The following is a 56670-nucleotide window of genomic DNA, read 5'->3' as shown; positions in this document are numbered from 1 at the left end:
TTGCCCGGCGTGCCGGGGGTTCCGGGATTCGGCGGGGTGCCGCCGGCGCAGGAGGCGCCGTTGAGCGTGCAGTTGGAGATGACCGCGCCCGCGCCGCCGGGGCTGCCGTTGAAGCCGAAGCTCGCGGTCCCGCCCGGGTTGATGGTGCCGTTCCAGCCCACGTTGGTGAAGGTGAACCGCTGCCCGCTGCGCGTCATCGCCGCGTCCCAGAAGGACCCGATGTTGGACCCGGCGGGCAGGTTGAAGGCGACCGACCAGCCGTTGATCGGGGTGGTGCCCCCGTTGGTGATGACGAACTTGCCCTCCCACCCGGTGCCCCAATCGGAGACCTTGGTGAAGACGGCCGTGTTGGGGGCCGCGTGCGCGGGCGTGGCCACGGCCACCGCGCCGGTGAAGGCGATCGCGAGCGCCGCGAGAGTCGCCCCCACTCGCCGTCCAGCTAAGAACCGAAATTTCATGATCTGTCCCATCAGAGCGCGTTGAGGTACGGACGATGGCTGCGGGAGAACTCGAACCCGTTGTACTTGTCCCAGTTGATCGACCAGGTCATCAGGCCCCGCAGGTTCGGATAGACCCCGCGCGGGCGGTAGGTCCCACACCCGGTCCCCTTGGCCAGGCACGTGAACGCCTTCTGCACCTCGGCCACGGTGGTGAAGCCGTTGCCGGCGAACGGCGCCGCGGGCAGGCCGATGGCGACCTGGTCCTGGCGCAGCGCGGGGAAGACGTCGGCGGTGTTGCCCCGGACCGGGAAGCCGGCGAGCAGCATGTCGGTCATCGCGACGTGGAAGTCGTGACCGCCCATGGTGTGGTACTGGTTGTCCAGGCCCATGATCGGGCCGGAGTTGTAGTCCTGCACGTGCAGCAGGGTGAGGTCGTTGCGCATGGCGTGGATGACCGGCAGGTAGGAGGCGGAGCGCGGGTCGGCGCCGCCCGTGCCGGGTCCGTAGAACTGGTAGCCGAGCTGGACGAAGAACGTCTCGGGGGCCATGGTGAGCACGAAGCGGGAGCCGTACCTGGTCTTGAGGGAGCGGAGCGCCGAGATCAGGTTGACCACGACCGGGGTGGTCGGGTTGCGGAAGTTCGTGTCGCCCTGGTTGAGGTAGAGGGAGTGGCCCTCGAAGTCGATGTCCAGGCCGTCCAGGCCGTACCTGTCGATGATCGCGCCGACCGACTGCACGAACTTGTCGCGGGCGGCGGTGGTGGTGAGCTGGACCTGGCCGTTCTGGCCGCCGATGGAGATCAGGACCTTCTTGCCGGCGGCCTGCTTGGCCCGGATGCCCGCGATGAACTGGGCTTCGGTCTCGACGTTCGGGCATTCGGCGACCGGGCACTGGCTGAATCGGATGTCGCCGGAGGTGACCGAGGTGGGCTCGCCGAAGGCGAGGTTGATGAAGTCCCACTCATTCGGCACATCCGCCATCCGGATATATCCGGATCCGTTGGCGAATGAGGCGTGCAGGTAGCCGACCATCCACCGGTTGCCCACCGGAGGCGGCGGGCTGGGGGACGGCGACGGCGACGGTGAGGGGGACGGGGAAGGTGACGGAGAGGGCGGCACTGTACCGGGACCGTCGAAGACGACGTCGTCGGCGTAGTAGGTGCCCTGCCCGTGCCAGCCGTTGACGTAGATCGTCACGCTGGTCTGCCCGGGCGCCGTGGTGAAGCTGCGGGTCAGCTGCGTCCACGCCGCGCCGGGCGCGGCCCAGGTCTCGCTGAACCCGACCGCGCCGAGGAACACGAAGTTCCCCCGGACCCAGGCCGACAGCGAGTAGGCGGTGTTCGGCTGCACGGTGATCGTCTGCTGGCAGCGGGCGATGTCGGTGCCCGCCGGGGTGGCGGCCAGTGCCCTGGTGCCGCCGTGCACGGGCGTCGTCACGGCCTGGGCCCCGGCGGCGCACGTCCACCCGGCCAGGCCCGACTCGAACCCGGGATTCGTCGCGATGTTGGCTGCTCGGGCGGGCTGGGCCACCAGCACCGCCCCGGCGATGGTCAGCACGGCCGCCGCCACCGCCATCCGGATGCGGTTCATCGAGGATTCCTTAGGGAAGCGTCGCGAGGTGCGGCTTGACGGTCCGGGAGAAGTTCCAGTTGTTGCTGGCGTCCCAGTTGATCGACCAGGTCATCGCGCCGCGGATGGCCGGATACGCCCGCGGCGGCACGAAGCTCCCGCAGTTGGTCCTGGTCGCCAGGCAGGTGAGCGCCTGGTTGACCAGCGACGGCGAGATCACGCCGCCCCCGGCCGCGCCGGGCCCGGCGGGCAGGCCGAGCGCCACCTGGTCGGGCCGCAGGCCGTTCTCCAGCTGGATGCAGGCCAGCGCGGTCATGAAGTTGACCGTGCCCTGCGAGTACGCGAAGGACTGGTCGCAGCCGAGCATGGAACCGGAGTTGTAGTACTGCATGTGCACGACGGTGAGGATGTCCTTGATGGCCAGGGCGAGCTTGAAGTACTCCATCCCGGTGGACTGCATGTCGATCGTCTGCGGGGCCATCGTGATGATCAGGCTGGAACCCGCCTTGGTACGCAGCTGCCGGAGGGCTTCCCCCATCCACTGGGCGTTGAGGCCGTTCTCCAGGTCGATGTCGACGCCGTCGAAGCCGTAGCTCTGCATGATGGCGAAGACCGAGTTGGCGAACGTGGCCGCCGCGGTGGCGCTGGCCACCTGGACCCGGCCGAGCTCGCCGCCGACCGAGAGGATGACCTTCTTGCCGCGCGAGTGCAGGGTCTGCACGTCGGCCCGGAACTGGGCGTCGGTGTAGCCGCCGAGCGCGCTGGACAGGCCGGGGTCGAGGCCGAAGACGACCTGGCCGGGGGTGGTGGTGGCCTCGCCGAAGGCGATGGCGATCAGGTCGTACTCGTTGGGGACCGCGGACAGGCGCAGTTCGGTGGCCGGGTTGACGAAGTTGTGCCAGTAGCCGGTGAGGAAGTGCTTGGGCAGCGGGCCGATCGGGCAGCCGGTGGTGGAGCCGCTGGCCGGGTCGCTGGCGGTCGACTCGCCGACCGAGTTGTAGGCCCGCACGGTGTAGGTGTGCGAGGTGCAGACGCCGAGCCCGCTGAGGGTGGCCGAGGTGCCGGTGACGGTGGCGCGGACGGTCGTGCCCTCGTAGACGCGGTAGCCGGTCACGGTGCCGCTGGAGGCGCCCCAGGACAGCGAGATCGAGGTGTTGGTGACGCCGGTGACCGACGGCGTGCCGGGCTTGCCGGGGGCGTTCGGCCCGGGCGGGGACGGCGAGGGTGACGGCGACGGCGACGGGTTGGTGCCGCCACCGCAGGCCGCGCCGTTCAGGGTGCAGTTACTGATCACCGCACCCGCGCCGCCAGGACTGCCGTTGAAGCCGAAACTGGCGGTTCCACCTGGCTGGATGGTGCCGTTCCAGCCGACATTGGTGAAGGTGAACCGCTGGCCGCTGCGGGTCATCGCCGCGTCCCAGAAGGAGCCGATGTTGGACCCGGCGGGCAGGTTGAAGGCGACCGACCAGCCGTTGATCGGGGTGGTGCCCCCGTTGGTGATGACGAACTTGCCCTCCCACCCGGTGCCCCAGTCGGAGACCTTGGTGAAGACGGCGGTGTTGGGCGCGGCCTGCGCGGGGCCGGCGGCGAAGAGGACGGCGGCGAAGGCGACCACGACGGCGACGATCGCGGACGGCACACGCCAGACAAACCTGCTCTGCATGTCACAACCTCTGCGGGGGTCGATGGGAAGGCATGCGGATCCGAGCGGCCGGTGGACGGGCGGCCGCCCGTGTGGGCGCGTCTGGTGACGGGACGCAGAGGGAGGTCGGTAGTTGATGTTTCTTTTAGGAAAGTTTCCTAAAAGTTGTCGTGATCGTAGCCCCGGGCCCTGCCACCAGGCAAGGCCCAATTCATCTGGTTAACACGACATGTCAGTCAAGGCCGTTGTCGGCCTTGTGCTTCCGCCAGCGCTCCAGCAGCTTCGGCATCTCTCCCTCGACGAAGAGGAAGTAGTCGCGCATGGTGGCCATCCGCCGCCCGCCCGCGGTCTGTTCGCCGAGGGCCTGGACCGTCTCGTCCGACATGCCGGCCAGGACCTTGAAGAGCGCGCCCTTGAGGGCCGTGATCTCATACCAGGCGTCCGGCGGCAGCCGGTAGACATCCCGCCGCGACCCCGGCAGCGGTTCCCGGATGAGCATGCGCAGCTGGATCAGGTAACGGACCGCGCCGGAGACGGCCGCGGGACTGACGCCGAGGCGCTCGCCGATGTCGGCCGCCGTCAGCAGCTCCTCATCGGCCGTCATGGCGGCCATCAGGACCCGGGCGGGCATCCGGGGGAACCCCCAGTCCACCAACATCATCGCCATGCGCTCCGCCGACTGGCGGGCCGCTTCTTCGTCTCTCATACGCCTCCCTACGCAAACCATACGGGATTCAAAAGCTCTACATCTTTCACAAATTTGTGAATACAGTGTAGCTTCTGAACCATGGAAAACGCCATCATGGTGTCCGGCCTCCACAAGAGTTTCGGCAGGACACACGCGCTGAACGGACTGGACCTGACGGTCGGGACCGGGGAGGTGCACGGCTTTCTGGGCCCGAACGGATCAGGTAAATCCACCACGATCCGCGTGCTTCTCGGACTCCTCAAAGCCGACGCCGGCTCCGCGCGGCTGCTCGGGGGAGACCCCTGGAACGACGCCACCACGCTGCACCGGCGGCTGGCCTACGTACCGGGCGATGTCACGCTCTGGCCGAACCTGTCCGGCGGCGAGGTCATCGACCTGCTCGGCCGCCTGCGTGGCGGCCTCAACAAGACGCGCCGCGCGGAGCTGCTGGAGCGCTTCGACCTGGATCCGCGCAAGAAGGGCCGGGCCTACTCCAAGGGCAACCGGCAGAAGGTCGGCCTGGTCGCCGCCCTCGCCTCCGACGTGGAGCTGCTCATCCTGGACGAACCCACCTCGGGCCTGGACCCGCTGATGGAGGAGGTCTTCCGGGAGTGCATCCAGGAGGAGAAGCGGCGCGGCCGCACCGTGCTGCTGTCCAGCCACATCCTGGCCGAGGTCGAGCTGCTGTGCGACCGGGTCAGCATCATCAGGAGCGGCCAGACCGTCGAGACGGGCACGCTCGCCGAGCTGCGCCACCTCAGCCGCACCTCGATCACGGCCGAGCTGGCCACCCCGATCACCGACCTGCCGGACGTGCACGACCTGCACGTGGACGGCACCCGGGTGCGCTTCCAGGTCGACGCCGACCACCTCGACGCCGTGCTCAAGCACCTCTCCCACGCCGGGGTGCGCGGCCTGGTCAGCCAGCCGCCGACCCTGGAGGAGCTGTTCAAGCGGCACTACGAAGTGGCGGCGCGGTCATGACCGGCACCTGGCACCTGATCCGGCTGATCCTGCGCCGGGACCGGGTGCTCCTCCCCCTCTGGGTGATCATCCTGTGCGCCCTCCCGGCCAGTTACGCGGCCAGCTACGCCGAGCTCTTCCCCAACGACGCGGCCCGCGAGCAGTACGCGCTCACCACCGCCGCCACCCCCTCCTTCGAATCCCTGCTCGGCCCCCTCTTCGGCAACTCCGTCGGCGCGCTCACCGCGCAGCGAGTCGGCACCGTGTACGCGATTCTCGCCCTCATCAGCCTGCTCACCGTGATCCGGCACACCAGGACCGAGGAGGACGCGGGCCGCCGCGAGCTCATCGCCGCCACCGTGATCGGCCGCCACGCCGCGCTGTCGGCCGCGCTGATCGTGACCGCCGCCGCCAACCTGCTGCTGGCGCTGCTGATCGCGGTCACGCTGATCTCCTCGGGTCTGGAGGCCGGCGGGTCGTTGCTGCTCGGTCTTTCGATGGCCGTCGTGGGCATCGTGTTCGCCGGGGTGGGCGCGCTGACCGCGCAGCTCACCGAGAACGCGGGCCCGGCGCGCGGCCTGGCGATCATCGTGCTCGGCGTGGCCTTCCTGATCAGGGCGGCCGGGGACCCGGCGGATTCGTGGGTGTCGTGGCTGTCGCCGCTGGCGTGGGGGCAGCAGAGCGAGCCGTTCGCCGCCGACAAGTGGTGGGTGCTGCTGCTCCCGCTGGCGTTGTTCGTGGTCCTCGCCGGAGCCGCGTACCGGATCTCGGTCGGGCGGGACGTCGGCGCGGGGGTGCTCCCCGCCCGGCTCGGACCGGCCACGTCGACCACGCTGGCCAGCCCGTTCGCGCTGGCCTGGCGATTGCAGCGCGGGCTGCTGATCGGCTGGAGCGTCGGCATGGGGGTGGCCGGGCTCGCGCTCGGCGGCACCGCGTCGGCGGTCATGGACGCCTTCGCCGACAACCCCGATATGGCCGACATCATGACCAGGCTCGGCGGCACCGCCTCGCTGGCCGACGCGTTCGTCTCCGGGCTGCTCGGCATCCTGGCCATCGCCGTCTCCGCGTACGGCATCCAGGCGGCGCTGCGGATGCGCGCCGAGGAGACCGCGCTGCGGGCGGAACCGGTGCTGGCCACCTCGACCGGGCGGGTGCCGTGGGCGCTCAGCCACGTGGTGTTCGCGGTCCTCGGGCCCGCGGTCGCGCTGCTGGCGCTCGGCGTCACGCTGGGAATCAGCTACGGCGCCAGCATGAACGACGTCGGCGGCCAGCTGCCGCGCGTGATCGGCGCCGCCCTGGTGCAGCTGCCGGCCGTGGCCGTGCTGACCGGCCTGACGGTGGCCCTGTTCGGACTGCTGCCCCGGCTGTCCGCCCTGGCCTGGGGAGCGCTCGGCGCCTTCCTGCTGCTCGGCCAGATCGGCGCGGTCCTCCAGCTCGACCAGATCGTGCTGGACGTCTCCCCGTTCACCCACACGCCGCACCTGCCCGGCGGCACGCTGAGCGCGACCCCCGTGCTCACCCTCAGCGCCCTCGCGCTGCTCCTGATCCTGGCCGGTCTGTACGGCTTCCGCCGCCGCGACGTCGGTTAAGCCGGGATCAATTCCAACGCACGCAACGCGGTCTCCTCGAACGAACGCCGAGCGCCCTGCGCCCACGCGTCCGCGTACGCCTCGGGGCCCAGCCGGTGCCGCGCCGCCGTGAGCGCGGTGTGCAACCGGCGGGCCTCGACGCCGTACGAGGCGACCGGGGTGGTGGCCGCCAGCGTGGCGGCCAGCTCCACGGCGGCCTGGTCGCGCGCGGTTCTGGCGAGCAGCAGCACCAGGTTGCGCAGCGCGGTGACCAGCAGTGACCTGCTCTCGGTGGCGACCCAGTGGGTGATCACCTCGTGGAAGAGGCGCAGGGCCGGCTCGGCAGGGCCGTACCTGCCGCGCAGGGCCACGCTCGCGGTGCGGACGACGCCGGAGACCAGGCGGTTGCCGATCTCGTCGGCGGTCACCCGGGCGGCCTCGAAGAGCTCCAGCGCGGTCTCCGGGTCGAGGTCGGCGAGGGCCTCGGCGCGGGCGTAGCGGGTGAAGCAGATCGCGGTCGGGTTGCCGGAGTCGAGCGCGAGCGCCAGCGCCTTGTCGGCGTGGGCGGCGGCCTCGGCGTCGTCGCCGCCGTAGGAGTAGGCCAGCGCCTGGTTGCCGAGGCTGATCGCCTGCGCCGCGGGCTCCTCATTGCTCTCCTGGGCCCGCTGGAAGGCGGCGACCGCGTCGTCCAGCGTGCCGTTGAACATGGCGACGTCCCCGAAGATCTCGGTCACCACCGGGGAGTCCGGGTCCAGCTCCACCGCCCGCGCGGCCAGCTTCAGGGCCTCGTCGAGGCGGCCCGCCATGGAGGCCTCCCACGCGGTGGCGGCCAGGCACTCGCCGGAACCGGCCGCCGCCCCCGGCGCGGCCAGCCGGAGCAGATCGCCGCGCAGCCGCCAGTAGGCGAACCGGAACAGCGGCGCGATCAGCCGGATCATGAGCCGGGGGTCGGCCTCCCTGGACCAGGCCCAGGCGGCGCGGATGTCGTCGAGGCGGCTGTCGAGCCGGTGCGTCCAGGCCACCTCGTCGGGGCCGAACAGCCCGCGGTCGGCTTGCTCGGTGAAGCCGGCGAGCACCTCGGCGTGGCGGCGGCGGAACCGGTCCGCGTCGGGCAGCCGGGAGGCCGCGTACACCCGGAGCGTCTCCAGCAGCCGGTAACACCCGATCCCGGCCGAACCGGGGCGGGTGATCATCGACCGGTCGGCCAGCCGGGCCATCAGGTCGGCGACCCGCTCGGCGGGCAGGTCGTCGTCGGCGACGACCGCCTCTGCGGTGCTGATGTCGAAGGAGGCGGCGAACACCGACAGCCGCAGGAACAGCCGCTGCTCGTCCTCGGTGAGCATGTCGAAGGACCAGTCGACGACGTCCTCCAGCGCGTGGTGGCGGCCCGCGCCGGTCCTGCGCAGCAGCGGGAACCGCGCGTCGAGGCGTTCGGCCAGGTCGTCCACGGTGAGCGAGCCGATCCGGGCGGCGGCCAGTTCGATGGCCAGCGGCAGCCCGTCCAGGGCGGCGCAGATCCGGGCGATCGAGCCCAGCAGCGCCGCGTCGGGGGTGAAGCCGGAGACGGGCACCCGGGCGATGAACAGCTCGATCGCGCTGGGCACGGTGAGGGGTTGCACGTCCACGACCAGCTCGCCGGGCACGCCGAGCGGCTCCCGGCTGGTGGCCAGCACGCGCAGCCGGGTGCCGGCCGCCAGCAGCGCGGTCACGGCGGCGGCGACGGCGGGCAGCAGGTGCTCGCAGTTGTCCAGCACGAGCAGCCCGTCCGCGCGGCCGGCCCACTCCCGCAGCGCGCCCAGCGGCTCCACGCCCGGCTCGGCGCGCACGCCCGCCGCCTCGGCGATGGCCGGGACGACGGTCTCCGGCTCGCGCAGCGGCGCCAGATCCACCCAGGTCGGGCGCTCCCCCGCCTGCTGGGCCAGCCGGGTCTTGCCGACCCCGCCGGGACCGACCAGGGTCACCAGCGGGCGCTGCGCGAGCGCGTTCGCGACCACGGCGATCTCCCGCTCCCGCCCGATCAGGCCGGGCGACGGCTTGGGCGCCACCGGCACGGGCCGAGCCTCGCCGCGCAGCAGCCGCTGGTGCAGGTTCCTGAGCGTCGCCGACGGGTCCAGGCCCAGCTCCTCGCGCAGGTTGTCGCGGTGCCGGGCGAAGGCGGCCAGCGCGGCGGGCACCCGGCCGGACTCGGCCAGCGCGTTCATCAGCAGGGCGACCGTGCGCTCCCGCCACGGCTCGGCGGCGGCCAGTCCCTCCAGCTCGGCCGCCGCCTCGGTGGCCCGGCCCAGCGCCAGCAGCGCGGCGGCCCGGTCCTCGCGGGCGGCCAAGCGCAGTTCGGTGAGGCGGATGGCGTCCGGGCCGAGTTCGGCGGCCATCGGGCCGCGCCAGAGCGCGAGCGCCTGGTCCAGCAGGGTGAGCGCCTGCGGAGACTGGCGGGCCTGGTCGAGGAGCTGGGTGAAATGTTCCGCGTCCACCGCCTCGGCGGGCGCCTCCAGCACGTAGCCGGGCGCGCGGGTGACGATCGCCGCGCCGAGCGGGCCGAGCGCCTGCCGCAGCCGGGTGATGTAGGTCTGCAGGGCGTTGCGCGCGCTGCGCGGCGGGTCCTCGCCGAACACCTCGTCGACCAGCATGTCCACCGGGACCACCAGGCCACGGCGCAGCACGAGCGCCGCCAGCAGCGCTCGCTGTCTCCCCGCGGGCGCGCACACCTGACGCCCGTGCAACCAGGCCTCCACCGGCCCCAGAACGCGGAATTCCACGCTGTCACGATCCGCCATCACCCGGCGGGGGTCTACGTACTTTTGCGTGTACGCGAGCCGTACGCGTCGTGCAAGTGGCGGCGGGCACAGTCACCCTCATGACTGATTCTCGTGACCTTCTCGCCGAGCGAATGATCGGCGACGTGACCACCGCCGCCGAGGTGCTGACCGTGCATCTCGGCCTCGAACTCGGCCTGTACCGCGCACTCGCCGCCACCGGCCCTGTCACCGCCGCCGAGGGCCTGCCCGGCCTCGCCCCCCGGTACGCCAAGGAGTGGCTGGAGCAGCAGGCCGCCGCCGGCTACCTGGACTACGAGGACGGCAGGTTCAGCCTGTCGCCCGCGCACGCCGAGGTGTTGCTGGACGCGGAGAGCCCCTACCACGTGGCGCCAGCCGCGATGCTGTTCGCCGGGATGGCGAGCGTGCTGCCCGAGCTGCTGCGGGTGTTCCGGACCGGGGAGGGCATCCCGTACGAGGCGTATGGCCGGGACGTCCGGCATGGGATCGCCTCCGTCAACCGCCCGATGTACCTCAACGAGTACACCCAGACCTGGATCCCGTCCGTGCCCGACCTGCACCGGCGGCTCCAGGCCGAACCGGGCGCGCGGGTGCTGGACCTGGGCTGCGGGCTTGGCGCGAGCTCGATCACGCTGGCCCGGGCCTACCCCCGGGTCCAGGTGCACGGCGTGGACCTGGACAAGACCTCGGTCGAGGAGGCCCAGCTGGCCGCCGCCGCGGCGGGGGTGGCCGACCGGGTGACGTTCGAGCAGGGGGACGCGCGGGTGGCCGTCGGCGCGTTCGACCTGATCACCATCTTCGAGGCCCTGCACGACATGGCCGACCCGGGCGAGGTGCTGCGGGCCGCGCGGAACCAGCTCACCAACGGCGGTTCGATCCTGATCGCCGACGAGAAGGTGGCGCACGAGTACGCGGCCCCGGCCGACCCGGTGGAGCGTTTCCACTACGCCTGCAGCGTGCTGCACTGCCTCCCGGCCACGATGGCCGAGTCCCCGGCGGAGGCCTCGGGGACCGCGCTGCGCGCCCCGACCGTGGCCCGCTGGGCGAAGGCCGCCGGGCTCAGCTACCAGGAGCTCCCGATCGACTCCCCGTTCTGGCGCTTCTACCGCCTTGCCCGCCCGTGAACGTGAGACCGGCCACCGACCAGGAGGTGGCCGGTCTCATTGGCCTTATTCGACGGTGAAGCCGCTGAACAGCAGGGCGGCCAGAGCGAGGGCGAGCAGCAGGTTGACCACGGCGGCGGCGCCGAACACCGCGACCGGGCGCCAGCCCGCTGCGCGCAGCGACGCCGGGCGGAACTCCAGGCCGATGCTGACGAAGGCCAGGATGAGGAACCAGACCCGCAGGTCGTTGGCGACCGCGATGGTGGCCTTGCCCTCGGCGGCCGGCACCGTGCTGAGATACCAGGTGGCCACGACCGAGGCCGCGATGAAGCCGAGCACGAACTTGGGGAACCGCCGCCACAGCTCACTCAGGGCTGGGGCCGCCGCGTCCGGGCGGCGCTCGATCCGGAACGCGAACCACGCGGTCAGCGCCACCACGACGATGCCGATCAGGGCGTTCTGGGTGACCTTGACGATGGTGGCGACCGCCAGCGCCTCCTCCCCGACGATCGCCCCCGCCGCCGTCACCGCCGCCGTGGTGTCGATGTTCCCGCCGATCCAGGCCCCCGCCACCTCCGGCGACAGCCCGAGCAGGCCGGCCAGCCAGGGCAGAATGAAGATCGACGGCAACGCGAACACGATCACCAGGCTGGCCGCGTAGGCGAGCTGCTCCTTCTTCGCCTGTACGGCTCCCGCCGCCGCGATCGCCGCGCTCACCCCGCAGATCGACACGGCGGCCGACAGCAGCGCCCGGAGCTTGTCCTCCAGGCCGAGCTTCCCGCCGAGCCACCAGGTGAACAGGAACACCGAGGTGATCAGCACGATGCCCTGGATGATCGCGGGCCCGGCGGCGGTGACGATCACGCTCAGGTTGATCGACGCGCCGAGCAGCACGAGGCCGGTCTTGATGAAGAACTCGGTGCGGAACCCGCCCGCGAGCCGGTCCCTGACCCCGGTCGCGGTGAGCACCGCGTTGCCGAGCAGGCCGAGCAGGATCGCGTAGACGGGGTATTCGATGGCCGAGGCGAAGTCCCCTTCAAACCATTCGGGGACGTTCTGCTCCAGGTAGCGGGTGGCCGCGCCGAGCACGAGCACGGCTAAGACGCCACCGGCGGCCCAGGCGAAGGACGAATTCTCCGTCGTGTGCTCGGGAGTGATGTCCGCTTTGCGGTTCTCGGTGGTCATCAGGGCACCAGCCCTGTCGGGATGACGCCGGTGAGGACCAGGACGAGAAGGACCAGGCCGAGGATGGTGGCCGCCCAGTCCTCGTTGAACGCGGTGCGGGACTCTGTGCTGGTGGGAGGTTCGGGCTCACTCATGGGAGGGCCTCTCTGCAGGCTGGGGAGATTTCATGGTAATCCCATAGGGATTAGAGGTAAATATCCCCCGGGCGATCTACCAGACCAGGCGATACCGTGTTATCTCCGGCAGCTCAGGGAGTGACATGTTCTTCGGGATCACCGACATCTGGACCTACGTCATCGGCGCGTTTCTGATCATCCTGCTGCCGGGACCGAACTCGCTCTACGTGCTCTCCACGGCCGCGCAGCGCGGCGTGCGGGTGGGCTACCGGGCGGCAGCCGGGGTGTTCGTCGGCGACACCGTGCTGATGGTGGCGACGGCGGCGGGGGTGGCCTCGCTGCTGCGGAACGCGGTGCTGTTCGCGATCGTCAAGTACGCGGGCGCGGGCTACCTGGCCTGGATCGGGTTCACCATGCTCCGGTCGGCCTGGCGGTCCAGGCGCGGCACCGCGGAAGCACAGGAGGCCCCTGCGATGACCGCGGGGCATCCATTCAGGAAAGCTTTGGTGATCAGCGTGCTGAATCCCAAGGCGATCTTGTTTTTCGTCTCGTTCTTCGTCCAGTTCGTCGATCGCAGTTATGGCGCGCCCGCGCTCTCGTTCCTGATTCTCGGCGTGATCATTCAAATCTTCAGCGTTCTCTACCTGTCCGCGCTGATCTTTAGTGGCACTTTCCTGGCCACCCAGTTCCAGCGCCGTCGTGCCTTGTCAGCGGGCCTCACGTCCGTGGTGGGCGCGCTTTTCGTGGGCTTCAGCGCGAAGCTGGCCACCGCCAGCCTGGGGTGAACCCGGAGGTAAGAACCCTGTTACCTCAGGCTTGTCCCCTAAGGGATAGGCGTGTGCTCCCCTAAGGGTCAGGTACCTTTACTCACCAGCCATGGTCTGCCCAAGGGTTTTTCAATACCTGCTCCGGGCAGGTGAAGAAACCTTTAGCGTCGGTTCGCCGTCGCTTGCTGAGGAGCCCCATGTCTCACCCTCCATTCGCCTTGCCCCGCGCCACCGCGATGATCAAACAAGCGGTGCCAAGGATTCTGGAGGGCGTTATCGCGCCGCTCGCGGTCTTCTACTCGGCGCTTTATCTGCTCGGCTTCGCCGGAGCGCTGATCGCGGCGGCGACCTGGGTGTACGGGAGCGTGGGGTGGCGGCTGATCCGGCGGCTGCCGATTCCGGGCACGATGATCGTGGCCAGTATCGCGATCACCTTCCGCACGCTGCTCGGCCTGTGGACCAATGATCACGTCGTCTACTTCATCCAGCCGGAGATCGGCACGATCTGCATCAGCATGATCTTCATCGCCTCGGTCCGGCTGCGCCGCCCGCTGGTGCAGAAGCTCACGCTCGACTACATCCATCTGCCCTTGTTCGTGCTCAGGCACGAGCGCATGCGCCGGTTCTTCGCCCGGATCACCCTGCTCTGGGCGTTCGTGCTGCTGGCCAACTCGACCGTGAGCATCTGGCTACTGGTGCACCAGTCGATCGCCGAATACCCGCTGACGCGCGCGCTGGTGGTGGCGCTGATCACCGGACTGGCTTTCGTGGGTTCAGTTTGGGCGTTTCGTAGGGTTTTGAGCCGTTTGCACGCTGAAAATCCGGCTTAGGGTCAAAGTCGCACTCGGGGTGCTTCATGTCAGTCTGAACACGTTTGTCCGCTTTGTCAGGCGGAAATCCTTTTAGCATGAATGCTAAGAAGAAGAACCCACGTCAGCCCGGCAGCGACCGGGACATTCGCCCTGGGGAGAACAACCCTCAGCCGCACCAGCGCCGGCCGGACGAGATGCCCGGCCAGCCGAACAGTAAGCCCGGCATCGGCAACCGTGACCACGGCCGCGAGCCCGGTTCGCGGGACACGATGCCACCACGCCGTCAGGGCAGCTGATCGTCCCTGGCCCGGCAGGGCGATCTCCTCGATCGCCCAGCCGGGCCTTTTCTGCTGTTCTGGGGCGTTGTACCGACATGTCGTACGATCATTGGCGGCTCTGGAAAGGACCGTCATGACCGGAAACTCCCTCGGCACCGCGCTCGTCACCGGTGCTTCGCGTGGCCTGGGCGCCTTCATCGCCGACCGGCTGGCGGCGGACGGCTGGCATGTGGCGCTCAACTACGCGCACGACACCGCCGGGGCCACCGGGGTGGCCGAGCGCATCAAGGCGCGCGGGCATTCGGTCGCGCCGGCACGGTTCGACGTGACCGACGAGGAGCAGGTGCGGGCGGCGCTGGCGGAGCTGGGGCCGATCGCGGTGGTGGTCAACAACGCGACCGGGCCGCAGCCGCTGATCCCGGTCGATCAGGTGACGTGGGACGACCATCTGAACCAGCTGCGGTTCTTCGTCAAGGCGCCGCTGCTGATCCTGCAGGCCGTGTTGCCGGACATGCGGGCGGCGGGGACCGGGCGGATCATCAACGTGGGCAGCGAGGTCGTCGACCTCGGTAATCGCGAAATGTCGGCATATGTGTCTGCGAAGGCCGCCATGCATGGGCTGACTCGTACGTGGGCCAGGGAGCTCGGCCCGTACGGGATCACGGTCAACACGGTCGAGCCCGGCTGGATTCCGGTGGAGCGGCACGCGGGGGCCACCGACGCGGAGTTCGCCGACTACCTCAAGGGAACCGCGCTCACGCACATGGGGGAGCCCGCGGACGTGGCCGACGTGGTCGCCTTCCTGGCGTCCTCGGACTCCCGGTACGTGACCGGCCAGCGTCTCGCCGTCAACGGCGGCAAGACGATGACCTGACCGGTCAGCCGCATCTGATGGCGGACGGTCCCGGCGTCGACGGTCCGTTGCCCTGGAACCCGAAGGTGGCGGTCGCGCCCGCGGCCAGGTTGGGCGCCCAGGCCGGGCCTCTGATCGTCCAGGTGCTGCCGCTGGGGGTGATGACAGCGTTCCAGGCGCTGCCGAGCGTCACCCCGGGCGGGGCCGTCCAGGTGATCGACCAGTTGTTCCAGGCCGCGCCGGTGTTCCGCACACTGACACTCGCGTTGAAGGCGCCGTTCCAGGAGTCGGTCACCTGATAGGTCACCGTGCACCGGCCCGACGGCGAGGGCGAAGGGGAGGGGGACGGACTGGGAGACGGCGAAGGCGAGGGGGACGGGCTCGGCGAAGGCGAGGGAGAAGGAGAGGGTGAGGGGCCGTTTGTCGTGTATGTGGCTGCTGTATAAGGCTGGCCGCAGGGCGAGCAGGACGCCGGCAGGCCGAAGCTGTAGATCCGCCCATTGTTGATCAGATTGTTGGCCGCGTCCCGCACCCGGATCTGGAACTGCGACCCGCCGCTCGTGGTCCCGCCGATCACATACGACTGCCCCATGTCGCTGTTCATCTGCGCGGTCTGCCAAGCCCCGTTCGCGAAGTACTCCACCCCGTGAATGCCATTGGCCAGATGCGACACCGCGATCGCGGGCCACCACACCTGCGCCCCCTGCATAAACCCGATCTTGATATCCCCGGTGTAATTGGGCGCGGGTACGAACTGCCACGTCAACCGCCGGTTGTTCCAATGATTGGGATACATGTCCCCCACCGGCGCGCCATTCTTCACGAACGCATTGAGCGACGCCTTCGCCAGATCCAGATGGTACGGATCATCCCGGCACCACCCATTGGAATCCCCGCAACTATCGGCCACCAGCATGGTCAGCGTGGCCCCGTTGTACGCGTCCGCCACCCACGACCCGTTCCGGCAGAACGCCTGATTGGGCGCGCCGTCATTGATGCCCGTGCAGTAGTCGGCCACCGACACCTGCACCCACCGCCCGCAGTTGAGCCCGTTGTTCCACATCCCGGCCTTCGCCAGGTTGGCCCCGGTCAGCGGCCGCGGATAGAACGAGTAGTCCCCTGGCGTGTTGTACACGTTCAGCGCCACGAAATGCTGCGAGTCCAGCTGCCCCTGCGGCAGCCCGCACCCCCCGTACGGCGAGCCGAGCGCGTCGAACCAGGTCCCGTTCCCGGTGACCGGACTGGTCGGATCCGGCAGGGCGTACCCGGCCTGCGGCCACACCAGCACCGCGGCCAGCAGAACGATGAACAGCGTCCATCCACGACGGATCATGACAAGTCCCCTTGAAGTCGTGACAGCCGGTCGCATCGTTGACTCCGAGCCAGGAACCGGTCAAGAAAGCAACCCCACCCGCACCCCCGAGGTGCGGCGATCCGTGCACGTTTCATCCCCTAGGGGCTCGTCAGGGATCCCCCACCGAAGTCAGGGGTGATCCCGGATGGTTCCGTACCGTCCGGTCGGCCAGGCTGCAATTGCCAGGTGCGAGACACCGGAAATCTCACGTTTCCTACCTGGATGCCCGAGTGAGACGTTCCCGCCATCGGGCCATGTCTTCATGCGGATGAGAGGGGAAACGCATGACTGTGCTCGCGGCGGCGGTGGCGCTGATCGGCTCGCTGTTCTTCGCGCTCGGGGCGGCGTTACAGCAGTTCGAGGCGGCCTCGCGCGGGGAGTTCAGCCTGCGGGTGCTGCTGCGGCGGCCCCGCTGGCTGCTCGGCGGGGCGTCCATCACGGTCGGCGCGGGGCTGCACATCTTCGCGCTGAGCCTCGGCCCGCTGACCGTGGTGCAGCCGATGGGGGTGGCCAGCCTGCTGTTCGCGCTGCCGATCGCGGCGGGGCTGCACGGCAGGCGGCCCGCGCGGGCCGAGCTGGCCGCCGCGTGCGCGGTGAGCATCGGCCTGATCGCCCTGGTGCTGATGGTCCCGGCGGCCACCGAACCGCCCCATCTGACCGGCGCGGACGGGCTGGCGATGCTGACCGGCGCCGCGCTCGCGGCGCTGCTCTGCTGGGGGGTGGCGCCCCGGGTGAGCCCGGCGCCCAGAACGGCCCTGCTGGCCATCGCGGCCGGGGTCATGTACGGCGCGACCGCCACCCTCATGCGTGTCCTGGTCGAAGGCACGAGCTGGGATGTCTGGCTGATCGCGGCCATCCCGTTACCCGCGCTCGCCGCCCTGATGCTGCTGCAGCGCGCGTACGCGATCGGGCATTTCGCGGTCGCCTTCGCCGCGCTCCAGGTCACCGACCCGCTCACCGCCGTCACCTTCGGCGCCCTTCTCCTCGGCGAACCCCTGCCCGCCAACGGCCTGGCCGCGACCGCGGCGGCCCTGGTGGCGGCGGCGGGAACCGTCGCGCTGGCCCGCACGACCCCCCTCACCCGCTGATCGGAGCCCCCCACATGACCGCCACCGCCCCCGAAGCCGCCCCCGTCGCCGTACGGCCCCAGCGCGTGCTGATCGCCACCGACACCTACCCGCCGGACGTGAACGGCGCCGCGTATTTCACCCACCGCCTGGCCACCGGCCTGGCCGCCCGGGGCGTGGACGTGCACGTGGTCTGCGCCTCCGACGACGGCAAGCCGAGGCTGGACCGCGAGGACGGCGTGGTGCTGCACCGGCTGCGCTCGGCCCGGCTGCTGGTGCACCCGACCATGCGGGTGACCGTGCCCGCCGGGCTCGGCCGGACGGTGGACCGGCTGATCGAGCGGATCGGCCCGGACGTCGTGCACACCCAGGGGCACTTCGTGGTCGGCCGGGCGGCGGTCGGGGCGGCCAGGCGGGGCGGCGTCCCGGTGGTGGCGACCAACCACTTCATGCCGGACAACCTCTTCCAGTTCGCGCACATCCCGTCCGGGCTCCGGGCTCGGGTGGGCGCGCTGGCCTGGCGGGACTTCAGCCGGGTGTTCGCCAAGGCCGACCATGTCACCACCCCGACCCCGATCGCGGCCGGGCTGCTGACCGGCAAGGGTTTCGGCCGCGAGGTGGAGCCGGTCTCGTGCGGCATCGACCTGCGCCGGTTCCGGCCGCAGCCGCGCGCGTGGGCCCGGCAGCGGTTCGGCGTGCCCGACCGGCCGACGATCCTGTTCGTCGGGCGGCTGGACGAGGAGAAGCGCCTGGAGGAGCTGGTCCGGGCCCTCCCCCAGGTCATGAACCACGTGGACGCGCAGATCGTGCTGGTCGGCAGCGGGAACCGGCGGGAGAGCCTGGAACGGCTGGCCGCCCGGATCGGGGTGGGGGAACGGGTCCGGTTCCTGGGCTTCGTGCCCGACGCCGACCTGCAGGAGGTCTACTCGGTGGCCGACGTGTTCGCCATGCCGGGCGTGGCCGAGCTGCAGAGCATCGCCACGCTGGAGGCGATGGCCACCGGGCTGCCGGTGGTGGCCGCCGACGCCATGGCGCTCCCCCACCTGATCGACGGCAACGGCTTCCTCTACCCGCCGGGCGAGGTGCGGGAGCTGGCCAGGCACCTGGTGACCATCCTGTCCGACGCCGAGCTCCGCGCCACGATGAGCCGGGCCAGCCTGGCGCTGGCCGCGCGACACGATCATGAGCGGTCCCTGGCGCGGTTCGAGCAGATATATCTGGAGGTGTCGTCTCGATGAGAAAGCTCGCGGTGGCCGGGCCGAGCGTCGCGCTGGTCGTGATGGGCGCGCTGCACCTGTTCTACCCCGGCGTGGTCGACCCGCTGCAGGGCCTGCTCAGCGATTACGCGCTGGGCGACGCCACCGGCGCGCTGTTCCTGCTCGGCATGCTGGCGCTGGCGGCGGGCGCGTGCGCGGCGGCCTACCAGCTGGCCGAGGTGGATCCGGTCCGGAGCGCGGCGGCGCGGGTGCTGCTGGTCATGGCCTCCGCGGGCCTGGTGCTGTCGGCGATCTTCCCCACCGACCCGGCGCCGGTGGTGGAGTCGCTGTCCGGCGAGATCCACCGCTGGTCCACCGCGCTGGTGTTCACCGCCATCCCCGGCGCGGGCTGGATCCTGGCCCGCCAGTCCAGGACGCCGCTGCCGGTGGTCCGCGCGCTGGCCCTGTCCAGCGTGGCCGTGCTGGCGTTCTTCCTGCTCAGCCACCCTGGTTCACCCCTGGCCGAGCTGGTCGGCGGACCCGAGTTCTACGGCCTGCTGGAACGGCTGCTGGTGGTGCTGGAGATCGTCCTGCTCATCATGATCGCCGGTGTCGGACATAAACCGCAGACAACTAGTAAAGAAATTCCAGCGCACGCCCCCTATGCGGAAAACATTCGTTAATGTCCACACATGTCCTTCAACGACGTGCGTATTCAGACGGTGACCGGCACCCTCCCGGCCTCCGTCTTCGACGGGCCGATCCTGCCGCACGAACATCTGCGTACGGACACCCGCTGGGGCATCGGCGTGGACTCCGACCCCCGGCGCTGGCTCGACGAGGAGGCGTACGTCACCGGCGAGCTCAAGCGTCTCGGCCGTGACCACGCGCTCAACCTGGTGGTCGAGCACACCGCCCTGGGCTCGGCCAGGGACACCGCGGCGCTGGCCCGCCTGTCGGCCGGCAGCCGGGTGGCCGTGGTCGCGTCCACCGGGTTCGCGGCCGAGCCGTTCGCCGGTGACCTGATCCGCCGCAACGGGGTCGACGACCTCACCGGCGACCTGCTCCGCGAGATCGGCGTCGGCCTGGACGGCACCAGCGCCCGGCCTGGCCTGATCGTCACCTCGGCCTGGCAGGAGACCCCGTCCCCGGCCGAGGAGCGCGCCGCCGTCGCGGTGGCCCGCGCCTCGCTCCGGACCGACCTGCCGGTAGCCGCCGACTGCCTCGGCCTGCTGGAGGTCCTGCTGACCAGCGGCGTGCCCGCGGGCCGGGTGAGCGTGCGGGCGGCCGACCACCTGGTGCAGCGCAAGATCGCCGAATCCGGCTCGTACGTGAGCGTCACCGGCGCCGAGGACGTGCTGGCCCTGCTCGAAGCCGGGCACGCCACCCGGGTCCTGCTGAGCAGCGGCGTGGCCCGCCAGGGCGACGTGGCGGGCTACGGCGGCGACGGCTACGCGCGGCTCTTCGACCGGGTGCTGCCCGCCCTGGTCAGGTCGGGCGTGGACGCGGCCACGATCCGGCTGATCACCCAGGAGAACCCGCTGCGCTGGCTGGCGCTGCCAGGTACGCGCTGAGGAACTCCGCCGTCGCCTCCACCGCCTGGGTCACGTAGGGCTCGGTGTCGTAGAGGTCGATGTGCAGCCGCGCGTCCAGCCAGACCAGCTTCTTGGGCTCGTCCAGCCGGGCGTGCACGGCGTGCGCGCCCTCCGGCGAGCAGTAGGCGTCCACGACGCCGTGCACGAGCAGCCCCGGCTTGGGCGACAGGAAGTCGGCGCCCATCAGGTTGTCCATGGTGATCAGTTCAAGGACCGACGCCCGGGTCACCTCGTCGCGCCAGTGTTCGGCCGCGCCCCGCTCGGTGCCGTAGTAGGCGAAGGGCTCCTCCCCCGGCATCGCGCCGCCCTCGCCCACGGCAGGCAGGTACGCCACCGGCCCACCCTGATCCTGACGTTCCAGCACCTCGCCGAAGCTCGCCAGCGCGCCCTGGTACCCGTCCGGGCCCATGCCCTCGCGCATCATGTAGGGCGAGTTGTACGCCCCCGCGATCCCCACGAACACCTTCACCCGGGGATCGAACGCCGCGAACCGCAACGCGTAACCACCGCCCAGGCAGATGCCCACCGCACCGATCCGGTCGGCGTCCACCTCGGGGCGGGTGCGCAGGTAGCCGACGGCCGCCCGCAGGTCCGCCAGCTTGCCCTGCGGGTCCTCGTGGCGGCGCGGCTGCCCGCCGGACTCGCCGAAGTTGCGGTGGTCGAAGGCCAGGGTGACGTAGCCGCGTTCGGTCAGGCGTTCCGCGTACAGGCCGGTGACCTGCTCTTTCACGCCGGTGAACGGGCCGGTGAAGACGAGGGCGGGGTGCGGGCCCCGGCCGTCGGGGACCCGCAGCTCGCCGACCAGGGGGATGCTGGTGAACTCAACTCTCATGCCCTGCAGTCTGGTGGCTAAGAGTCGAATCCGAGGCCGAAGCGGTCGAGGGTGCGCAGCCACAGGTTGCGGCGGCCGCCGTTGGCGTCGGCGCGGGCCAGCGACCAGCGGGTGAGCTGGATGACGCCGGAGCGAATGGGTTCCGGCGGGAACGGGACGGGCTTCTCCCGGACCATGCGCAGGCGGGTGCGTTCGGTGTCGAGGCCGTCCAGCAGGTCCAGCATGACGTTGGCGCCGAATCGGGTGGCGGCCACGCCGAGGCCGGTGTAGCCGACCGCGTAGGCCAGGCGGGAGCCGTACCCGGTGCCGTAGAAGGCGCTGAAGCGGCTGCAGGTGTCGATCAATCCACCCCATTTGTGGGAGAAACGCACGTCCTCCAGTTGCGGGAACGTCTCGTAGAAGTGCTCGGCCAGGGTCAGGAAGGTGGCGTCCCGCTGGTCGTAGCCGATCTTGACGCGGCCGCCGTTGTAGTAGATCGCGTCGTAGCCGCCCCACAGGATGCTGTTGTCGTCGGTGAGCCGGTAGTAGTGGAACTGGTTGGCCGAGTCGCCCATGCCCTGCCGGTTCTTCCAGCCGATCGAGGCGAGTTGCTCCGTGGTGAGGGGTTCGGTCATCAGGGCGTAGTCGTACACGGGGGCCAGGTAGTGCCGCAGGCGGCGCAGCAGCGGCGAGAACGCGCCGGTGCCGAGCGCGACCCGGTTGGCCCGGACCGTCCCGTAAGGGGCGGTCAGCCGGAGGGCGGTGCCGTCCTTGACGATGTGCTTGATCGGGGAGTGCTCGTAGATCCGCACCCCGAGCCGGAGGCAGGCCAGGCGCAGCCCCCAGGCCAGCCGGGCCGGGTCGATCATGGCGCAGTCGCCGCGCTCCCACACCCCCGCGATGTAGGTCGGCGAGTTCACCTCGGCCCTGACCTGGTCGCGGTCCAGATACTCGATGTCGGCGCCGAGCTCGCGCCCGATCGTGTGCACCTCGCTCATCTCGTCCAGCTGCCACTCCTCGGTGGCCACGTTCAGCTCGCCGGTGCGCTCGAAGGAGCAGTCGATGCCGTAGCGGGCGATGGTCTCCTCGATGGCGTTGAAGTTCTCCACCCCGAGCCGGTGCAGGTCCGCGATCTCGTACGGCCAGCGTTCGAGCCCGTTGGCGAGCCCGTGCGTCAGGCTGGCGTGGCAGAACCCGCCGTTGCGCCCGGTGGCCGCCCAGCCCACCCGCTGCCCTTCCAGCAGCACCACGTCCCGCCCGGGATCACGCTCCTTGGCCAGCAGGGCCGTCCACAGTCCGGAGAAACCGCCGCCCACGATGGCGAGATCGGCCTGGGTATGGCCGAAGATCCGCGGCAGCGGCTCCGGCTCGAAAGGATCCTCGTCCAGCCAGTACGGCTTGCGCTCCGCGTCCGCGAGCGCCTTCAACGGATCCACAAATTCCACTTCCCTTACACAAATCGTGATTTATACGGGTTCCCCCCGGGTTTGTTCCGGTCTCACCTCTCTCGTGCGGTAGCCGAAAGCCCCCTCCCGGGCGGGGAAGGGGGCTTCTGATGATTTATCTGGCGGCCCGGCGTCTGGAGGACACCGAGTTGGCGATGGCGACCAGCGCGCCCAGCGCGAAGATGAGCGTGCCCATCACGTTCACCTGGGCCGGAATGCCGACCTTCACCGACCCGATGATCCACAAGGGGAAGGTCAGCTCGGAACCGTTGACGAAGCTGGTCACCACGTAGTCGTCGATCGACAGCGCGAACGCCAGCATCGCCCCCGCCGCCACGCCGGGCATGATCGACGGCAGCGTGACCAGCCGGAACGTCTCCCACGTCCCGGCCCCGAGATCGCGCGCCGCCTCCTCGAGGGAGGGATCGAGCACGACCACCCGGGCCCGCACAGTCACCACCACGAACGCCAGCGAGAACAGCGTGTGCGCGATGATGATCGTGACGTGCCCGCGCGGCGCGTTCGCCGACACGAACAGCGACAACAACGAGGCGCCCATCACCAGTTCTGGCGTGGAGATGGCCGCGAAGATCAGGAAGTTGGTCAGGCCCTTGCCGCGAAACCGGTAGCGGCCCACGGCCAGGCCCAGCAGCGTGCCCAGCGTCGTCGCCAGGATCGTGCTGACCACGGCGATGACGATCGAGTTGATCAGCGCCTCGGTCAGCCCGTCGATCGCGAACAGCTCCTGGTACCACTTGAGCGTGAACCCCTGCCAGGACGTGTTCGACTTGGACTTCTTGTCGTTGAAGCCGAACACGATCATCACCGCGATGGGTGACGACAGCCAGAGGATGATCAGCCAGGTGTACCAGTGCAGGACGCGGTCGCCGAATCTCGTTCTCATCGGGCCGCCGCCTCCAGGACGTTGTCGGTGCCGAGCGTCCGCGCGTAGATGAAGATGCCGATCAGCAGCACCGCCATCAGCGTGAACGACAGCGCCGAGGCCGTCGGATAGTTGCTGTTCACCAGGTACTCGGTCTGGATGATGTTGCCGATCATCGTGTTGCCGGTGCCGCCCAGCACGGCCGCGTTGACCGGGTCGGCGGTGGCGGGAACGAACGTCATCAGCACGCCCGCGAACACGCCCGGCAGCGACAGCGGCAGCACCACCCGGCGGAACGCGTCGAACCGGGAGGCGTACAGGTCGTAGGCGGCCTCGATCACCCTCGGGTCCACCCGCTCCAGCGCCACGTAGATCGGCAGGATCATGAACGGCAGGAAGTTGTAGACCAGGCCGCCGATCACCGCCACCGTCGTCGCCAGCACATGGAAGTCGGTCGGCAGCACCCCCCAGCCCTTCAGCGTGCCGAACAGGATGCCGTCGTCGGCCAGCAGGAAGCCCCACGAGATGGTCCGCAGCACGAACGACACGAAGAACGGCAACAGCAGCAGGAACAGGTACATCGACTTGCGGCTGCCGCCCTTGAAGGCGATCCAGTAGGCCACCGGATAGCCCAGCAGCAGCATCAGCAGCGTGGCCACGCCGCCGTACACCAGCGAGCGCACCAGCTGGGTGCTGTATTTCGCGATCGCGTCGGAGTAGTTGGACACGCTCAGCGTCTGGGCGAAACCCTCGATCAGGTTCCCGGTGGTGAGCGAGACCGAGGCCATCGCCGCGATCGGCACCACCAGGAAGATGCCCAGCCAGAGCCAGCCCGGCAGCGCCAGCCAGTACGGCGCCCTGCGTCCCATGCTCAGCCCTGCGTGATCGACTGGAAGATGCCGTTGAAGACCGTCTCCTCGGCGGCGGTCAGCGTCTTGTAGCTGCGCAGCTTGGCGTAGTCGTCGTCGGTCGGGAAGATCAGCGGGCTCTCGGCCAGCGCCTTGGCGTCCTTGTCGTCCTTGGCCGCGAGGATGGCCTGCACACCGGGGACCGGGGTGACGTACTGGATGTATTCGGTGAGCTCGGCCGCGATCTCCGGCTGGTACATGAAGTCCATCAGCATCAGCGCGTCCACCGGGTTGGCGGCGCCCTTCGGGATCGCCATGTTGTCCACCCAGATCGTGCCGCCCTCGGCGGGCACCACGAACTTGACCGGCTCCCCGGCCAGCTGGCGCTGGAACACGTCGCCGGACCAGGCCTGGGACAGCCAGATGTCACCCTTGGCCACCGCGTCGATGTAGGACTGGTCGTAGTACTTGCGGACCACGCCGCTGTCGCGCTGCTCGGCGAGCTTGGCGCCGGCCTTCTCCCAGTCGGCCTGGGTGGACTTGTCGGGGTCCACGCCGACCGCGAACATCGCGAAGTTGGCGATCTCCTGGGCGTCGGCCATCATGCCGACCTTGCCCTCGTACTTCTTGTCGAACAGCGACTGGATGCTGGTGATGTCTTCCTTGACGTACTTGGTGTTGTACGCGATGCCGGTGACACCCGCCTGCCAGGGGATGGTGAACTGGTTGTTCGGGTCGAACGAGGGGTTCTTGTACTTGGCGCCCGCGTTGGCGGCGAAGTTGGGCAACTGCTTGTGGTCCAGCGCGACCAGGTAGCCCAGAGTGATCATCTTGGCCAGCTGCAGGCCGTTGGTCATCACGATGATGTCGTAGCCGAGCGGCTGCCCGGCCCGCAGCTGCGGCTCGGACTTGCCGAAGAAGTCGGCGTTCTCCTGGATGACTTCCTTGTATTCGTAGGAGATCCCCGTGGCCTGCTGGAACTTCTTCAGCGGGCCCTGGTCCTCGGGCATGTACTCGGGCCAGTTGGCGAAGACGACCTGGCCGTTCTTCTTCTGCGTGGACCAGAAGTCGGCCACTTCGCTCGCCTTGGGCGGCGCGGCCTTCTGGCCTTGTACGCCACAGGCGGCCAGCGCCAGCCCGGCGGCGGAGAATCCGGCCACGCGCATGGCGTCCCGGCGGGAGTATCGCGACTGCGTCAGACCACGCAGGAGGGGGTTGTTCATCTCGGGCTCCGGGAGGGGTGAGAGCGTCGTGCTAGAGCGCATAGGAGTGCTGCGGCTGCCAGGACAGCCAGACCGTGTCGCCGCGTTCGGCGGTGACACTGCTGTCGTTGGCGTTCTGCTGGAAAACCATGATCTCCGCACCGTCGGCCAGGCCGACCGCGTAACTGTTGTAAGTGCCCAGGTATACGACCTCGTTCACGGTGCCCCGTACCACGCTGAGCTCACCTTCCGGCTGCTCAGTAGAGATCGTGATCTTCTCCGGCCGAACGGTCAGATCGACCGTTTCCCCTGCGGCCGACGGCCCCGCGACCAGGATGCGGTCCTCCGCGCCGAGCCGTACCACGGCGGCGGAACCGTTGATCGAATCCACGGTGCCGCTGAGCAGGTTCGAGGTGCCGATGAATCCGGCCACGAACTTGGTCGCCGGGCGTTCGTAGATCTCCCGCGGACCGGCCAGCTGCTCCACTAACCCGTCGTTCATGACGGCGATCCGGTCGCTCATGGTGAGCGCCTCGTTCTGGTCGTGGGTCACGTAGACGAACGTGATGCCGACCTCGCGCTGGATGCGCTTGAGCTCGATCTGCATGAGCTGGCGGAGTTTCAGGTCCAGCGCGCCGAGCGGCTCGTCCAGCAGCAGCGCGCGCGGCCGGTTGACCAGCGCCCGGGCCAGCGCGACCCGCTGCTGCTGGCCACCGGACATCTCCCGGGGGCGGCGCTTCTCCCGCCCGGTCAGGTCGACGATCTCCAGGATCTCGCCCACCCGCTGCTTGATCTCCGCCTCGGCGACCTTGCGCCGCCGCAGGCCGAACGCGACGTTCTCCCAGACGTTCATGTGCGGGAACAGCGCGTACGACTGGAACACCATGTTGATGTCCCGCTTGTTCGGGGGAACGTCGGTGACGTCCTGCCCGAGGAGTTTGACGACACCCTTCGTGGGCTCCTCGAAGCCCGCGATCATGCGCATCGTGGTGGTCTTGCCACACCCGGACGGCCCGAGGAGGGAGAAGAACTCTCCCTCCCCGATGGCCAGGCTGACACCCTTCACGGCCTGTACGGTCTCGCCATGCGAGAGGTATTCCTTGACGACACCGTCAAGCTCGATGGCGGGTATTGCCTCGGTCATATCACCTCTCGCTATTCGCCGATGTAGTGCATCACATGCTTCACCCGGGTGTAGTCGTGCAAGCCGAAGACCGACAGGTCCTTGCCGTAGCCCGAGTGCTTGAAGCCGCCGTGCGGCATCTCGGAGACGAACGGGATGTGGGTGTTGACCCACACCACGCCGAAGTCCAGCCGCTTGGACATGCGCATCGCCCGGCCGTGGTCGGAGGTCCAGACCGAGCCGGACAGGCCGTAGCGCACGCCGTTGGCCTTGGCCAGGGCGTCGGCCTCGTCGGTGAAGGTCTGGATGGTGATGACCGGGCCGAAGACCTCGTTCTGCACCATCTCGTCGTCCTGCTGGAGCCCGTCCACCACGGTGGGGGCGAAGAAGTAGCCCTTGTCGCCGACCCGCCGGCCGCCGGTCAGCACGCTGGCGTGGTCCGGCACCCGGCTCAGGAACCCGGCCACCCGCTCCAGCTGGGTGGGGTTGTTGAGCGGGCCGTAGAACGCGTCCTCACCGGTCCCGGTGACGGTGCCGGCGGCCGCCTCGGTGAGCGCGGCGGCGAACTCGTCGTGGATGCTCTCGTGCACCAGCACCCGGCAGGCCGCCGTGCAGTCCTGCCCGGCGTTGTAGAGGCCCGCGCCCGCGATCGCCTCGGCGGCGGCCTTGATGTCCTTGATGTCCTCGAACACCACGACGGGGGCCTTGCCGCCCAGCTCCAGGTGTACGCGCTTGAGGTCGTCGGCCGCGGTCTTGGCCACCGACATGCCGGCCCCGACGGAACCGGTGATGGCCACCATCGACGCCAGCGGATGCCCGACCACCAGCGCGCCCGTCTCCCGGTCGCCGGTGACCACGTTGAAGACGCCCGCGGGCAGGATGTCACCGATGATCTCGGCCAGCTTGACGGTGGAGACCGGCGTGGTGTCGGACGGCTTGAGCACGACCGTGTTCCCGGCCGCCAGCGCCGGGGCGATCTTCCACACCGCCATCATCATCGGGTAGTTCCATGGCGTGACCTGCCCGATCACGCCGATCGGCTCGTGCCGGATCACGCTGGTGTGCTCGGCCAGGAACTCGCCCGCCGTCGGCCCCTCCAGCGTGCGCGCCGCGCCCGCGAAGAACCGGAAATGATCCGCCGCCACCGGCGTCTCGTCCTCGGCCATCCGGGCGGCCGGCTTGCCGGTGTTCCGGCACTCCGCCTCGTTGATCTCGTCGGCCCGGGCGTCGATCGCGTCGGCTATCTTCAGAAGCAGGTTGGCACGCTCTCCCGGCGTGGTCTGACCCCACGTGTCGAAGGCCGAGGCCGCGGCGGCGAAGGCGGCGTCCACATCCTCCTGGCCCGAGACGGGCGCCTGAGCGTAGACCTCACCGGTGCTGGGATCGATCACATCGGAGAACCGTCCGCTCCGGGCGTCGACGAACTTCCCGTCAATGAAGTTCTGCAGTCGGGTGGTCACCGTTGACCTCCTATGAGGTGGCTGGGTTGTCGCGACTCTGACAGACATATCAGACAGCGACAAGGGATTTCGTGGCGAAGATATCAAACTGCTACGGAATCGCTTGACATGAGCGGCGGAACTGACAACATGTCGCTCCAAGACCGCAACATGTCAGAAACACGAGTCGGGTACGGCTTTCGCGAAGGGGACGTCACGGGGATGACCACACCTCCAAAGGTACGTACGACCAGGAATGGACCGGTCATCCTGGACGATATCTCCAAACAGATCGTCGAACAGCTGCAGACCGACGGGCGCAAGCCGTACGCGGCGATCGGCAAGGCGGTCGGGCTGTCCGAGGCGGCCGTGCGGCAGCGGGTGCAGCGGCTGCTCGACTCGGGCGTCATGCAGATCGTCGCCGTGACCGACCCGCTGACGCTGGGCTTTCCGCGCCAGGCGATGATCGGCATCAAGTGCGAGGGCGACCTGGAAGCCGTCGCCGACGAGCTGTCCTCCATCGAGGAGGTCGACTACGTGGTGCTCACCGCGGGCTCGGTGGACATCATGGTCGAGGTGGTCTGCGAGGGCGATCGCCACCTTCTGGAGATTCTTGGCAAAATTCGCGCGATCCCCGCGGTTCGGGCCACAGAGACGTTCGTCTACCTCAAACTCCACAAGCAGACCTACTCGTGGGGGACTCGCTGATCTTTGTTGGTGGGCGAAATATCACCGTTGCAGTAGGTACGCGATGTGCGCCGGGTGACGATCATGGGGTGACCACGAGACTGGGGGCGCGTCATGTCGACGCCGGAGCAGAATCCGAAGAGCAGGCGGCTGGGGCAGAGCGGGCCGACCTTCCCGCCTCCGCGTGAAAAGAGCCCCCCGCGTGCCAAGAGACCCAGGCCGCAGCCCGCCGATCTCATCGACCTGACCAGAGACTCGCCACCACGATCCCCGACCCTCTCGCTGACCAAGACCAAGAAGCGCCCCAGTCCCATAACGATCACACCGTCGCCGCAACTCGTTGAATCGTCCGAGGACTCCAACTACGACCTCTTCGACCTCCCCCAGGAGCCGATGCCTTCCATCCGGCTCGACACCGAAATGCCCGTCGAGACTGAGGTCGAGATCGTCATCCAGCATGACGCCGACATGCCCACCGAGCCTAACGTCGAGATCACCATCCCGCCTGACGCCGAATTCACCTTCGAACCCGGCGATCCGCTCGCGGACCTCGACGAAGCGCTCCGGCAGCGCATGCCATTCCGGAATCTCTTCGACCTCGCGGACTTCACCGCCAAGGAACCGGAAATGACCAAGCGGCTGCTGACCGCGCTCCGGCCCCCCATCCACGGCTCCCCGCAGCTGGCGCGAGACTGGCTCGCCGCGGTACGCGAAGTCGTCCCGGATCAGCCCTTCGCGCTGGCGCCGTACGCCAACCGCCAGGGGGAACTGTGGCGCGTCATCGGCATAGCGCTGAATCTGAAGGAACCCGACGCCGCCGGAATGCTGGCCGAACTCTACTGGACGAAGCCACCCATCCCGCCGGTGGATTCCGCGCCGATACGCAAGGCGCTCGGGACACCCGACCGGCGAGCAGCCTTCGACACGAAGCTCATAGCTCTCCAGAACGCGGCACTGTTGCCCAACGAGACCGGCATGCAAAGGGCCGACATGAGCGGCGTCGGCTACGACCAGTCGGTAACGCGTCCGGCGGCCGACGAGTGGCTGAAAACCCACATGACGAACCGGCAGAAGGACGTGCAGGCCGCGCATCCCGTGCACGATGTCTGGCTGAAGGAAATGGGCGAGGATCCGAATCTCCGCCACACCCGCGCGCTCGATCGGCTGTCCGACGTGCTGCAGACGTTGGAGGGGAATCGGGTGTGCGTCGCGCTGCTGCACAAGGATCGCGAGATCGGCGTCTTCGCCAACTTCCCGGACGGCTACATGGGTCAGGACCTGGAAATGCTGCTCCGCGCGTCACGGGCGTTGAACGACCAGGACGCCGAGAAGCAGGTGCAGGACATTCTGGCCCTCATGAGGAAACGCCGCCCGGGCAGGGAGGAGCTAATCACCACGCGGGCGAAGCAACGCTTCGAGGTCCGCTTGCGCAAGTCCATCGAGTTCCTGAGGGCACTGGAAGAACAGCACGGCCGTATCCGCGCCGTCCCCTATGCCGCCAAAGGGAAGGGGGAAATCCATGCGGAAATGCGGGCCGTGTCCGTCGCCAGGGCACGCCCCGGCGTCTACGACCTGGGTGTCGGAAAGCTCTGCTGCCTCAAGTGCTGGCTGATTCTGACCGACGTCCTGCCGAATGTCTTCAAGCGCAAGGTGCCCACCCATCGGGTGGCCTATGCGTGGCCCCCACCGGATTTCCTCACCGAGCCCGATCTGCTGCGGCTCGCGTACAACGAGCCATCAGCCCCGCTCGTGGTGCAGAAAGCGCTCCGCGACTCCAAGGCGACGGGAGTCCTGGTCAACGTCTACTCCGGAGCGAAGAGCGGGCCCGGCGAGAAGACGACCGAGTACGCGTCGAGCGAGGAGGACCCAGGAAATGAGCCGTGGCCGACCACCGCAGAGAACACCGAAGCATTCGAGACCTATCTCGATGACGAGGTCCTCCGGACGGACGAACGACCGGCGGGCGACCTGAGGCGCCTGCGCCTGACCACACAAGCCGAACCCAAGCTCCCGACAAAGCCAAAGCTGAAGAAGGTCAAGGGCGTGCCGACCCCAACCTCCGTCCCCGACGACAGCGGAAGCTCAGAAGATCCGGATGACCCCCCGGCCAAACGCGGTGACAAATCCCCGGATCGCAAACGGCTGAAGCGAACCCCCCAGGTGAAATCGAGTCCTCGCGGCTGACCTACTCCTGGCGGACTCGCTGACCTTCGGCGGCCATCAGGGTGATCAGGTCGTAGGTGAGGTGGGCGGCGGCGATGCCGGTGATCTCGGCATGGTCGTAGGCGGGCGCGACCTCGACGACATCGGCGCCGATCAGATGGGTGGCGGTCAGGCCGCGCAGGATTTCGAGGAGTTCCCGGCTGGTCAGGCCGCCCGCTTCGGGGGTGCCGGTGCCGGGAGCGTGCGCCGGGTCCAGGACGTCGATGTCGACGCTGATGTAGAGCGGACGCGTGCCGACGCGCTGGCGGAGCACGTCAACGATCTCATCCACGCCACGCCGCATGACGTCCGCGCTGGTGATCACGCCGAACCCGAGGCGGCGATCCTCGGGGAGATCGTTTCTGGAGTAGAGAGACCCGCGAGTCCCGATGTGCGTGAGCGCCTCCGTGTCGAGCAGCCCCTCCTCGACAGCGCGCCGAAACGGCGTGCCGTGGGTGTAGGCGGCACCGAAGTAGGTGTCCCAGGTGTCCAGATGGGCGTCAAAGTGAAGCAACGCGACCGGCCCGTGTTCACTGGCGGCCGCCCGGAGCAGGGGAAGCGCGATCGTATGATCGCCACCGATCGTGACCAGTCGCGTGCCGCCGACCATGAGGTCCGCGGCGGCATCCTGGATGGTCTCAACGGCTTCGTCGATATTGAAGGGGTTACAGGCGATGTCCCCGGCGTCGGCCACCTGCGCGACCGCGAACGGGGCGACATCCAGGCCCGGATGATAGGGACGCAGCAGCCGACTGGCCTCACGAACGGCATTAGGACCGAACCGCGCACCGGGACGATAAGAGACACCGCTGTCGAACGGCACACCGACGATGGCGATATCGGCCTGCGAAACCTGATCCAGCCGGGGCAGACGGGCGAACGTGGCGGGCCCCGCGTAGCGCGGGACACGCAGGGAGTCGACAGGGCCTTGAGGGTCGGTCACCTGGTGACTTTTCCCGTCATTTCGGTTGCGACACGTCCGGCCAGTGAGCGGGCCGGTGGAACGACGGCGAGAACTTGGTCGTCGCGTCACCATTGGCCGCGTCAAGCTGCGACTGGATGAGGAAGACAGCTCCGGTCAGATCGGCTCCGGCGATCTTCGCGCCACGAAGATCAGCCCCGATGACGTCAGCTCCACGCAGATCCGCACCACGAAGATCGGCTCCGATCAGGTACGCCCCGCGAAGGCTCGCCCCACGAAGATCCGCGCCCTTCAGATCGGCTCCCATGAGGTCCGCACCACGGAGATCCTTCTTGCCGGGCTGTTTCTCCCGTGCGAGCTCACTCACCCGCAGCAACAGATCATTGACCCCCTGCCGAACCGCCCCAAAGTCCAACCGAACCAAGACCTCAGGACTCTCCAACGTCAGCCGTTCCGTCGCATCGAAAGCCCGTTCGAGCTCACCGTAGACCGGCCGCGCCGCGTCCAACGTCAACGCCTCGGCCAGATACCAGAGCAACTCATGAAGCTGCCGCATGACCGCGAACACATCGAACATCTCACCCGCGATCCCCGCCACCCGCCGCCAGTCCCGACCACCATAAGTGACCTGCGCAACCTTCTGCCCAGCACCAAAACAGTCAAAGACCGTGCACCCCGAAAACCCACGCTCCCGAAGCTCCGAGTGAATACCACACCGGAAATCACCCTTCAAATTGACACACGGCCGCCCAGCAGGCTTGTCCACCGCGAAGTCAGCCGATTTGGCAAACGCCGGCGCAACACAACACAGCCCAAAACACTGCCCACAGTCCGCACGCAAACCCTGCTGCCGCTCCCCCGACACAGCACCCGCCCCCCTCAACCCTCAACCGACACCAGGCACCTTAGAACATCAAACGACATGAGCAGGTCGCCAAGCCACTCGCCGTTATCCGGCGCCGTTCACGCAGGTGACAGTTCTCGCCGCACCGGCGCCAAGGGCTGCAGCGGCATTCCGACCGGACAATGACGATCTCAGGCCCTCTCCGGCCTGCTCGACGGGCTGAAGGTCACCTCCCTCAAGCGCGGCAGTAGCTCCGGGCCAGCGGGCAACCCCGCCCAAGCCCCTCTCCGCGCACGCACGGTTAGGGCCCGCGTCGCCGAACGGCCGGGGCACGCCGGCCAGGCCGCTCGGCCCGCCGGTCAGATAGCCCATAGACCCTCAGCCCACGGACCTCGGCGAACCCTTCGTGAGCACGCAAGCTAATTGTCTGCAGGCTCTTAGCAACCCCAACGGGATGCCCCGGCCGCTCTTGGCGCCGGTGCGGCGAGAACCACGAGAGACGTTAACGGCGCCGGATAACGGCGAGTGACCCGGCGCCGTTTCGCGGGCTAGAGGTTCGGTTTTGGTTTGGCTGCCTTGTAGAGCCAGGCGTTGAAGAGGGGGTCGAGGTCCTGGCCGGACAGTTCCTCGGCGAGGTCGATGAAGTTTCTGGTGGTCGCCGTGGCGTGGCGGTGCTTCTCCGTCCACGCGGGCAGGAGTTCGAAGAACGTGTCGTCGCCGATCTTCTGGCGGAGCGCGTGCAGCGTCATCGCGCCGCGCTGGTACACCGCTTCCCAGTCGAACATGCCGTTACGGCCGGGGTTGCCCGTCTTGAGGTTCCAGAACGCGCCCTTGTTCTTGTACAGCTTCGCGAACGTCTGCTGGGCGGTGGGACCGTTGTGGGTCTCCTCGTACAGCCATTCCGCGTAGGTCGCGAAGCCCTCGTTGAGCCAGATGTCCTTCCAGGTCTGCGGGCCGACGCTGTTGCCGAACCACTGGTGGGCGATCTCGTGCACGATCAGCAGGTCGTCGGTGACGTCGCCGTCGTAGACCGGGCGGCCCTGGGTCTCCAGCGCGTACCCGACGTCCACCTTGTCGGCGATGCCGCCGGTCGAGGAGAACGGGTAGGGACCGAAGTGCTTGACGCCCCATTCGGTGGCTTTGGCGGTGGTCTTGTGCAGGTGCTTGGACGTCTTGGCCAGCACCGGGTCGTACGCGGTGATGTTGGTAACCCCGGCGGCCACGCCCTGGGTGACCTTGAACTTGCCTATCGCGACCATGGCCAGGTAGGGGGCCATCGGCTCGCGCATCTCCCACTTCACCGACGACCAGCCATTACGCACCCGAACAATCCCGACATTGCGCGGCTCGCCGTTGGCCAGCACGGTCAGGCCCACCGGAACCGAGACCGTGTACGCGAAGGTGGCCTTGTCCTTCGGGTTGTCGTTGACGGGGAACCACGTCCGCGCGCCGTCGGGTTCGCCGAGCGCGGTCGCGCCGTCCTTGGTGTGGATCCAGCCGGTGACGCCGAGTTCCGGGTCGTTGACCGGTTTCGGCTTGCCGTCGTACTCGATCTGGACGGTGAACTTGCTGCCCTCGGCCAGGCCGTAGGCGGCGGTGATGGTGAGTTCCTGGCCCTTACGGCGGAATTTGGCCTTCTTCCCGTCCACCTCCACCTTCCGGACGTTCAGGCCGGAGAAGTCGAGGTTGAAGCGGGACAGGTTCTTCGTGGCGGTGGCCGCGATCGTCGCGGTCGCCTTGAGCACGTCCGTCTTCGGGTTGAAGCGCAGCTTGAGGTCGTAGTGGTCGACGTCGTACCCGCCGTTGCCCGCGTGCGGGAAGTAGGGATCCCCCAGCCCGGCCGAGCCCGGCGTGTACGCCTCCGCGTGCGCGGCGGCGGGGGTGAGTAACGTCAAACCGGCGACGGCGAGCGCCGCGAGGGGGGTTCGTCTGCGAAGCATGCGCCCCATTATTGAGATCTACACGCGTGAGACTCCAGTCAAAGGGGCATTTCCGCATATCCTTCCGGCATCATGCGCATATCCGGCCTCTACCTCCGCTACCGGCGTAAGGACCCCTGGGTGCTCGCCGAAGTCGACCTGGAGCTCGCCCCCGGCAGCGTGATCGAGGTCGTCGGACCCAACGGCTCCGGCAAGTCCACCCTGCTCAGAGTGATCGCCGGCCTGCTCCGTCCGACCCGCGGCACGGTCACCGGACGCCCGGCCATCGTCGGGTACGCCCCCGAACGTTTCCCCGCCGCCCAGCCTTTCACCGTCGCCGGCTACCTGCGCCACCTGGCGGCGATCCGGAAGGTGGACGAATCGGCCATCGACGAGTGGACGTCCCGCCTGCGCATGGACCACCTGCTCGGCCAGCGGTTACCCGACCTGTCCAAGGGCAGCGCGCACAAGGTGGGTCTCGCCCAGGCCCTGCTCTGCGGCCCCGACCTGCTCATCCTGGACGAACCCTTCGCCGGTCTGGACACCGCCGCCCGCGCCGAGATCGCGCTGACCGTGGACGCGATCGCCACCCGGGGCGGCATCGTGGTCGCCAGCGATCATCAGGGCGACCTGCGCACCCTCCCGAACGTCACCCGCTACGAAGTCCGCGACTCGCGGGTCCGGCCGATGACCACGCAGGCGTCCGAACCCATCCTGAACGTCTCGGTCCGGTTGCCGCTGTCACGGGCGAGCCTGCTGGCCGCGCACCTACGGGCGGAAGGCCACGAACCGCTCCTGAGCCAGGACGAGACCGTGGAGGCCGCCGAATGATCGCCCTGACCCGGTTCCGGATCGCCGGTTATGCCCGCTCCCACCGGGCGTTCCAGCCGCTGCTCCTGCTGCTCGTCGTGATCAGCCTGCTGTACGCGACGGGGGTTCCGGTGGGGAACGAGCTGAGCTCGTACGCGGACTCGGCGGCGATCCTGATCCCCGCGTTCGCGTGGGCGGCCCGGGGATTGCTGGACACCGAACCGGACGAGCAGCGCATGATCGCGCTCACCGCGGTCGGCCGGGCGGAGCTCGCGAGCGGGCTGCTGGCGGCGCTCGCGTGCAACACGATCCTGGCCCTGATCGCCCTGGTCTGGCCGCTGGCCGGGGGTTTCGCGGCGATCCCGCCGGTAGGCACGCTGGCCACCGGGATCGGCCTGCACGCCCTGGCCGTCCTGGCCGGAACCGTCATCGGCGCCCTCACCAGCCGCGCCATCCTCCCCTCCCCCGCGATCTCCATCGTGGCCCTCATAGGCGGATATTTCGCCATATTGATGGCAGGGTCCTCATCGGTCTGGGCGACATTTCCCGCCATGACCTGGATGCACGCGGCCAACCACGGCGACCTGGCCACCCGGCTCCCCGCCATCGTCGTCTCAGCGACCGTATGGATCGGCCTAGGCCTACTGGGATATGCCGGACTTCGCCGCACCCGCCCTTAGAGATACTCGTCGTGATACCGCCACCACCCGTACGGCGGCGTCTGCGGCCATTCCTCCGGCGAGTCCTCCCAGGTCTCCTGCCGCCCGTACGGCGTGAGATCCAGCAGCTCGAAGTCGGGCCTGATGCGATCCACCCCACGCGACGTCGTGAAGTATGTCCGGAACGCCCGATCGCCATCCCGCAGGAAGACGCTCAGCCCGAACCCCTGATCGATCCGCGCCCCGCAGTCCCCGTTGAAATCGGCCCCTCCGGCCGTCGAATACCACGGCACCGTCCACCCCATCCGCCGCCGGACGCTCTCGATCTCGGCCAGCGGAGCCCGCGACGTCAGCACGAACGTCGTGTCCCGCGCGTGCAGGTGCGCCAGATTCCCGATGTTGTCGGTAAAACTCGAACACCCCCTGCACGCCTCTCCCCCAGGCTCCAGCATGAAGTGATAGGCGATCAGCTGCCGCCGCCCGTCGAACAGATCGAGCAGATCCGCCTTACCCGCGGCCCCGTCGAACACGTAGTCGGTGCGGAACTCCACCATCGGCAGCCGCCGCCGCTTGGCGGCCAGCGCGTCCAGCGCCCTGGTGGCCGCCTTCTCCTCGATCAGCAGCTCATCACGCGCGGCCTGCCACTCCTCGGCAGACACAATCTTCGGAAGAGTCATACTCCCAACCTACGAGGATCCACCCCGCGAATACATGCGCGCTCGTGCGAAACCCGTCAGGCGGTCGGGTTGGCGGCGGCGAGCTGGCCGCAGGCGCCGTCGATTTCGCGGCCCCGGGTGTCGCGCACGGTGACGGGGACGCCGTGGTGTTCCAGGCGGTGGACGAAGGCGCGTTCGTCTTCGGGGCGGGAGGCGGTCCACTTGGAGCCGGGGGTGGGGTTGAGGGGGATCAGGTTGACGTGCACGAGTTTGTTCTTGAGCAGGCGGCCGAGGAGGTCGGCGCGCCATTCCTGGTCGTTGATGTCCTTGATCAGCGCGTACTCGATGGAGACGCGGCGTTTGGTCTTCACGGCGTAGGCCCAGGCGGCGTCGAGGACCTCGGCGACCTTCCAGCGGGTGTTGATCGGGACGAGGGTGTCGCGGAGCTCGTCGTCGGGGGCGTGCAGGGAGACGGCGAGGGTGACCGGAAGGCCCTCGTTCGCGAGTTTCTCGATCGCGGGGACCAGGCCGACAGTGGAGACCGTGACGCCGCGGGCGGAGATTCCCAGGCCCTCGGGTGAGGGGTCGACCATGCGGTGCACGGCACCGATGACGGCTTTGTAGTTGGCCATCGGCTCGCCCATGCCCATGAACACGATGTTGTTGATCCGGCCGGGGCCGCCGGGAACCTCACCCCTGGCCAGCGTGCGAGCGGCGGCGACGACCTGGCCGACGATCTCGGCGGTGGACATGTTGCGGGTCAGGCCGGCCTGGCCGGTGGCGCAGAACGGGCAGTTCATCCCGCATCCGGCCTGGGACGAGACGCAGATCGTGGCCCGGTCGGGGTAGCGCATCAGCACCGATTCGACCAGGGAGCCGTCGAACAGCTTCCACAGCGTCTTGCGGGTGGTGCCGTTGTCGCAGGTGATCTCCCGTACCGGATTGAGCAGGTCGGGCATCAGCTGGGCGAGCACCGAGCGGGACGCGGCGGGCAGGTCGGTCATCTGGTCGGCGGACTCGGTGAGCTTGCCGAAATAGTGGCGGGAGAGCTGGTCGGCGCGGAACGCCTTCTCGCCGAGCTCCACCACCGCCGCCCGGCGTTCTGCCATGGTCAGGTCGGCCAGGTGCCGCTGCGGCTTGGCCCGGCGCGGCGCGATGAAGGTCAGCTGGCCCGCCTGAAGCGCCTCGGTCATTGCCCATCCTTCGGATCTCGATACTCATCGCCGCGTCTGCACTTAACGACGGCGGGAAGCGGCCATAGAGTCCTGATCGGGAGGTGAGGTTTGGACAGCATGCTCACCAGCGCCAATCCCTACGGGAGCCGCACGCTGTCCGTCGAGTGCGATCAGGTGTCGTCCGTAGCTTACCTGCGCGACCCGGGCGGCATCGTCCATGGGGCGGTCTGGCTGGCCAATCATGTGCCCGCGCCGACCTCTGTCGATCTTGGCCGGTTGAACGCGGGGCTGCCGCCGATCATGCCGCGCTCGCACACCCGCTACCCGCAGGGGACCGAGCCCTTCGACGGCACGCGGCTGCGGGTGCTGTGGTTCGAGGAGGGGGACGGGGTCGCGCTGTACGAGGGCGAGGAGCTGCTGGCCGTCATCCCGGGCTGGGCCGATCTCGATCGGGGCATGCCGGGGTACGCGCGCGACGCGCTGGGGGAATCGCCGTTCGCCTGGGCGCTGGCGGAGGCGCTGGACGGGTTGACGCCGCGGGTGCGCAAGGCCAGGGCGTACTGGGAGTGGCGGGAGAAGGAGGGGAGCTGGACGTCGTTCCAGCAGTTCGTGATGGGGCATCTGGACAGCCGGTTGGGGCCGCCCGGGCGGTATTGGGACGCCAGTGCGGGCGGGTTGCCGCGGATCGGGGTGACGGAGCGGCCTGGGCAGGATTACACGATCCTGTCCACGGTGGGGATGAGTTGTCAGCGCATGCCGACGGCTGAGCTGTATGACACGCCGACCCGGGTGGAGCTCGCGGTGGCGACCCGGCAGGATCCCCGGATGGCGGCGCGGTTGTTCCTGTGGCTGGGGCAGTATCCGTGGCGGTCGGTGACCTGGCTGGGGCACGGGCATACGGCCCGCTGGTATCACCAGCCTGGCACGTTCCCGCTGGGCAACGGCCACGAGGGCGTGATCTTGCTGGCGGAGCCGGCGGGCTTGCCGGATATTTCGGGATTTGCGTTTGGGGGCGACGCCGTACAGTGGCTGTGGCTTGTGCCGATCACGGACACCGAGTTGCGGCTCGCGGCGGAGCGCGGACACGAGGTGCTGTCCAGCCGGCTAGCCCCGCACACCCGCATTTAAGCCGATTTATCGGCGTTTAGTGGATGAAAAGGCTTAGCAGCAGCCAGCACGGGACCAGGGCGAACAGGAGCGAGTCCAGACGGTCCATCGCGCCGCCGTGACCGGGGAGCAGGGTGCCCAGGTCCTTGATGCCCAGATCGCGTTTGATGATCGATTCGATCAGGTCGCCGATGGTGGCGCAGACGACCATGACCGCGCCCAGGATCGCGCCCTGCCACAGCGCGCCGCCGAGCAGCCACGCGACCAGCCAGGCCCCGACCACGACACAGGCCAGCGCGGACCCGGCGAAACCCTCCCAGGTCTTCTTCGGGCTGATGATCGGTGACATCTTGTGCCGCCCGAACAGGACTCCCGCGACGTAGCCCCCGATGTCGCTGGCGACGGTGATCGCGACGAAGGTGACCACCCGGCCGGCGCCATCCTCCGGGCGCAGCAGCAACGCCACGAAACCGGCGAGGAGCGCCGGATAGACCGCGACGAAGACGCTGGCCGTGGCATCCCGTACAAACCCATCCGCGCCCTGAAATGTCCGCACGCCCAGCAGCACCATCACGGTCACCGCGAACGCGCCGACCAGCGAAACCGGCCCGCCGTAGTAGGCACCGCCCAGCATCGCCGCGAGCCCGGCCAGCAGCACCACCAGCGGCACCCGGATCTGCCGCGACGCGAACGCCTTCACCAGTTCGTGCACGCCGACGCCGACGGTCGCCATGACCACGACCAGGAACAACGACTTGACCGTGTAGAGCGACCCGATGACCAGCGCTCCGAGCGCGGCCCCCACCCCGATCGCCGCAGGCAGATTCCGCCCGGTACGGCTCCCGCCCGCCGCTGGGGGCGCGTCGCCGGTACCCACCGGATCGTTGTCATCCAAGCCGTTTACTCCCTAAATGCGCGTGATCCCTGCCCGGACGGCGCCGCGGCGTTCGCGGCTGCGCGCGGACAAGGATCACGATGACGCCACCGGCCCGCCGGCCGGTTCGCCGCCTAGAATTCCAGCAGCTCGGCTTCCTTGTGCTTCAGCAGGTCGTCGATCTTCGCGACATGCTTCTGGGTCAGGTCGTCGAGCTCCTTCACCGCGCGATGCACCTCGTCCTCGCCCGTCTCGCCGTCCTTGACCATCTTGTCGAGGGTCTCCTTGGCGTGCCGGCGAATGTTGCGGATGGCCACCCGGCTGTTCTCCGCCTTGGTACGCGCGACCTTGATGTACTCCTTGCGCCGCTCGCCCGACAGCTCGGGGAAGACCACACGGATGATCACGCCGTCGTTGCCGGGGTTGACGCCGAGGTCACTGTCCCGGATGGCCTTCTCGATCGCGCTCATCGACCCCTTGTCATACGGCTGGATGAGGACCATCCGCGCCTCGGGGACGTGGAACGACGCCAGCTGCTGGATCGGCGTGAGCGACCCGTAATAGTCCACGTTGATCTTGTTGAACATCGCGGGCGTGACCCTGCCGGTCCGGATGGCCGCGAAGTCCTCCTTGGCGACCGTCACCGCCTTGTCCATCTTCTCTTCGGCCTCGAAGAGGGTTTCCTCGATCACTGCGGCTCCCTATTTCCCTGCCGGACTCACCAGCGTGCCGATCTTCTCACCGCGGACCGCCCGCAGGATGTTGCCCTCGCCCATCAGTTCGAACACGACGATGGGCAGGCCGTTGTCCTTGCACAGGCTGATCGCGGTGGCGTCCATGACCGCGAGGTCGCGCGCCAGGACCTCGCTGTACTCCAGCCGGTCGAAGCGCACCGCGTCGGGGTTCTTACGGGGGTCGGCATCGTATACACCGTCCACTTTGGTGCCCTTCAGCAGGGCCTCCGCACCGATCTCCAGGGCGCGCTGCGCGGCACAGGTGTCGGTGGAGAAGAACGGCGAGCCGAGCCCCGCTCCGAAAATGACGACCCGGCCCTTCTCCAGATGCCGGATCGCACGCCTGGGCAGGAACGGCTCGGCCACCTGCTGCATCGTGATCGCGGTCTGGACCCGGGTCTCGATGCCCCGCTTCTCCAGGAAATCCTGGAGCGCGAGGCAGTTGATGACGGTGCCGAGCATGCCCATGTAGTCGGCGCGGGCGCGGTCGATCCCGCGCTCCGACAGCGCGGCGCCGCGGAACATGTTCCCGCCGCCGACGACCACGGAGACCTGCAGGCCCTCCCGGACGGCCTCGGCGATGGAGTCGGCGAGCTTGCCGACGGTGACCGGGTCGATGCCAAGCGAGTCGCCGCCCGCGAAGGCCTCCCCGGACAGCTTCAGCATCACACGCTTCCAGCGCAGCGGCCCGTCGTACGACGGGGCCGCCGGCGTGGCGGGTTCGGTGTTTTCCTGCACGTCGGCGGCCTCCTCGGTGTGGCGGTTCAAGCTGAGCGAGTATCCGTGAGTCAGCTCCTGAGGCGTTTCACGGGGACTGCCCCCAGACTATGCCTGGCCGACCTTGAAGCGGGTGAAGGCCAGCACCTTGACGCCCGCCTCGTCCGCGTACTTCCTGATGGTCTTCTTGTTGTCCTTCACGAACGCCTGCTCCAGCAGCGTGAAGTCCTTGTACCACCCGTTGATCCGGCCCTCGACGATCTTGCTGATCGCGGGCTCGGGCTTGCCCTCCTCGCGGGTCATCTCCTCGAAGAGCGCGCGCTCCTTCTCGATGACCTCGCCGGGCACGGCGGTCGGGTCCAGATACTTCGGCGCCATCGCCGCGGCGTGCTGCGCGATGTCCTTGGCGACCTCGGCGTTGGCCGAGTCCAGCTGGACGAGCACACCGACGGCCGGCGGCAGCTGCGGGTCGGTCTTGTGCATGTACGCACCGATGTAGCCGCCGTCGAGCACCGAGAACCGGCGGATCTCGATCTTCTCACCGAGGGCCGCGTTGGCCTCGTCCAGGTGCTCCTTGACCGACTTTCCGGCCAGCTCGGACTCCAGCAGGCTGGGCACGTCGGCCGGACGGGTGGCCAGGATGTGCGCGACGATCTCGGCCGCGAGCTGCTGGAAACGCTCGCCCTTGGCGACGAAGTCGGTCTCGCAGTTGAGCTCGAGCAGCGCCGCGGCGGCGTCGCCCTCCTGCTGGAGCGCGACCAGGCCGTTGGAGGCGGTGCGGGCCTCGCGCTTGCCGACATCCTTGGCGCCCTTGAGACGCAGGAGCTCGACCGCGCGGTCGAAGTCGCCCTCGGACTCCTCCAGCGCCTTCTTACAGTCCATCATGCCGGCGGCGGTCAGCTCACGAAGCCGCTTGACATCGGCCATGTTCACGGAAGCCATTGTCATTCCTCATGGGTTTTCGTCGTGGAGCGGGTGGGCGTTTCCGCTTCGGACGCGCCCACCCGGTGGAGCTTGCTGTGCCTGACCCGGTCAGGCCTTCTCGTCGCCGTCTTCCTGCTCTTTCGGCTCTTCCGGAGCGGCTTCCGCGACCTCGGCGACCTCGGCGACCTCAGGGGCCGGTTCGGCTTCGGCGGCGGGCTCCTCGGCCTCCTCGGCCGGAGCCTCGGCGGCGGGGGCGGCGCTGCCTTCCAGGAGCTCGCGCTCCCACTCGGCCAGCGGCTCGGCGGCGGCCACGCCGGTCGGCTTGTCGTCACCGCGAGCGGCGCCGGCGCGGGTCATCAGACCGTCGGCCACCGCGTCCGCGATCACCCGGGTGAGCAGGCTGACGGCGCGGATCGCGTCGTCGTTGCCCGGAATCGGGTAGTCGACCTCGTCCGGGTCGCAGTTGGTGTCCAGGATCGCGACCACCGGGATGCCCAGCTTCTTGGCCTCGCTGATCCCGATGTGCTCCTTCTTGGTGTCCACCACCCAGACCGCGCTCGGCACCCGGGCCATGTCCCGGATTCCGCCGAGCGTGCGCTCCAGCTTCTCCTTCTCGCGGCGGCGCATGAGGAGCTCCTTCTTGGTGAGCCCCGACGCGGCCACGTTCTCGAAGTCGAGCTCCTCCAGCTCCTTCAGGCGCTGCAGCCGCTTGTGCACGGTGGAGAAGTTGGTGAGCATGCCGCCCAGCCAGCGCTGGTTGACATACGGCATGCCGACGCGGGCCGCCTGCTCGGCGATCGACTCCTGCGCCTGCTTCTTGGTGCCGATGAACATGATCGTGCCGCCGTGCGCCACGGTCTCCTTGACGAAGTCATACGCCCGGTCGATGAAGGCGAGCGACTTCTGCAGGTCGATGATGTAGATACCGTTGCGCTCGGTGAAGATGAAGCGCTTCATCTTCGGGTTCCACCGGCGTGTCTGGTGTCCGAAGTGAACGCCGCTCTCCAGCAGCTGTCGCATGGTGACGACGGGGGTGGCCATTGAAATGGTCCTCCATGGTTCTCGGTTGTTCCGCGAGAGCCGTGCGGCTCCCGCCCTGACGCCCCGAACCGTTCCAGCCAGATGGACCGAGGGAACGGTTCGTGTGGTGGGCGTGCGAATTCGGCCCACATGCCGCAGGCCACCGAACAGTCTACCCGGATCCGTACCCTCAGTTGTCCGGGGCCTTGACCGCGCTACCCGGCTTTTCTGCCTCGTGGCGGGCGCGGGAACAGCCGCAGATGGACCTCCACGAGGCGCGCCCCCGTGGGGGCTTCCGCGGGGTCGCGGAACACGACTTTGTAGGGGTCGAGGATCTCGGCGATTCGCGCGCCGATCTCGCGGAGCTCGTCGGCGTCCGCCAGCAGGACGGAGTGGGTGAACCCGGCGGCGGATCGCCACTCGGACGACTCGCGCGCCGCCTGACCGAGATATTCGGCGAGTCGCTTCTGCGCGTCGTCCAGCACGGTTTCGATGACCGCGCCCTGCGCGGCGAGGAGGTCGGGCGTGAGCTCGCCGTCGTCCGGGTCGCGGAGCATCCAGCCTCGTTGCAGCGCCCGCCAGACACGCTCCCGCCCGTCGCCGCGTGCGGGAGCGTCCTCGACGAAGCCGTGTTTGGCCAGCATCCGGAGGTGATAGCTGCACGCGCTCGGCGAGAGCCCGGCGACCTCGGCGCATTCGGTGGCCGTGGCGGGACCTTCGGTCTGCAGCCGGGTCAAGATCGCCAGCCGAGCGGGGTGGGCCATGGCCCGCAACATCCCCACATCATCGGTAAGCAGGCGATACCGATCGGCCGCCTGCTCCGCCGACCGCACTGCCGGTGATTCCTGCTCGGACCGCGAAGCTACGTCGGGCAAGTCCGACCCTGACATTCGCGACATCGCGGGCTCCTGCTCGGACGACGAACCGGCTCCTGGCGAGCCCGGGCTTTGGTGCGTCGCGGGCTCCTGTTCGAACCGCGAACCGGCTCCCAGCGAATCCGAACCCGACGCTCCCGATGTCACGGGCGGCCGCTTAGAGCGCGAACCGACTTCCCCAGAGCCCGACATTTGGGGCGTCGCGGGTTTCCGCTCGGATCGCGAACCCTCGTGGGGCGCGTCCGAGCCGAGAGCGGGGTCCCCTGTGGAGTGGTGTCGGGCCCCAGGCTTCTCGGTTGTCATGGCCCCCAACCGTACCTTCCTGTCATATCTGAAGGATTGCTTTCATAGTTGTGAAGGATTAGCTTCATAATATGCTTCAGACGATTCCTCTTCGGAGACAGCGGGACTATCGGCTTCTGTGGGGCGCGCGGGCGGTCACCGAGGCGGGGAGTGAGGTGTCGCGGCTTGCCGTGCCGCTGACGGCGGTGACCTTGCTCGGTGCCTCTCCCCTGCAGATGGGCATGCTCACGGCGGCGGCTTCGCTGCCGTTTCTGCTGGTGGGGTTACCCGTGGGAGCCATCGCCGACCGGATCGCGCGGCGGCGGCCGGTGATGGTCGGGTGCGAGGTCGTGGCGGGGAGCGCGGTGCTGACGGTTCCCGTCGCTTGGGTGGCGGGGTGGCTCACCGTGCCCTGGCTGATCGCGGTGGCGTTGATCGTGGGCACCTGCACCGTGGTGTTCCGCAACTTCAACACACCCCACCTGACCAGCGTGGTTCCCGAACATCAGCGCACCGCCGCGCTGGCCGGGTTCCAGTCCGTGTTCGCAGTCGCGCAACTTGGCGGTCCTGGACTCGCGGGTCTGCTGGTGACTGTTCTGACCGCACCGCTGGCGTTGATCGTGGACGCGATCTCGTTCCTGGTCTCGGCCGTGTGCCTGCGGTCGATTCGCGCGCCGGAGCCGACTCCTCAGAACCTTCACGGTCAGTCCGGTCCTGGTCATTCCGGTCACGGGCAGATTCAGCCGGACCAGCGGTCCACCCACGCGACTCGCGGTCGAAGGACGCTTGTTCGGGAGATTCGTCGGACGCTTGTTCGGGAGATAGGCGAAGGAATCCGTACCCTTGTCGGACATCCGGTCCTGCGGGCGCTCACGCTGGCCGGGATGACGGTCAATCTTTTCGGGGCCGCGCAATTAGCGGTCTATGTCCTCTTCGCGGTCAATGTGCTCGGGTTGCCGGGGTGGCTGGTCGGGATCTCCGTGGTGGGGTTCGGGGCGGGTGGGCTGCTCGGCGCGGTCGTCGCGCCCCAGTTGGAGCGCCGGTTCGGTGGGAATCGGGTGCTGCTCGGGTCGGTGCTGTTCTTTCCGGTGGGGTTTGTCACGATGGCGGCGTCATCCGGGCCCGTTTGGCTGGTCTCCAGCTTGATCGCGGTGTCGGAGGTCGTGGTGGGTGTGGCCGTGGTGTGCTTCAGCGTCTGCTCGGGGGCGGCCACACTGCGCGAGGCCCCGGAGGCGTATATCGGCAGGGTCAACGCCTCGATCAACTTCGCCACGCAGGGAGTGATGGCGTTGGGCGGATTGCTCGGTGGGGTGCTTGGGGAGCTTCTTGGGCTTCGTCCGGCGATGTGGGTGTGCGCGGCGGGTGCCGTACTGACGATTCCGTGCCTTTGGTGGTCACCGCTCACCAAGCGGGCGCATGTTCCCCACGCCGAGGCGGCGGACTCGCCCAGTACGGCTCCGCACCCTCGATCGACCCAGGAGGCCGAACAAAAGTGAGCTCCCCGAACACGCTGCCCATGGTGCCGAGCAGGTCATCCGCATAGGTTCCGTGCCGAACTCGCCCCGCCCCAACTCGTCGAGCGGTACGACCCGCGCAAACCCTGGCCAATCCCTCCCGCGAAACCCGGCCAACCCCCAACGCCCGCAACGCCGCATCCCTGTGGTGATCAAAGTTGCAATGCAGACGCACCCACCCGTCAGCCGTCGAATAGTCCCCGGACAACGACGCCCACAGGCTCAGCGCTTCACCATTGATCCGGAAATATCTCTCACTTCGAAAAGCCACGGCCGCATGCCGTACATCCACCGAGACCTGCGCTCGCAACCCCGTCCTCCGCCCCCACAACGCCGCCACCGCCGCCGTGAAGGCCCCGACGCTGGCCCCCGCCAACATCCCAATCCTGAACGCCGAGGGAAACACCGGCTCCGCCCCCAGAACACGCACTTCAGGCAGCACAACACCAGCAGCCCGCCCCAACTCCCCCACGAGCGCCCCGACTTCACCGGGACCCACCCCACCTGCAATCAGTCCGTCATCAGCCACGAACCACCCCAGTTATCCACAGCTTTTATCCACAGCCCACAGGGTTATCCACAGAACCACGCTCGAAAGCTCCTCCTCCCACCCGTCCGTGCACCCTTTACCCCATGCCCGCACGGATCCTGGCAGCCCTCCTCGCACCAGCCCTCCTCACCCTCCAAACTCCCCACCACCAGGACCCGGCGACCCCGAATCCGCGCCCAATCCCGGCCTTCCCGAACCCCCACCAAGACCCAGCAGCTCCCAACCCCCACCTAGAGCTGGCCGCTCTGAACCTCTACCTGAACCCAACCGTCCCAATCCCCTTCCTAGGCCCGGCTGCTCCGAACCTCCCCCTCAGCCCGGCCGTGCCGAATCGCCACCTAGACCTGGCCGTCCCGAATGCCCGCCTCAACCCGGCCGTCCCAAATCTCTATCTACGCGCCAACACCCGTAGCCGCCGCGTCCCTCGATGGACCTGGCCGTTGGCGAGTCCACGCCTGGTGCGAAGATTCGACCCACCTTCCTATCGCTGGCTGCCCGGCCATCGGGGTGTGGACCTCAAGGCCAATCATGGGCAAGCCGTCATGGCCGCAGGCGCTGGTGTGGTGACTTTCGCCGGCGAGGTCGGCGGCCTGACCGCAATCGCAATCACCCACCCCGACGGCCTGCGAACGACCTATCTCCCAGTCGATCCGACCGTCCACGCAGGCCAGCGCGTCTCAACGGGAACCTCGATAGGCACGATCACCGGTCACCCGATCCCTCATTGCCCCGCGACCTGCCTCCACTGGGGCCTCATCCGCGCCGGCCGTTACCTTGACCCTCTCCTCCTCCTGGGTCACGGCGAAGTCCGCCTCTTCCCCTTGCACCTCACGCGACGTCAGGTCCTACCGTGAAAAACATGATCGAGGCCGACAACAAACGTCGATGGAGCGTAGGCGAACTGGCACGAGCGACCGGACTGACCGTCCGTACCCTGCACCACTACGACCAGATCGGCCTCCTCACCCCACACGAACGAACAGCATCCGGACACCGCCGCTACACCGAACACGACCTACGACGCCTCTACCGAATCCGCGCCCTCAGCGCACTCGGCCTGTCCCTGGACGAGATCGCCTCAGTCCTGGCCGACCAGGACGACGAACTGACCGCGCTGCACACCCTCCTGACCGCCCAACTACACGACTTGACCGCCCAAGCCACCCGAATCAACGAACTACGCACCCGAATCGACGGCCTGCTCCAACGCATCACCGCCCGCCAGATGCCCAGCCCAGACCAATTCATGTCAACCCTGGAGTTGATCACTGTGTACGAGACCTACTTCACCCAGGAACAGCGCGACCAACTGGCCCAACGCCGCACCGCCCTCGGCACCGAAGCCATCGAAGCCGCCAAACACGAATGGGCAGCCCTGGTCGAAGAGCTACTCCCCCACGTCGCCGCCAACACCCCCACCGACGACCCCCAGGTGGCCGACCTGATCGCCCGCTACCAAACCCTCGGCGCCCGCTTCCACCCTCCAGCCGAGCAGGGCGAACAAACCGCAGCAGCCGCCCGCCAAATGTGGCAGGACAACAGCACCGAACTCGCCGCCCGCCTCCCCTGGCCCCCCGACCGCATGATCGCCCTCGTCGAGTACGTCAATCGAGCCCGCCAGCCCTGAACAACCACCCACCGACCAACCCACCTTCGAACGTGTCCCGTCTTCGGGTATGTCCTGCAGGTTGAGCCCCTGCACTCAGCTGGAAACTCTGTGAGCTCTACGCCCCGCTGGGCGACTCAAGGAGAGCTGCCTCCAGTCGGGCGATGTCTTCACTGTCCTTCGGCCGACGCGGCCGACCGGGAACCCAGATTGGCATCATCCGCTTGATCTCAATCTGGGCCCGGGGATTGATAACGGCGCACCGCACCGAACCGATCCCTCCAATTGAGGCGTCAAGCATCCCGTCCGGCCAGGCCTCGCCACGCCAAGGCCCGCCCGCGACCACAACCCGCCCAGCGTCGTCCCGCTCCACGAGAGCAAAGCTGCTCTCCAGTCCCCCCTTGCCGAACTCCACCTGCTGCTCCTGCGGCGCTCCCACCAGCCGCTCATACCCACGCCCCAGCAACTCCGCAGTCAGCTGACCCACATCACCTCTCCACACGAACCAATCAACATCCACATGATCACGAGTGACTTCCCCCAGAAAGAAATCCACCGCCCATCCCCCACGAAGCCACACATCGATCCCAAGCCCCCCGGCGACGTCCACGATTTCGGCGATGATCTCCAGCTGCCGCCCAGCACGCCCAACATCCATCAACCCGACCGCCTCCAGACGCAACAAGAAGTCGGCCACAACTCATTGCCCATGCCCCAAGATTCCCACCAATCGACCGCCTGCTGTTTTTGCTGGTGAGTAGTAGCAGCAGCGTTTGTCAGTCAGTTTGGACAGCACTCGGGGGGTGATCGGGCCCGGAATGTCGGTGAGAAGTAGCAGCACCCGGAGGCCCGACTACTCACCTAGCGTGTTCATGTGATTGCCGATAGGGACGTGTGGTGGCCAACTCGATGGATATCTGGGGTTGTCAAGCGAACTAGCTGGTCAGCTGTTTGATGGTCGTTAAGCCACGTCAGGCAAGTAGGCTGGCCGCGGCTGCAGCGCTGGTGAAGGAGTCGCTAATGATCACCGACCCGACGCTCACCCGGATCGGCCAAGGGGTGGAGTTGCATCACCACCGAGGTCAGCGTGAAGCCGCTCGCGAGTTGTTCGCGCAGATCTGGGACGACATCGGCGGCGAGCAAGGCGACCCCCTGCATGTTTGTGTCCTGGCCCACGCGATGGCCGACGTGCAGGAGGACGTGAACCAGGAGCTGATGTGGGATCTGCGAGCGCTTGCCGCCGCCGACCTGGTCACCGATGAGCGGGTGGCCCAAGCTGGGGTGACGCTTTCAGTGGCCGGCTTGTATCCGTCGTTGCACCTCAACGTGAGCGAGTGCTATCGCAAGCTGGGCGATTTCGACCGCGCCCGTAAGCACCTCCAGCAGGCGCGGGCCGAGATCGGCGCGCTTGGCGACGACGAGTATGGGCAGCTCATCAAGGGTGGCCTGGAGCGGCTGGCCGAACAGTTGGGTGACGCCACCTGACTGCGCCCGAACGAGCGGACTGGCCCGGCGTGGGACTCCGACGAGAAGCCGAGCTTGTTGTCGTTGTCGACATTGATTTCTTGCGGTTAGGCGCGTGGGTGGGCTTGGCGGTAGGCGGTGTGGAGACGTTCGATGGAGACGTGGGTGTAGATCTGGGTGGTGCCGAGGGAGGCGTGACCGAGGATCTCCTGGACGCTTCGGAGGTCGGCTCCGCCTTCTAGAAGGTGAGTCGCGGCGGTGTGTCGGAGGCCGTGAGGGCTCAGGTCAGTTACGCCGGTGTCGGTCAGGCGGGCGTGGACGACGCGGCGGACGGTGCCTTGATCGAGCCGGCCGCCTCTGATTCCAAGAAACAAGGCAGGACCGGTGCCTTCTCGAATCCAGAGAGGTCGTCCGCGGACACACCAGGCGTCCAACGCGCGCAGCGCGGGCAACCCGAAGGGAACCACCCGTTCCTTCCTTCCCTTGCCGAGGACTCGCAACGTACGCCGCTCCCGATCGACATCGTCGACATCAAGCCCGCACAACTCGCTCACCCGGATGCCGGTGGCATAGAGCAACTCCAGGACAGCTTGATCCCGCAACTCTTTTGGATCATCGGTCCCAGCGGAGTCCAGAGCCGCCCTCGCCTCGTCCTGATCGAGCACCGAAGGCAAACTCCTCCCGGCTTTCGCCGAACCAAGAAGCAACCCAGGATCATCGTCCAGCCATCCCCGCCGATGGCAGAAGGCCGTGAACGCCCGCGCACAAGCCGCCCGCCTGGCCAACGTGGCCCGCGCCTTCCCGGCCCCATGCTGATCGCCCAGCCACTCCCGAAGCATTCCGATATCCAACCCCGAGAGCCCCTCAACCCCAGCACCCTCAAGATGACCGATCAGCGAACCAACATCACCCAGATACGCCCGCACCGTATGAGGCGACAAATCCCGCTCCACCCGCAAATACCGCTCAAACTCCGCAACCACCTCCCCAACCACCGAAACCTCCATCCCTAACCCCGTAACAATCCCAGCAACACCTGAAGCCAACCGCCGAACACCGAGCCCGACTCGACACGTAGGGCAGCACCCGACTGGCAACACCCGACGTTCAAGCTACCCAGGAGGTACCCAATCCACAGCTGGCAGCACAAGATCACCTATCTGGTTTTGTTCGTGAGTTGACCGCGGTCGCTAGTCGGGTGTGACCGCGGTCTCGGTCGGGTGAAGTCGTTGTTCACGAGTTCCGACCGTACGGTGTGGCTCATGGCGAGATGCTGGATGCGCTTCGTAGTCGAGGGTGTCCTCATGCCCCCTTCGAATGCCGAGCTCTACGCCGCGATCCACCGGGATGCCCGCATGGGGATTTCAGGCTGTCCTGTCTTCGATTAGTCGGCCATGTCTCACTGGTTCCGGCCCATCACCACGGCCAGGGTCTCAGTTACCGCGACGACCAACAGGCATGCCCAAAAATATTTGCATGGAAATCCATGCACACTTACCCTTGCATCATGACCGAGCCGCTGCAGCCCCGCGAAGTGCGGGATGTCGAGGAACTCAGAACCCTGGCGCACCCGATGCGGCAGCGGATCCTGCACCACCTGCGCCAGGCAGGACCGGCCACGTCCACAACGCTGGCCCGTGACCTAGGCGAGAACAGCGGGATCATGAGCTACCACCTGCGACTGCTGGCCGGGCACGGCTTCGTGCGCGAAGTCGCCGGGCGCGGGCAGGGCAGGGAACGGTGGTGGGAGGTCTCGCCGGAGCCGGTGTGGATCCCCCGCCAGGGGCTCAGCGTGGAGGCGCAGGCGGAGCTATCCGGACTGCAGCCGGCGGGCTGGGCTGAAGCGCTGGAGGGCTTCGGACGGTTCCGCGCCGCCCGCCAGGACATGGGCGAGTGGGGCCGTGGGACCTGGGCCCTGCAACACACCCGGCTCACGCTCACCCGCGAGGAAGCCGGTCGGCTCATCACCGACCAGCAGGAGCTGATTGGCCGCTACCAGCGGGAAACCGGGGATGCCCCAGCCGGAACCCGGACTGTGGTCTTCGGGTTCCTGACCTACCCGGAACCGTCTCCGGGCGATGACGCCGCGCGTGAGGACTCTGACCGCCCGGGCAACCCTGCCGAGCCGGATAAGTAGAATCATCAGCCGGTCAGCCAGGAGGGACGGCCCCGGAAGCAGATGAGCTGACCCAGAGGGCACCCAACACCCCCGGGCCTGCAGGGCCCCAGCCGCCAAAGTGCGGTCACTTCTCGCAAACATCGATCATGCTTACCGCCGCCAAGTGCGGTCAAAACCGCTAGGCGTTCTCGTGAACTAAGACGGCCACCTCGTGATCCTTCGAGATGCGAATCGAGGAAGGACGCTCCGAGAGATGGCCATAAACGACCTCGTGCCCGCTATCGGGGGCAGCTTTGATGAGACCCTGGCCGAGGCGAGCCCGGACCTGCTGTGGGTGGCGGCGAGAAGACGGCAAGGCGCTGGGGAGGTCACATCCCCGTTGCCCCGTCGATGCGTTCGCGCAGCAGGTCAGCGTGGCCGTTGTGGCGGGCATATTCGGCGATCATGTCGACCATGATCTTTCGCAGCGATATCGGCTCGCCGGTCTTCTTACGGATCCCCGTCTCATCCAATGACGCCGCAGCCGCCACGATCTGCCGGGAGTGCTCGCACTCTCCCCGCCACACAGCGAAGGCTTCGTTGACGTCGCCGTCCAGGGAATCGAAGTCCTGGTTGGGGTCATCGTCGGAGTAGTAGAGCATCGGAACGTCCTCACCGGCGAACTGGATCCGGAACCACCACCGCTCCACACCAGCCAAATGCCGCACCATACCGTGTAGCGAAAGCCCGGACGGAGGCACCGCACGCTCAGACAGCCGCTCTGGCGGCAAGCCCGCACACTTGAGCCCGAAAGTCGCCCGCTGCCAGTCCAGAACAGCACCCAAGATCTCCCGCTCGCCACCCACAGCAGGCGGATCCTCACGAGTATCGCCGTTCCACCTTGGCGAGAAGTGCTTGGGAACAGACGTGCCAGTCATGCTCCACCTCCGGTTCTTGCCCATGCTCACAATCAGGAACGGCTGAGTCTTCCAGGCACCACCGACAATTCGCTGCTGCCCCCATACGCTTGAATCCAACCACCCGCCTCGAACTGTCGACGACGCTGCAAAACTGACCCCCTGACCCGGAGATGACGACCTTGGGTTGGCGCGCAGCAGTAACTCCGGCGTCGTTGACCAAACCACCGCAATTCCACGCTTGTGTGGCGCCGTCGGAAAGGGCCGGGGGCCCGCCAGCGGCCACTGGGGTGTTCGTTCAGTTCGCTTGGATGGCTGTAGTGGGTGGAAGAGGTTTGAGGCGCCAGCCGTCGGGGGTTCGGAGGATGTAACCGGCGGATTCGAGGCCGCCGAGGCAGCTCAGTGTCGTGGTCAGGGGGAGGGCGGCGGCGCTGGCGATGGTGGCGGGGCCCGCGGGGGTGCGGGCGGGGACGGCGTCGAGAACTCGTTTGGTTTCTTCGTTGAGAGAGTCGCGGGGGTAGCTGGGGCCTCTCAGGGTGGGGGCAATGTCGTCGCCTATGGAGCCGACCAATTCGATGATCTCGGGTACTGAGGTGACGCAGGTGGCGCGGGCCTCGCGGATGAGGGCGTGGCAGCCGGCGGAGACGTCGCTGGTGATAGGGCCGGGGACGGCCATCAGCTGCCTGTTGAGGGCGGAAGCGTGGGATGCGGTGTTGAGCGCGCCGCTCCGGAGGGCGGCTTGGACGATCACGGTTCCGCGGGAGAGGGCGGCGATGACGCGGTTCCTGACCAGGAAACGCAGCCGCGTGGGCTGGACGCCCGGAGGCGATTCACTGATCACCAGGCCTCGTTCGCGGACGGCGCGGAACAGGTCGGCATGGGCGGATGGATAGCAGACGTCGGTGCCGCAGGCCAGCACGACGACTGTTGGCGCGACACCGGCGAGGGCGCCCCGGTGAGCCGCTCCGTCGATACCGTAGGCTCCGCCGCTGATCACCGACCAGGAGCGGTCGCTCAGTCCGGCCGACAGTTCCGCGGCCGCGTGTGTGCCGTAGGCGGTGGCCGCGCGAGCCCCGACGACGGACACCGAACGAAGGCAGGCGAAACGCAGATCCTCTTCGCCGTCCAGCCACAATCCATACGGCCGCAACCGCCCGAGGTCGTTGAGCTGCGACGGCCATCCGGGATCGCCCGGCACGAGCAGCCTCCCAGCAGCGAGATCATCTGCCGCCCGGCCCGCGCAACCCACCGCTCGCCCGGCCCATCCTGTAACCAACTGCCCCAGGTTGAGCCGCCGCCGCTCCGTATTGGCCGTCCCCAGCTCCGCCTGAATGAACTCCGGCTCCAGAACGCCACGACGAACTTGAGCGAGCGCCCCCACTGCCCCGTATTCCTCGATCAGCCTCCCCATGACCGGATCCCCCGGCTCCGCGATTCGCGTGATCTCCGCCCGTGCCAACCGATCCGCATCCCCCGCCGGATCAATCACTCCCGAACACGCAGATCCCGACCGCCCAGATCCTGATCCAGAACCCAGCCCTCCAACGCCTGGCCACCTCGCTCCCTCACCATCCTCCGACCGCCCTGCGCCGTCAGCATGAGACTGAGGCAGATCGATCTGGTCCACACTCACACCGGCGGGAACAGGAGCGATCTTCCCTTTCGGAGGAGGGCGGAAGTCCTGATCTGCCGACAGTGCGTAGCCTCGCCGGAACCCAGGCTGTGTGTGGCCGCCCCCGGGACCTCTTGGGCGGCTCTCGCGATCCCCGGCCTGTTCTCGGCGTTCGGCACCTTCCTGATGCGACAGGCCTTCCGTGTTGGAGTTGAGGGGTGGATAGGTGATTGGGCGGAGAGCTGGGGACCAGTTGTTCGCTGGGTGATGGGAAGGGAATTGGCTGGTGGCTGGGATGGGAGCCGAATAGGGGCTGAGGGCTGGGCGAACTGAAGCGCGGTCGGTGGCCTGGTCGGGAGCTAGGGAGCGACTGGAAGCCAGACCAGGAACTGGAGAGTGGTTGGGAGATGGAGAGGAGTTGTTGGGTGGGTAGGCGCGGGTCGGGGAGTTTGGAATGCGGTTGTTGGGGTTCTTCATCAGATCTCCTTTGTGGAAATCCCCACCTTTCGAGGGGGATCCCGTTACTGGTCTTGTCCCATCCACATGGTTAGGGCGGCGGTGATGTCGTCGAGGCCGGGGCGGTCTCGGGCCGCGAGGTCGGAGATGGTCCAGGCGACGCGGAGGACTCGGTCGAGGCCTCGGGCGCTCAGGGTGCCGACGTCTAGGGCTCGGGTGAGGGGGGTGAGGACAGCGTGGGGGAGGCGGAATTCGCGGTGGAGGACTGCGGAGGAGACCTCGGCGTTGTTGCGCCAAGGGGTGCCTGCCAGGCGTTTGGCGGCGCGTTCCCGGGCTTGGGAGACTCGTTGGGAGACTGTCTTGCTTGGTTCCGTGTGGGCGCGGTCGGCTAGGAGTTCGGCTCGGCTGGGACGGGAAAGCCTGATTTTCACGTCCACGCGGTCGAGGAGAGGGCCGGAGAGGCGGGCGAGGTAGCGGCGGCGGGTGCTGGGGCTGCAGCCGCAGAATCGGCCTGCTTCGCCGCCCAGGCCGCAGGGGCAGGGGTTGGCCGCGAGGACGAGGGTGAAGCGGGCGGGGAAGGTGACCGTTCCGGCGGCGCGGGAAACGGTGACCTTGCCGGACTCCAGGGGTTGGCGGAGGGAGTCGAGGACGCCGCTGGCGAATTCTGGGGCTTCGTCCATGAAGAGCACTCCCTGGTGGGCGAGGCTTACCGCGCCGGGGCGGATCAGGCCGGTGCCGCCGCCGATGACTGAGGCGACCGTGGCGGTGTGGTGGGGGGCCATGAACGGAGGGCGGAAGAGCAGGGGGTGGCCGCCGGGGAGGGCGCCTGCGATCGAGTGGATGGCTGTGACTTCCAGGGCCTGGTCGCGATCCAGGACGGGGAGGATCGTGGGCAGACGCTCGGCGAGCATGGTCTTGCCTGTTCCCGGTGCGCCGAGGAGCCAGAGGTTGTGGCCGCCGGCCGCGCAGATCTCCAGAGCCCAGCGGCCGAGGGGCTGGCCGACGACCTCCATCAGGTCGAGGTCGGTCGGCGGTGCGGGTGGGCGGGCGTCGAAGGATGCGACGTCGTCGACGCAGGGCAGCCGGTGGAGGTCTCCGTCGCGGAGCCAGTCCACGAGTTCGCGGAGGCTGGATGCGGGGACGACGGTCAGGCCGGGGACCAGGGCGGCTTCGCTGGCGTTGAGCGAGGGGACGACGATGAGGCGGGCGCCGGCTTCGGCGGCTGCCAGTGCGGCGGGGAGGACGCCCCGGATTGGTCTTATCTGTCCGTCGAGGCCGAGTTCGCCTAGGAAGAAGGGGTCCGCGATCCTGGCGGGAGGGATGGATCCGGCCGCGCCGAGGATGGCGACCGCTATCGCCACGTCGAAGATGGATCCTCGTTTGGGCAGGCTGGCTGGGAACAGGCTGACGGTGACCCGGGCGTCGGGCCAGTCGAAGCGGCTGTTGAGCAGGGCGGAACGGACACGGTCCCGGGATTCGCTGATGGCGGTGTCGAGGAGGCCGATGAAGTGCGTGCCGACTACGCCTCTGCCGACATCGGCTTCGATTTCGACGGTGTGCCCGGCGACGCCGACCAGGGCGACGCACCTCGTGCGCGCGACGGGCATGTCAGACGAGCCCCCGCTCGTGCCGGATCGAGAAGTCGCCTGCGAAACGCTCCAAGGCGATCACGTCAACGCGGATCGAATCGAACCACTCGTGTTGGGCCGCCAGCCACCGGCCGGCGAGGGATCGTAGTCGCAGCACCTTCTCCTGCGTCACTGACTCCAGTGCTGTGCCGTGGCTGCGGCTGGATCGGGTCTTGACCTCGACCACGACGAGCACGCGGCCTTCGCGAGCCACGATGTCGATCTCTCCCGCGTCGCAGCGCCAGTTGCGGGACAGAATGCTCATTCCCGCCGCCCGCAGGAACTCCACGGCGAGCCGCTCGCCGGTCTTACCCAGTTCATCCTTCGCGGCCACGAGACCACCTCCGGCCCCGACCTTCGCTCATTCACCGCCCTCGTCGTGCGAGAAAATCCGCGCCTGTGGATAACCCTGTGACCTGTGGAAATTCAGATGCCATCATTTCGGACACCTAGATCGTCCGATTCTCCTCAAGAGCGCTGATCCTGACCTTGTCAGCGCCAATCACCCAGCCCGGTACACATCCCAGTGGATGCCGCCGAACGCCCTAGCGCTCGGATGCCGGGTCGTCATGAATAGTGGTGTCGAGTGGATGGCCCCACCCGCCCAACCCTTTGTTCCACCCGGGCCTCCGCCCGCCCCCGAAGAGGCGCCGGACGACGATCTCGGCTCCGCCGGGTGAGGCGTGGGTCTTCCCACC

At 68.1% G+C, this 56670-nt stretch carries 53 protein-coding genes (1 of these 53 only partly in view); 21 read left to right on the top strand and 32 right to left on the bottom strand.

Annotated features, from left to right (window positions below):
* The 4 genes from Amac_RS43765 to Amac_RS43750 form a co-directional block, all read right to left on the bottom strand.
* Positions 1 to 428, bottom strand: partial view of a cellulose binding domain-containing protein gene (locus Amac_RS43765; protein ID WP_246269079.1) — the 5' portion only. Its footprint begins 1123 nt before the window's first position; only the first 428 of its 1551 coding nucleotides appear in the window; it begins with the start codon at positions 426 to 428; its stop codon lies beyond the left edge, outside the window.
* 41 nt (positions 429 to 469) lie between these two features.
* Positions 470 to 2029 carry a chitinase gene (locus Amac_RS43760; RefSeq protein WP_155360352.1) on the bottom strand — a complete coding sequence of 520 codons (1560 nt, stop codon included), beginning with the start codon at positions 2027 to 2029 and terminating at the stop codon, positions 470 to 472.
* A 10-nt stretch (positions 2030 to 2039) separates the two neighbouring features.
* A complete protein-coding gene (locus Amac_RS43755; RefSeq protein ID WP_155360351.1) occupies positions 2040 to 3671 on the bottom strand; it encodes a chitinase in 1632 nt (543 codons plus the stop codon).
* A 211-nt stretch (positions 3672 to 3882) separates the two neighbouring features.
* Positions 3883 to 4356, bottom strand: a complete 474-nt coding sequence (locus tag Amac_RS43750; protein WP_218038485.1) for a GbsR/MarR family transcriptional regulator — start codon at positions 4354 to 4356, stop codon at positions 3883 to 3885.
* Positions 4357 to 4437: 81 nt separating this feature from the next.
* Between Amac_RS43750 and Amac_RS43745 the strand changes: the two genes are divergently transcribed.
* Both Amac_RS43745 and Amac_RS43740 read left to right on the top strand, forming a co-directional pair.
* Entirely contained in the window at positions 4438 to 5322 is an 885-nt protein-coding gene (locus tag Amac_RS43745) for an ABC transporter ATP-binding protein (RefSeq protein WP_155360350.1), read from the top strand.
* A complete protein-coding gene (locus Amac_RS43740) occupies positions 5319 to 6890 on the top strand; it encodes an ABC transporter permease (protein ID WP_155360349.1) in 1572 nt (523 codons plus the stop codon). Before Amac_RS43745 ends, Amac_RS43740 begins: the two co-directional genes overlap by 4 nt.
* Here the strand turns inward: Amac_RS43740 and Amac_RS43735 are convergent.
* Positions 6887 to 9625, bottom strand: coding sequence for an AfsR/SARP family transcriptional regulator (locus tag Amac_RS43735; protein ID WP_170322953.1), 2739 nt, complete (start codon positions 9623 to 9625; stop codon positions 6887 to 6889). The genes Amac_RS43740 and Amac_RS43735 overlap by 4 nt on opposite strands.
* A 98-nt stretch (positions 9626 to 9723) precedes the next feature.
* Between Amac_RS43735 and Amac_RS56840 the strand changes: the two genes are divergently transcribed.
* Positions 9724 to 10767, top strand: a complete 1044-nt coding sequence (locus Amac_RS56840; RefSeq protein WP_155360347.1) for a class I SAM-dependent methyltransferase — start codon at positions 9724 to 9726, stop codon at positions 10765 to 10767.
* 45 nt (positions 10768 to 10812) lie between these two features.
* On the opposite strand, the gene Amac_RS43725 is transcribed toward Amac_RS56840, so the two are convergent.
* Entirely contained in the window at positions 10813 to 11931 is a 1119-nt protein-coding gene (locus tag Amac_RS43725) for a YeiH family protein (protein WP_155360346.1), read from the bottom strand.
* Positions 11931 to 12065 (bottom strand): hypothetical protein, encoded by a 135-nt coding sequence (locus Amac_RS57575; RefSeq protein ID WP_281356405.1) that lies wholly within the window; start codon positions 12063 to 12065, stop codon positions 11931 to 11933. Before Amac_RS57575 ends, Amac_RS43725 begins: the two co-directional genes overlap by 1 nt.
* A 125-nt stretch (positions 12066 to 12190) precedes the next feature.
* Here Amac_RS57575 and leuE point away from each other — a divergent pair, with 125 nt between their 5' ends.
* The 4 genes from leuE (at position 12191) to Amac_RS43705 (ending at position 14778) form a co-directional block, all read left to right on the top strand.
* On the top strand, positions 12191 to 12832 hold the full coding sequence (gene leuE / locus Amac_RS43720; RefSeq protein ID WP_155360345.1) for a leucine efflux protein LeuE: 642 nt from the start codon (positions 12191 to 12193) through the stop codon (positions 12830 to 12832).
* A 179-nt stretch (positions 12833 to 13011) separates the two neighbouring features.
* Positions 13012 to 13644 (top strand): VC0807 family protein, encoded by a 633-nt coding sequence (locus tag Amac_RS43715; protein WP_155360344.1) that lies wholly within the window; start codon positions 13012 to 13014, stop codon positions 13642 to 13644.
* A gap of 77 nt (positions 13645 to 13721) precedes the next feature.
* Positions 13722 to 13922 (top strand): hypothetical protein, encoded by a 201-nt coding sequence (locus Amac_RS43710; RefSeq protein ID WP_155360343.1) that lies wholly within the window; start codon positions 13722 to 13724, stop codon positions 13920 to 13922.
* Positions 13923 to 14037: 115 nt separating this feature from the next.
* Positions 14038 to 14778, top strand: a complete 741-nt coding sequence (locus Amac_RS43705; RefSeq protein ID WP_155360342.1) for an SDR family oxidoreductase — start codon at positions 14038 to 14040, stop codon at positions 14776 to 14778.
* Positions 14779 to 14782: 4 nt separating this feature from the next.
* Here the strand turns inward: Amac_RS43705 and Amac_RS43700 are convergent, their stop codons facing one another.
* The gene (locus tag Amac_RS43700; RefSeq protein WP_155360341.1) at positions 14783 to 16090 is read right to left on the bottom strand and encodes a cellulose binding domain-containing protein; all 1308 of its coding nucleotides are present in this window, start codon (positions 16088 to 16090) and stop codon (positions 14783 to 14785) included.
* 305 nt (positions 16091 to 16395) lie between these two features.
* On the opposite strand from Amac_RS43700, the gene Amac_RS43695 reads away from it, so the two are divergent.
* From Amac_RS43695 to Amac_RS43680, 4 genes are read left to right on the top strand one after another with little or no spacing between them, the layout of a single operon-like run.
* Complete coding sequence (locus tag Amac_RS43695; RefSeq protein ID WP_155360340.1) at positions 16396 to 17199, top strand: DMT family transporter; 804 nt, start codon at positions 16396 to 16398, stop codon at positions 17197 to 17199.
* A 14-nt stretch (positions 17200 to 17213) separates the two neighbouring features.
* Positions 17214 to 18416 (top strand): glycosyltransferase, encoded by a 1203-nt coding sequence (locus tag Amac_RS43690; RefSeq protein WP_155360339.1) that lies wholly within the window; start codon positions 17214 to 17216, stop codon positions 18414 to 18416.
* Positions 18413 to 19057, top strand: a complete 645-nt coding sequence (locus Amac_RS43685; RefSeq protein WP_155360338.1) for a DUF998 domain-containing protein — start codon at positions 18413 to 18415, stop codon at positions 19055 to 19057. The genes Amac_RS43690 and Amac_RS43685 overlap by 4 nt, the downstream gene beginning before the upstream one ends.
* Before the next feature lie 9 nt (positions 19058 to 19066).
* Positions 19067 to 19948 carry a phosphotriesterase family protein gene (locus tag Amac_RS43680; protein ID WP_155360337.1) on the top strand — a complete coding sequence of 294 codons (882 nt, stop codon included), beginning with the start codon at positions 19067 to 19069 and terminating at the stop codon, positions 19946 to 19948.
* On the opposite strand, the gene Amac_RS43675 is transcribed toward Amac_RS43680, so the two are convergent.
* From Amac_RS43675 to Amac_RS43645, 7 genes are all read right to left on the bottom strand, one after another.
* Complete coding sequence (locus Amac_RS43675; RefSeq protein WP_155360336.1) at positions 19899 to 20801, bottom strand: alpha/beta hydrolase; 903 nt, start codon at positions 20799 to 20801, stop codon at positions 19899 to 19901. The two genes, Amac_RS43680 and Amac_RS43675, sit on opposite strands and share 50 nt — an antisense overlap.
* 17 nt (positions 20802 to 20818) lie before the next feature.
* On the bottom strand, positions 20819 to 22216 hold the full coding sequence (locus tag Amac_RS43670) for an NAD(P)/FAD-dependent oxidoreductase (RefSeq protein ID WP_155360335.1): 1398 nt from the start codon (positions 22214 to 22216) through the stop codon (positions 20819 to 20821).
* A gap of 124 nt (positions 22217 to 22340) precedes the next feature.
* Positions 22341 to 23129, bottom strand: coding sequence for an ABC transporter permease (locus Amac_RS43665; protein WP_155360334.1), 789 nt, complete (start codon positions 23127 to 23129; stop codon positions 22341 to 22343).
* The gene (locus Amac_RS43660) at positions 23126 to 23977 is read right to left on the bottom strand and encodes an ABC transporter permease (RefSeq protein ID WP_155360333.1); all 852 of its coding nucleotides are present in this window, start codon (positions 23975 to 23977) and stop codon (positions 23126 to 23128) included. The genes Amac_RS43665 and Amac_RS43660 overlap by 4 nt, the downstream gene beginning before the upstream one ends.
* A 2-nt stretch (positions 23978 to 23979) precedes the next feature.
* Positions 23980 to 25179, bottom strand: coding sequence for a polyamine ABC transporter substrate-binding protein (locus Amac_RS43655; RefSeq protein WP_155360332.1), 1200 nt, complete (start codon positions 25177 to 25179; stop codon positions 23980 to 23982).
* A 31-nt stretch (positions 25180 to 25210) separates the two neighbouring features.
* Positions 25211 to 26302 carry an ABC transporter ATP-binding protein gene (locus Amac_RS43650; RefSeq protein ID WP_155360331.1) on the bottom strand — a complete coding sequence of 364 codons (1092 nt, stop codon included), beginning with the start codon at positions 26300 to 26302 and terminating at the stop codon, positions 25211 to 25213.
* An 11-nt stretch (positions 26303 to 26313) separates the two neighbouring features.
* The gene (locus tag Amac_RS43645; RefSeq protein WP_155360330.1) at positions 26314 to 27741 is read right to left on the bottom strand and encodes a gamma-aminobutyraldehyde dehydrogenase; all 1428 of its coding nucleotides are present in this window, start codon (positions 27739 to 27741) and stop codon (positions 26314 to 26316) included.
* Positions 27742 to 27942: 201 nt separating this feature from the next.
* Between Amac_RS43645 and Amac_RS43640 the strand changes: the two genes are divergently transcribed.
* A complete protein-coding gene (locus Amac_RS43640; protein ID WP_155346876.1) occupies positions 27943 to 28428 on the top strand; it encodes an Lrp/AsnC family transcriptional regulator in 486 nt (161 codons plus the stop codon).
* Between the two features lie 93 nt (positions 28429 to 28521).
* On the top strand, positions 28522 to 30591 hold the full coding sequence (locus Amac_RS43635; RefSeq protein WP_155360329.1) for a hypothetical protein: 2070 nt from the start codon (positions 28522 to 28524) through the stop codon (positions 30589 to 30591).
* Position 30592: 1 nt separating this feature from the next.
* Here Amac_RS43635 and speB read toward each other — a convergent pair whose 3' ends face one another.
* The 3 genes from speB to Amac_RS43620 form a co-directional block, all read right to left on the bottom strand.
* Complete coding sequence (speB, locus tag Amac_RS43630) at positions 30593 to 31552, bottom strand: agmatinase (RefSeq protein WP_218041653.1); 960 nt, start codon at positions 31550 to 31552, stop codon at positions 30593 to 30595.
* Between the two features lie 16 nt (positions 31553 to 31568).
* The gene (locus Amac_RS43625; protein ID WP_307729836.1) at positions 31569 to 32108 is read right to left on the bottom strand and encodes a pentapeptide repeat-containing protein; all 540 of its coding nucleotides are present in this window, start codon (positions 32106 to 32108) and stop codon (positions 31569 to 31571) included.
* Positions 32109 to 32923: 815 nt separating this feature from the next.
* Entirely contained in the window at positions 32924 to 34315 is a 1392-nt protein-coding gene (locus Amac_RS43620) for a M1 family metallopeptidase (protein WP_155360326.1), read from the bottom strand.
* A gap of 72 nt (positions 34316 to 34387) precedes the next feature.
* On the opposite strand from Amac_RS43620, the gene Amac_RS43615 reads away from it, so the two are divergent.
* Positions 34388 to 35125 (top strand): ABC transporter ATP-binding protein, encoded by a 738-nt coding sequence (locus tag Amac_RS43615; RefSeq protein ID WP_155360325.1) that lies wholly within the window; start codon positions 34388 to 34390, stop codon positions 35123 to 35125.
* A complete protein-coding gene (locus Amac_RS43610; RefSeq protein ID WP_155360324.1) occupies positions 35122 to 35784 on the top strand; it encodes a hypothetical protein in 663 nt (220 codons plus the stop codon). Before Amac_RS43615 ends, Amac_RS43610 begins: the two co-directional genes overlap by 4 nt.
* Here the strand turns inward: Amac_RS43610 and Amac_RS43605 are convergent.
* Entirely contained in the window at positions 35781 to 36440 is a 660-nt protein-coding gene (locus tag Amac_RS43605) for a DUF899 domain-containing protein (protein ID WP_155360323.1), read from the bottom strand. The two genes, Amac_RS43610 and Amac_RS43605, sit on opposite strands and share 4 nt — an antisense overlap.
* Before the next feature lie 56 nt (positions 36441 to 36496).
* Complete coding sequence (gene rlmN / locus Amac_RS43600) at positions 36497 to 37612, bottom strand: dual-specificity RNA methyltransferase RlmN (RefSeq protein ID WP_155360322.1); 1116 nt, start codon at positions 37610 to 37612, stop codon at positions 36497 to 36499.
* A 99-nt stretch (positions 37613 to 37711) separates the two neighbouring features.
* On the opposite strand from rlmN, the gene Amac_RS43595 reads away from it, so the two are divergent.
* A complete protein-coding gene (locus Amac_RS43595) occupies positions 37712 to 38722 on the top strand; it encodes a suppressor of fused domain protein (protein WP_155360321.1) in 1011 nt (336 codons plus the stop codon).
* A 16-nt stretch (positions 38723 to 38738) separates the two neighbouring features.
* Here Amac_RS43595 and Amac_RS43590 read toward each other — a convergent pair whose 3' ends face one another.
* The 6 genes from Amac_RS43590 to Amac_RS43565 all read right to left on the bottom strand — a co-directional run bounded on the left by Amac_RS43590 (position 38739) and on the right by Amac_RS43565 (position 43746).
* Positions 38739 to 39596 (bottom strand): phosphatidate cytidylyltransferase, encoded by an 858-nt coding sequence (locus Amac_RS43590; protein ID WP_246269078.1) that lies wholly within the window; start codon positions 39594 to 39596, stop codon positions 38739 to 38741.
* 113 nt (positions 39597 to 39709) lie between these two features.
* The gene (gene frr, locus Amac_RS43585) at positions 39710 to 40267 is read right to left on the bottom strand and encodes a ribosome recycling factor (RefSeq protein ID WP_155360320.1); all 558 of its coding nucleotides are present in this window, start codon (positions 40265 to 40267) and stop codon (positions 39710 to 39712) included.
* A 9-nt stretch (positions 40268 to 40276) separates the two neighbouring features.
* Positions 40277 to 41047, bottom strand: a complete 771-nt coding sequence (gene pyrH, locus Amac_RS43580; protein ID WP_155346873.1) for a UMP kinase — start codon at positions 41045 to 41047, stop codon at positions 40277 to 40279.
* A gap of 87 nt (positions 41048 to 41134) precedes the next feature.
* Positions 41135 to 41968 (bottom strand): translation elongation factor Ts, encoded by an 834-nt coding sequence (gene tsf / locus Amac_RS43575; protein ID WP_155360319.1) that lies wholly within the window; start codon positions 41966 to 41968, stop codon positions 41135 to 41137.
* Positions 41969 to 42058: 90 nt separating this feature from the next.
* The gene (gene rpsB / locus Amac_RS43570) at positions 42059 to 42991 is read right to left on the bottom strand and encodes a 30S ribosomal protein S2 (protein ID WP_155360318.1); all 933 of its coding nucleotides are present in this window, start codon (positions 42989 to 42991) and stop codon (positions 42059 to 42061) included.
* A gap of 194 nt (positions 42992 to 43185) precedes the next feature.
* Complete coding sequence (locus Amac_RS43565) at positions 43186 to 43746, bottom strand: helix-turn-helix domain-containing protein (RefSeq protein WP_155360359.1); 561 nt, start codon at positions 43744 to 43746, stop codon at positions 43186 to 43188.
* Positions 43747 to 44219: 473 nt separating this feature from the next.
* On the opposite strand from Amac_RS43565, the gene Amac_RS43560 reads away from it, so the two are divergent.
* From Amac_RS43560 to Amac_RS43550, 3 genes are all read left to right on the top strand, one after another.
* Positions 44220 to 45623 carry an MFS transporter gene (locus Amac_RS43560; protein WP_155360317.1) on the top strand — a complete coding sequence of 468 codons (1404 nt, stop codon included), beginning with the start codon at positions 44220 to 44222 and terminating at the stop codon, positions 45621 to 45623.
* Positions 45624 to 46274: 651 nt separating this feature from the next.
* Entirely contained in the window at positions 46275 to 47045 is a 771-nt protein-coding gene (locus tag Amac_RS58215) for a M23 family metallopeptidase (protein ID WP_373869936.1), read from the top strand.
* A gap of 5 nt (positions 47046 to 47050) precedes the next feature.
* A complete protein-coding gene (locus tag Amac_RS43550) occupies positions 47051 to 47818 on the top strand; it encodes a MerR family transcriptional regulator (RefSeq protein WP_155360315.1) in 768 nt (255 codons plus the stop codon).
* A gap of 97 nt (positions 47819 to 47915) precedes the next feature.
* Here the strand turns inward: Amac_RS43550 and Amac_RS43545 are convergent, their stop codons facing one another.
* Positions 47916 to 48494, bottom strand: a complete 579-nt coding sequence (locus tag Amac_RS43545) for a nucleotidyltransferase domain-containing protein (protein ID WP_218041649.1) — start codon at positions 48492 to 48494, stop codon at positions 47916 to 47918.
* Between the two features lie 323 nt (positions 48495 to 48817).
* Between Amac_RS43545 and Amac_RS43540 the strand changes: the two genes are divergently transcribed.
* The gene (locus Amac_RS43540) at positions 48818 to 49282 is read left to right on the top strand and encodes a hypothetical protein (RefSeq protein ID WP_155360314.1); all 465 of its coding nucleotides are present in this window, start codon (positions 48818 to 48820) and stop codon (positions 49280 to 49282) included.
* A gap of 86 nt (positions 49283 to 49368) precedes the next feature.
* Here Amac_RS43540 and Amac_RS43535 read toward each other — a convergent pair whose 3' ends face one another.
* The gene (locus Amac_RS43535) at positions 49369 to 50268 is read right to left on the bottom strand and encodes a tyrosine recombinase XerC (protein ID WP_155360357.1); all 900 of its coding nucleotides are present in this window, start codon (positions 50266 to 50268) and stop codon (positions 49369 to 49371) included.
* Between the two features lie 500 nt (positions 50269 to 50768).
* Between Amac_RS43535 and Amac_RS43530 the strand changes: the two genes are divergently transcribed.
* On the top strand, positions 50769 to 51398 hold the full coding sequence (locus tag Amac_RS43530) for an ArsR/SmtB family transcription factor (protein ID WP_155360313.1): 630 nt from the start codon (positions 50769 to 50771) through the stop codon (positions 51396 to 51398).
* A gap of 350 nt (positions 51399 to 51748) precedes the next feature.
* Here the strand turns inward: Amac_RS43530 and Amac_RS43525 are convergent, their stop codons facing one another.
* The 4 genes from Amac_RS43525 to Amac_RS43510 form a co-directional block, all read right to left on the bottom strand.
* Positions 51749 to 52396 (bottom strand): DinB family protein, encoded by a 648-nt coding sequence (locus Amac_RS43525; protein ID WP_307729835.1) that lies wholly within the window; start codon positions 52394 to 52396, stop codon positions 51749 to 51751.
* Between the two features lie 178 nt (positions 52397 to 52574).
* On the bottom strand, positions 52575 to 53687 hold the full coding sequence (gene dprA / locus Amac_RS56835; protein WP_174900297.1) for a DNA-processing protein DprA: 1113 nt from the start codon (positions 53685 to 53687) through the stop codon (positions 52575 to 52577).
* Between the two features lie 722 nt (positions 53688 to 54409).
* Positions 54410 to 55951, bottom strand: a complete 1542-nt coding sequence (locus Amac_RS43515) for a YifB family Mg chelatase-like AAA ATPase (protein ID WP_155360310.1) — start codon at positions 55949 to 55951, stop codon at positions 54410 to 54412.
* A gap of 1 nt (position 55952) precedes the next feature.
* A complete protein-coding gene (locus tag Amac_RS43510; protein WP_155360309.1) occupies positions 55953 to 56306 on the bottom strand; it encodes a YraN family protein in 354 nt (117 codons plus the stop codon).
* Positions 56307 to 56670: the final 364 nt, after the last annotated feature.

The organism is Acrocarpospora macrocephala (assembly GCF_009687865.1).
GTDB classification, from domain to species: Bacteria; Actinomycetota; Actinomycetes; order Streptosporangiales; family Streptosporangiaceae; genus Acrocarpospora; species Acrocarpospora macrocephala.
This window is presented reverse-complemented; position numbering and strand designations above follow the sequence as displayed.

Coding starts and splice junctions, on each gene's coding strand:
- Amac_RS43760 (WP_155360352.1), bottom strand. CDS start 2,029: ATGAACCGCATCCGGATGGCGGTGGCGGCGGCCGTGCTGACCATCGCC.
- Amac_RS43755 (WP_155360351.1), bottom strand. CDS start 3,671: ATGCAGAGCAGGTTTGTCTGGCGTGTGCCGTCCGCGATCGTCGCCGTC.
- Amac_RS43750 (WP_218038485.1), bottom strand. CDS start 4,356: ATGAGAGACGAAGAAGCGGCCCGCCAGTCGGCGGAGCGCATGGCGATG.
- Amac_RS43745 (WP_155360350.1), top strand. CDS start 4,438: ATGGAAAACGCCATCATGGTGTCCGGCCTCCACAAGAGTTTCGGCAGG.
- Amac_RS43740 (WP_155360349.1), top strand. CDS start 5,319: ATGACCGGCACCTGGCACCTGATCCGGCTGATCCTGCGCCGGGACCGG.
- Amac_RS56840 (WP_155360347.1), top strand. CDS start 9,724: ATGACTGATTCTCGTGACCTTCTCGCCGAGCGAATGATCGGCGACGTG.
- Amac_RS43725 (WP_155360346.1), bottom strand. CDS start 11,931: ATGACCACCGAGAACCGCAAAGCGGACATCACTCCCGAGCACACGACG.
- Amac_RS57575 (WP_281356405.1), bottom strand. CDS start 12,065: ATGAGTGAGCCCGAACCTCCCACCAGCACAGAGTCCCGCACCGCGTTC.
- leuE (WP_155360345.1), top strand. CDS start 12,191: ATGTTCTTCGGGATCACCGACATCTGGACCTACGTCATCGGCGCGTTT.
- Amac_RS43715 (WP_155360344.1), top strand. CDS start 13,012: ATGTCTCACCCTCCATTCGCCTTGCCCCGCGCCACCGCGATGATCAAA.
- Amac_RS43710 (WP_155360343.1), top strand. CDS start 13,722: ATGAATGCTAAGAAGAAGAACCCACGTCAGCCCGGCAGCGACCGGGAC.
- Amac_RS43705 (WP_155360342.1), top strand. CDS start 14,038: ATGACCGGAAACTCCCTCGGCACCGCGCTCGTCACCGGTGCTTCGCGT.
- Amac_RS43700 (WP_155360341.1), bottom strand. CDS start 16,090: ATGATCCGTCGTGGATGGACGCTGTTCATCGTTCTGCTGGCCGCGGTG.
- Amac_RS43695 (WP_155360340.1), top strand. CDS start 16,396: ATGACTGTGCTCGCGGCGGCGGTGGCGCTGATCGGCTCGCTGTTCTTC.
- Amac_RS43690 (WP_155360339.1), top strand. CDS start 17,214: ATGACCGCCACCGCCCCCGAAGCCGCCCCCGTCGCCGTACGGCCCCAG.
- Amac_RS43685 (WP_155360338.1), top strand. CDS start 18,413: ATGAGAAAGCTCGCGGTGGCCGGGCCGAGCGTCGCGCTGGTCGTGATG.
- Amac_RS43680 (WP_155360337.1), top strand. CDS start 19,067: ATGTCCTTCAACGACGTGCGTATTCAGACGGTGACCGGCACCCTCCCG.
- Amac_RS43675 (WP_155360336.1), bottom strand. CDS start 20,801: ATGAGAGTTGAGTTCACCAGCATCCCCCTGGTCGGCGAGCTGCGGGTC.
- Amac_RS43665 (WP_155360334.1), bottom strand. CDS start 23,129: ATGAGAACGAGATTCGGCGACCGCGTCCTGCACTGGTACACCTGGCTG.
- Amac_RS43660 (WP_155360333.1), bottom strand. CDS start 23,977: ATGGGACGCAGGGCGCCGTACTGGCTGGCGCTGCCGGGCTGGCTCTGG.
- Amac_RS43655 (WP_155360332.1), bottom strand. CDS start 25,179: ATGAACAACCCCCTCCTGCGTGGTCTGACGCAGTCGCGATACTCCCGC.
- Amac_RS43650 (WP_155360331.1), bottom strand. CDS start 26,302: ATGACCGAGGCAATACCCGCCATCGAGCTTGACGGTGTCGTCAAGGAA.
- Amac_RS43640 (WP_155346876.1), top strand. CDS start 27,943: ATGACCACACCTCCAAAGGTACGTACGACCAGGAATGGACCGGTCATC.
- Amac_RS43635 (WP_155360329.1), top strand. CDS start 28,522: ATGTCGACGCCGGAGCAGAATCCGAAGAGCAGGCGGCTGGGGCAGAGC.
- Amac_RS43625 (WP_307729836.1), bottom strand. CDS start 32,108: ATGTTCGATGTGTTCGCGGTCATGCGGCAGCTTCATGAGTTGCTCTGG.
- Amac_RS43620 (WP_155360326.1), bottom strand. CDS start 34,315: ATGCTTCGCAGACGAACCCCCCTCGCGGCGCTCGCCGTCGCCGGTTTG.
- Amac_RS43615 (WP_155360325.1), top strand. CDS start 34,388: ATGCGCATATCCGGCCTCTACCTCCGCTACCGGCGTAAGGACCCCTGG.
- Amac_RS43610 (WP_155360324.1), top strand. CDS start 35,122: ATGATCGCCCTGACCCGGTTCCGGATCGCCGGTTATGCCCGCTCCCAC.
- Amac_RS43605 (WP_155360323.1), bottom strand. CDS start 36,440: ATGACTCTTCCGAAGATTGTGTCTGCCGAGGAGTGGCAGGCCGCGCGT.
- rlmN (WP_155360322.1), bottom strand. CDS start 37,612: ATGACCGAGGCGCTTCAGGCGGGCCAGCTGACCTTCATCGCGCCGCGC.
- Amac_RS43595 (WP_155360321.1), top strand. CDS start 37,712: ATGCTCACCAGCGCCAATCCCTACGGGAGCCGCACGCTGTCCGTCGAG.
- tsf (WP_155360319.1), bottom strand. CDS start 41,968: ATGGCTTCCGTGAACATGGCCGATGTCAAGCGGCTTCGTGAGCTGACC.
- rpsB (WP_155360318.1), bottom strand. CDS start 42,991: ATGGCCACCCCCGTCGTCACCATGCGACAGCTGCTGGAGAGCGGCGTT.
- Amac_RS43565 (WP_155360359.1), bottom strand. CDS start 43,746: ATGTTGCGGGCCATGGCCCACCCCGCTCGGCTGGCGATCTTGACCCGG.
- Amac_RS43560 (WP_155360317.1), top strand. CDS start 44,220: ATGCTTCAGACGATTCCTCTTCGGAGACAGCGGGACTATCGGCTTCTG.
- Amac_RS58215 (WP_373869936.1), top strand. CDS start 46,275: ATGCCCGCACGGATCCTGGCAGCCCTCCTCGCACCAGCCCTCCTCACC.
- Amac_RS43550 (WP_155360315.1), top strand. CDS start 47,051: ATGATCGAGGCCGACAACAAACGTCGATGGAGCGTAGGCGAACTGGCA.
- Amac_RS43540 (WP_155360314.1), top strand. CDS start 48,818: ATGATCACCGACCCGACGCTCACCCGGATCGGCCAAGGGGTGGAGTTG.
- Amac_RS43535 (WP_155360357.1), bottom strand. CDS start 50,268: ATGGAGGTTTCGGTGGTTGGGGAGGTGGTTGCGGAGTTTGAGCGGTAT.
- Amac_RS43530 (WP_155360313.1), top strand. CDS start 50,769: ATGACCGAGCCGCTGCAGCCCCGCGAAGTGCGGGATGTCGAGGAACTC.
- dprA (WP_174900297.1), bottom strand. CDS start 53,687: ATGGGGAGGCTGATCGAGGAATACGGGGCAGTGGGGGCGCTCGCTCAA.
- Amac_RS43515 (WP_155360310.1), bottom strand. CDS start 55,951: ATGCCCGTCGCGCGCACGAGGTGCGTCGCCCTGGTCGGCGTCGCCGGG.